We start from the raw sequence: 57671 nt of genomic DNA on the forward strand, positions 1-57671 counted from the left end.
CACGTGCGGCGCGCCTATCTCGGTCATTGATTCGCCGATCCGACGCATCGCATTCAGAAACCACGGAGAAAAACTCATGCAAACCGAAGTGAAGCCCGACGAACAGGTCATCGCCTACCAGTTGCAGCAAGTGCCGTACATGTCGAAGGATCTCGTGCACGGCGGCGTCATGACCGATTGGCTCGAAGACGACAAGCTGTGGGTCCCCGCGACCGAAACCGTGTCGTTCAAGCCGCTCATCCTCAACGCGAGCCAGGGCTATTACGTGAATCTGCTGCGCGTGCGCGGCAGCGGGGTCGTGTCGCGTCATCGTCATAGCGGCGCCGTTCATGCGATGGTGCTCAAGGGCCGCTGGTACTACCTCGAACACGACTGGGTCGCGGAACAAGGCGGCTATGCGTTCGAGCCCGCGGGCGAAACGCACACGCTCTTCGTGCCCGAGGACGTGCCCGAGATGATCACCTGGTTCCACGTGACCGGCGGCTACACATATGTCGATCCGCAAGGCGTCGCGCAAGGTTACGAGGACGTCTTCACGAAGATCGAAGCGGCGCGCAGGCACTACGCGTCGATCGGTCTGCCCGCCGATTACATCGAATCGATCATCCGTTGAACGTCATGACATCCACTCTTCCTGCATCGATGCAATATATCGATCACGGCACGGGCGGCGCGCCCGACTGCATGCGGCTCGTGCAAGGACCGCTGCCCTCGCCGGGCCCGAACGACGTGCTGATCGAAGTCGCCTACGCGGGCGTGAACCGCCCGGACGTACTGCAGCGCTCGGGCTCCTATCCGCCGCCGCCGGGCGCATCGCCGCATTTGGGGCTCGAGGTGTCGGGGCGCGTCGTCGCGACGGGCGCGGGCGTCACGCAATGGCGCGCGGGCGATGAAGTCTGTGCGCTCGTGCCAGGCGGCGGTTACGCGCAATACTGCATCACGGATGCATCGCATTGTCTGCGGGTGCCCAAAGGCCTCACGCTGCTTCAGGCCGCGGCCTTGCCCGAAACCTACTTCACCGTGTGGACCAACGTATTCGAACGCGGCCGCCTGCAGGCGGGAGAGACGTTTCTCGTGCACGGCGGATCGAGCGGCATCGGACTGACCGCGATCCAGCTCGCGCACGCGTTCGGCGCGCGCGTCATCACGACCGTCGGCAACACGGAAAAAGCGCGGGCGTGCCGCGAAGCGGGCGCGGATCACGCGATCAACTATCGCGATGAAGATTTCGTCGATGCCGTCGCGAAGCTCACCGATGGCGAGGGCGTGAACATCATCCTCGACATGGTCGGCGGCGACTACATCGCGCGCAACATCCGCGCGCTCGCGCTCGAAGGCCGGCTCGTGCAGATCGCCTTTCTCGAAGGCAGCCGCATCGAACTGGATGCCATGCCCATCATGCTGCGCCGCCTCACCTTCACGGGCTCCACCTTGCGCGCGCGCAGCATCGAACAGAAAGCGGCGATCGCGCAGGCGCTGCACGCCCACGTGTGGCCGCTGCTCGAAAGGGGCCGCGCGCTGCCGGTGATTCATCGCGTGCTGCCTTTTGCGGACGTGCAGGCCGCGCACGAGCTGATGGAATCGAGCAAGCATATCGGCAAGATCATGCTGAAAGTGGGAGACCAATGACATGCGGCACGACAAGCGCGTGGTTCTGATCACGGGCGGCAGCGGCGGTATCGGCGAGGCGCTCGTCGAGCGCTATGCGCGAGATGGCGCGGCGGTCGGCATCGTCGACGTCAATGAGGAAACGGGCGCGGCGCTCGCACAGCGTCTCACCGGTGCGGGCCTGCGCGTGCATTTCGCGCACGCCGACGTCGGCGATTTCGCCGCGTGCGAGGCCGCATGCCGCGCGATCGAAGCGGCGCTCGGTCCGGTCGATACACTCGTCAACAACGCGGGCATCTCGCCGAAGCACGCAGGCAAGCCGATGCCGATCTGGCAGATGGCGCCCGACGAATGGCGCCGCGTGATGGACGTGAACGTGAACAGCGTCTTCAACTTCTGCCGCATCCTTGCGCCGGGCATGGTGGAGCGGCGCTTCGGGCGCATCGTGTCGATGTCGTCGGTGGCGGGCAAGGCGTATCTCGACATCGTCGCCGCGCATTACAGCACGACGAAGGCCGCGCTGATCGGCATGACGCGGCATCTCGCGGGCGAGCTCGGACCGCACGGCATCACGGTGAACGCAATCGCGCCGGGGCGCATCGATACGCCGCTCGTGCGCGGCGTCGCGCGCGAAGCCAACGAAAAGGTCGCACAGGAAACGCCGTTGCGACGCCTCGGCGCGCCTGACGAAGTGGCATCGACGTGTCTCTTCCTCACGTCCGACGAAGCTGCGTTCGTCACCGGACAAGTGATCGATGTCGCCGGCGGATGGCTGATGACATGACGAATGCGCTCTGGCGGACCATCGGCTTTCCGGGGCGATATACACAGGGTCCGGGCGCGCTGGCCGCGCTCGGCTCGACGCTCGCGGAGCTCGGCGCGCGCCGCGCGTTCGTGCTCGTCGATGGCGCGGTAGCCGCCCGCGTGTCGGCTGACGTCACGCGATCGCTCGAAGAAGCGCGCGTCGCCCCGCACATCGCGGCGTTTCCGGGCGAATGCACGGCGGCGGTCATCGCGAAGCTGAGCGACGAAGCGCGCAAAGCACACGCCGATGCCGTCGTGGCAATCGGCGGCGGCAAGACCATCGACACCGCGAAGGGCGTTGCGCGGGCGCTGGACGTGCCGATCGTGGTCGCGCCGTCCGCCGCGTCGAGCGATGCGCCGACGAGCCGCCTCATCATCCTGTATGACGAGGCGCATCGTGTTGCCGGCATCGAGATGCTGCCGCGCAATCCCGATGCCGTGATCGTCGATACCGCGCTGATCGCCGCCGCGCCCGCGCGTCTGTTCGCGGCCGGCATCGGCGATGCGCTGAGCAAGAAGTACGAAGCCGCGCAATGTCAGCGCGCCGCCGGTCTGAATTCATACGGCACGCCGCCGCTGCCGGGCGCCTTGCTGCTCACGCGCGCGACGCTTGCCACCTTGCTCGACGACGGCGCGCGCGCCTACGCCGATGTCGGGCGCGGCGACCTCACCGATGCCGTCGAACGCGTGGTCGAAGCGACCGTGCTTTTGAGCGGCGTCGGCTTCGAAAGCGGGGGGCTGTCGCTCGCGCACGCGCTGATTCGCGGTCTCACGGCGATCCCCGCGATGGCCTCGATGATGCACGGCGAACTGGTCGCGTTCGGCACGCTTGTACAATTGTTCGTCGAGGATTCATCGCCCGAGGACATTGAACCGTTGGCCACGCTTATGACCGCAGTCGGATTGCCGCTCACGCTCGCGCAACTGGGGCAGCACGCCCCGCTCACATCCGTGGAGCTGTCGCTCATCGCCGAGGCGACGCTCGCCACGCGCTACAGCCGGCACATGATGCCGCCATTGACGGCGCAAAGGCTGATCGAAGGCATCGCTCGCGCCGATGCATACGGACGCACGCGCAGCGCGCCATGAAGCCGACCCGCGCCACGCTCGCCGATGTCGCGCGGCTCGCGGGCGTATCGCTCGGCAGCGCGTCGCGGGCCTTGTCCGTACCGGACCAGGTCAAGCCGCAGACGCTTGCGAACGTGCAGCGCGCCGTCGAACAACTCGGCTACGTGCGAAACGGCGCGGCGCAGGCGCTCGCCTCACGCAAGACGCGCACGGTCGCGGCCATCTATCCGACGCTCAATAACCCCATTTACGCCGATTCCATTCAGGCGCTTCAACAAACGCTGTGGGGCTATGGATATCAGCTGCTGATTGCGAGTCACGAATACAAGCCGGCGCGCGAACTCGAGGTGCTGCGCGCGATTCTCGAGCGCGGCGTGGACGGGCTCGTGCTCGTCGGCACCGATCATCCTCCCGAAGTCTTCGCGCTCACGCGTCAATACGACTTGCCCTATGTGCTTACCTGGTCGGTGGACGAAACGCAGTATCCGCACTGCGTCGGCTTCTCGAACTTCGAGGCCGCTTACCAGTTGGCACGGCGCATCGTCGGATTCGGGCATCGGCGCGTGGCCATGTGCGGCGGCTCCACGTTCGGAAATGAACGCGTGCGCGCGCGGCAGGCAGGCACGCGCGCCGCGCTCAGGGAAGCAGGCCTCGACCTGAGACCCGAATGGATCGTGGAAGCACCGTTCACGTTCGAAGGCGGACGGCAGGCGCTGCGCGAACTCTGGGGCGGCGAAGTGCACCCCAGCGTCGTGATATGCGGCACGGATCTGCAGGCCATCGGGCTGCTCGACGAATGCCGCGCGAAAGGCATTGGCGTACCCGAAGATCTTTCGGTGACCGGGTTCGACGACATCGAACAGGCACGGCTCACTCAGCCGCCGCTGACGACGGTGCGCGTGCCATCGCTGGAGATCGGCGCTCGCGCGGCACGGCATCTGATGGCCCTGATCGACGGCAAGGACGGTGACAATGAACTCGTGCTCGAAGCGCCCGTTGTGGAACGGGGCACGCTTTCGGAGCCCGCGCAAGGCGAGTCGGAAGTCTGATCGGACCGCTCAGCCCATGTTGTCGCATAGAATCGCCCAGCTCGCGCAGCCGTGGCGCGAGCGGCCGCACCATCCTTTCCCAGATGCGACTCACGCCCGAGGAATCGCGGCGTTGTCTCGTCGTTTCCGAACAGGACATGGAGGCGGTGACGAACGACATCGAACGAATTCGCGCCAGGGGATTCGGCACGCGCCATCACGAATTGATCGAGGGCACCGTAGTCGGCGCAGCGCCGTTCTTCAACAGCGCCAATCAGGTAGCGGGTTAGATCTGCATCTTTGGCCCCGGCGTCCGGGTCACGGAAGAGATCTTCGACCCTAGGCTGGCCGCCCTTCGCCTTCGGCATCCGCGCCGCCCCGCATGACGTGCGTCGCAATCAGGTCGACCAGCGAGGCGAGATCCGCGGGCTTGATCAGATGATGATCGATGCCGGCCGACTTCGACCTGAGACGGTCCTCGTCCTGACCATAACCGCTCAACGCAATCAGAAGACAATCGCCGAGGTCGGTGTCGGCACGAATGGCCTTTGCAACTTCGTACCCGTTCATGCCTGGAAGGCCGATGTCGAGCACGGCAACCTGAGGCGCGAATTTGCTGGCGAGCGCAAGCGCGGAGACACCATCGTGCGTGCATTGCACCTGATATCCATGCAGTTCGAGAAAGACCTTGAGGCTCTCCGTGGACGCGACGGAATCGTCCACGACGAGCACCCGTGCGCCACCTCTGCGACGCATCGGAAGAATATCGGCGACAGGAGCCGGTATGCCGGTTGCAATCGATGCCGGCAACTCGACCGTGAACCTGGCGCCCCGTCCGCGGCCGGCGCTCCAGCAGCGGATCGAACCGCCGTGCAGCTCCGTCAGATGGCGGGCAAGCGTAAGCCCGATTCCCAAGCCGCCCTGCGCGCGATCCAGCGCGCTGTCGCCTTGCGCAAAGAGCTCGAAGACGCGCGGGAGCAGCTTCGAATCGATGCCCTCGCCGTCGTCGGTGACGGTGATCACCGCGTTCCCCTTCGAAAAAGCCGTCGAAAGATTGATGTGCCCGCCGGGCGGGGTGAACTTCGAGGCGTTGTTCAACAGATTCGCAATGACCTGCGTGAGACGAACGACATCGCCTTCCACCATCAGATCCCTCGTGCAGGTCTCGCAGGAGAACGCCTGCGAGCGGGCGGCGAAGTGCGGCCGGCTGGTTTCGATTGCACGATCGACCACGACTCGCAGCGAAAGCGGCTTGCGCTGCAACGCCACCGCGCCGCGCGCGATCCGCGATACGTCGAGCAGATCGTCGACGATGCGTACCATGTGATCGAGCTGGGTACCTATGATTCCGGTCGCCCATGACATGACCTTTGCATCGCCCGGCTCCGTGTTCTTCATCACGCTCACCGCGTTGGAGATGGGTGCAAGCGGATTTCGGAGTTCATGGGCCAGCATGGCGAGAAATTCATTCTTGCGCCTGTCCTCGTCACGCAGGGCGGAGAACAAGAACGCGTTCTCGAGCGCGATGGACGCACGGCTCACGAACTCGGTGACGATGGGCGCCCGCTGATGATCTCCCTCGCAGTGCACAGTCCCGAATGCGATGGCTGCCTTTCGCTGCGCGCCGCTCAAGAGCGGGTGAAATCTGATTTCCTCGAACTTGGCCGGGTTCTTCCCTTGCGCCTTGTCGCTTTGAAACTCGAAGATACGGTCCGCCCCGGCCCGGCACACGAGACTCTCGCCCTTGTCAACGGTCTGTCTCGCGAGCTCGAAAAATTGCTCCGTCGCAGCCATGGTCTCGATCGCACGACCGCTAGCCGGGTCGATCAGCGCGCGGACAGCCGGCCCCCAGCGCAGCGACGTCCTCGGGAGCTGTTCGCCGTCCAGTTCGAGATAGACGCAGGCGACGTCAGCCAGTGCCGGCACCGATGTATCGAGGATGCGGGAGAGAGTCGTCTGCACATCCAGCGAGCGCGTGAATAGATGACTCACGTGCGCCAGGAAATCGGCGCGCTGGCGAGCCTGATCGGCGGACGCGCGTTGCGCCTCCGCCCGCGCGAGTTCCTCGCGCTGCGCGGCCCGGGCGCGCAGCTCGCGGTTCATCCTGTACATCTGCACGAACACGCGTACCTTCGCGCTGAGAATCTCCGGCACGACGGGCGACGAGATATAGTCCACCGCCCCCAGCGAATAGCCTCGAGCCATTTCTGCATCGTCCACATACGCTGTGACGAAGATGATCGGGGTCGATGCCGTCCGACGATATGAACGCAGCATGCTGGCCGTCTCGAAGCCATCCATGTCGGGCATGTTCACGTCGAGCAATATGACGGCGAAGTCCTGTTGCAGCACCGCCTTCAGCGCCTGCCGCCCGGACGACACCGTCACCACTTCCTGATCCGGTCCCTCGAGCACCGTGCGCAGAACGACGTGCTGGCTCGGCAGGTCATCCACTACGAGGATGCTCACCTTCTCCTCCGGAGATGATTCGAACATGGCCATGGCCGGCGCTCCTAACGATGCAGCCACGCGTGCAGCACGGCAAGCAGGTCATCGCGGTTGACCGGCTTCGAGAGGTAATCCCACGCGCCTGCCTCGATACACTTTTCGCGATCGCCCTTCATCGCTTTGGCCGTGACTGCGATGATCGGCAATGCCTTGCCTACCGGTCGCTTGCGGATTTCCCGCATCGTGGCGAGGCCGTCCATCTCGGGCATCATGATGTCCATCATGACGATCTGGATCTCGGGATCGGACTCCACCTGCCGTATCGCATCGCGCCCGTTGTCGGCCCAGACCTGACGCATGCCGAGATCCTCCATGATCGTCGCGAGCGCAAAGATGTTGCGCATGTCGTCATCGACGATCAGTGCCTTGACGCCCTTCAACGCGTTCTGTGACGCCCGCAACGCCTGCAGCATGGCGCAGTGCTCCTGGCTGAGGCGCTTTGCATCGATGTGCAGCGCGGCGACGCTCAGATCGAGCAATTGATCGGGGCTCGCCGCTTGCAGGGCGACGAACCCGTCCCTGACGCGCTGCCAGCGTGCAGGCGGGACCGGGCCCGCCGCGCTCACGATGACCGGCAATGGCGAAAGGGCTTCGCGCGAAGCAACTGCCGCTTCGATGTCTTCGGGTGAAATGCCCGCAATGTCGTCAGCGAGCACCAGCGCGTCAATGGCTGGAGACGAGAGTTGCTTTAGCAACTCCTCGCGAGAGCTTGCCGACACGACCGCGGCCGGCAAGGCCTGCAACGCACTGGAAAGCAACTCCCGCTCATTCGGCGACGAAAGCGCCACGAGAACGACGCGTCGCTCTGCTTCGATGTATCGGGCCAACGCAGCGAGCGCGTTATCCAGGATCGCCTGGGACTCGACCGGTTTGGACAGAAAGGCGAGAGCACCGGACCGTAGCGCGCGGTCACGCGATTCATCGGTCGAGATCACCCACACCGGAATGTGCCGGGTGGCCATGTCGTTCTTGAGCCGCGCGAGAACCTGCCATCCGTCCATATCGGGCAGAAACAGATCCAGCGTGATGAGGTCCGGTTTGAACTGGTCGGTCAGCGTCAAGGCGTAGGCGCCGAATGCAGTGGTGAGCGCCTTGAATCCGCGCTGCCGCGCCGCTTCGACCATCACGCCCGCGAATGCCGGATCGTTTTCGACAATCAGCGCAACCCGATCGCCCTGAACGATGTTGTCACGGTCGTCGATAAGGTGTGCGGCCGATACCTCGTGCGCAACCTCGATAGTCATCTCTGACTGCGCCGCCAGGTCCACGACCGCAAAGCTCGCGCGGGGCGAGCCACCCGGAACGGGCTCGCGTCCCTCTTCCCGCCGCATCAGCTTTCTTCGCCCGCTTCTGCCGAGATCGTTGGTGCGCGGCAAGAACAGCGTGAACGTGCTGCCCTCATTCGGCGTGCTGGTGAGGCGGATTTCGCCGCCCAGCAGCTTGGACAGTTCGCGGCTGATCGCGAGCCCCAGTCCCGTGCCGCCGTATTTTCGGCTGGTGCTGCCATCGGCCTGCTGGAAAGCCTCGAATACGATCTGCTGCTTGTCCGCCGAAATGCCGATGCCGGTGTCCTGAACTGAAAAAGCGATCACACTGCCTGCGCTGTTCAGCGCCTGATTGTCCTCGCTCCATCCGCCCCGCGCATGCTCGATCGTCAGTGATACGTGTCCGTGATGCGTGAACTTGAAGGCATTGGAGAGGAGATTCTTCAGAATCTGCTGCAGACGCTTGAGGTCCGTCACGATCGAGACGGGTACACCGTCGCCGAGATGAATGACGAATTCGACATGGCGCGCTTCAGCAACGTGCCGGAAGGTGCGCTCGACATATGTCGTCATGTCGGCGAGGCGGTGCTCCGCAACGTCCAGAACGACCGTGCCGGACTCGATCTTCGAAAGATCCAGAATGTCGTTGATGAGCATCAGCAGGTCGTTCCCCGAGGAATGAATGGTCCGCGAGTATTCGATCTGCCTGGTAGACAGGTTGCCGTCGGGATTCTTGCAGAGATGATCGGACAAAATGAGCAGGCTATTGAGCGGCGTGCGCAGTTCGTGCGACATGTTGGCGAGAAACTCCGACTTGTATTTCGACGTCAGGGCAAGCTGCTTCGCTTTGTCCTCGAGCGCCTGGCGTGCCTGCTCGACCTCCGAGTTCTTGCGCTCGACTTCCTGGTTCTGATGCGCGAGCAGCCGCGCTTTTTCCTGTAGTTCCTCGTTGGTCTGCTGAAGCTCTTCCTGCCGGCTCTGCAGCTCCTGTGCAAGCGATTGCGACTGCTTGAGCAAGTCCTCCGTACGCGTGTTCGCTTCGATCGTATTGATGACGATGCCGATACTTTCAGTCAGCTGATCGAGAAACGCCAGGTGAGTCGAATTGAAGCATTCGAGCGAGGCCAGTTCGATCACGCCTTTGACCTGGCCTTCGAAAACGATCGGCATCACAAGTACGTTTTGCGGCACGGCGCTCAGCAGACCCGATTCGATCCGGTAGTCGGTGGACGCCGACGGCGCGAGCAGAATCTTGCGCTTCTCGAACGCGCACTGACCGACGAGTCCCTCACCCAGCTGAACCTGCTTGCCGTGCGAGCGATGGCCTTCGGACGCGTAGCTCGCCACGAGCCTCAGCGAAGCGGCCTCATCGACCATGTCGAATACGAAGAATTCGGCTTGTTGCACGCCGACGACTGGCGCAAGCTCGGACAAAATGAGCTGGCCGACGGTGACCAGGTCCTTCTGCCCCTGCAGCATGCGGCTGAACTTCGCCAGATTCGTCTTGAGCCAGTCCTGCTCCGTGTTGAGCTCGGTCGTGTCCTTCAGGTTGCGAATCATCTCGTTGATGGTGTCCTTGAGCGCCGCGACTTCGCCAAGCGCCTCGACGGTGATCGAACGAGTCAGGTCGCCTTGCGTCACCGCCGTCGCCACCTCGGCGATTGCGCGAACCTGCGTCGTCAGATTCGCCGCAAGCTGATTCACGTTTTCCGTCAGCCCTTTCCACGTGCCCGCAGCGCCAGGCACCTTGGCCTGTCCGCCGAGCTTGCCTTCGACACCCACTTCGCGCGCGACGGTCGTCACCTGGTCGGCGAACGTGGCGAGCGTGTCCGTCATGCTGTTGATCGTGTCGGCGAGCGCCGCGATTTCGCCCTTTGCCTCCACCGTGAGCTTGCGGCCCAAATCGCCGTTCGCCACGGCGGTCACGACTCGCGCGATGCCGCGAACCTGGCTCGTCAGGTTGCCCGCCATGAAGTTGACGTTGTCGGTCAGGTCCTTCCACGTGCCCGCGACGCCCTGCACGTCCGCCTGACCGCCGAGCTTGCCCTCGGTGCCGACCTCGCGCGCCACACGCGTCACCTCGGACGCAAACGAACGCAGCTGATCGACCATCGTGTTGATGGTGTTCTTCAGTTCGAGGATCTCGCCCTTGACGTCCACGGTGATCTTCTTGGACAGATCGCCTGCCGCCACCGCTTTCGTCACGTCGGCGATGTTGCGGACCTGGCTCGTCAGATTGCCTGCCATGAAGTTGACGGAATCGGTCAAATCCTTCCATGTGCCGGCGACGCCCTGCACATCCGCCTGTCCGCCGAGCTTGCCCAACGTGCCGACTTCGCGCGCGACTCGCGTCACTTCGGATGCGAAGGAACTGAGCTGATCGACCATGGTGTTGATCGTGTTCTTCAGTTCGAGAATCTCGCCCTTGACGTCCACGGTGATCTTCTTCGACAGATCACCCGCGGCTACCGCCTTCGTCACGTCCGCGATGTTGCGAACCTGACTGGTCAGGTTGCCGGCCATGAAATTGACGTTATCGGTGAGATCTTTCCAGGTTCCGGCGACGCCCTGCACGTCGGCCTGTCCTCCCAGCTTGCCTTCAGTGCCGACCTCGCGAGCCACTCGCGTCACTTCCGAAGCAAACGAGCGCAACTGGTCGACCATGGTGTTGATCGTGTTCTTGAGCTCGAGGATTTCGCCCTTCACATCGACGGTGATCTTCTTGGAAAGGTCGCCCGCCGCCACTGCCGTCGTCACATCGGCGATGTTGCGCACCTGCGCGGTCAGATTGCTGCCCATCGAGTTGACCGAGTCGGTCAGATCCTTCCAGGTTCCCGCTACGCCTTGCACATCGGCCTGGCCGCCCAGCTTGCCTTCGGTGCCGACCTCGCGTGCAACGCGCGTGACCTCCGAGGCGAACGAACGCAACTGATCGACCATCGTGTTGATGGTGTTCTTCAGTTCGAGAATCTCGCCCTTGACGTCCACGGTGATTTTCTTCGAGAGATCGCCCGCGGCAACCGCCGTCGTCACCTCTGCGATGTTGCGCACCTGTGCCGTCAGGTTGCCGCCCATCGAATTCACCGAATCAGTCAGGTCCTTCCACGTTCCCGCGACGCCCTGCACGTCGGCCTGGCCGCCCAGCTTGCCTTCGGTCCCGACTTCGCGGGCCACGCGCGTCACTTCCGAGGCGAAGGAACTCAATTGATCGACCATGGTGTTGATCGTGTTCTTGAGCTCGAGGATTTCGCCCTTCACGTCGACGGTGATCTTCTTCGAAAGATCGCCGGCCGCGACTGCCGTTGTCACGTCCGCAATGTTGCGCACCTGCGCGGTCAGGTTGCTGCCCATCGAGTTCACCGAATCGGTGAGATCCTTCCACGTTCCGGCGACGCCTTTCACGTCGGCCTGACCGCCGAGCTTTCCTTCGGTGCCCACTTCGCGCGCCACGCGCGTCACTTCTGACGCGAACGAGCGCAACTGATCGACCATCGTGTTGATGGTGTTCTTCAGCTCGAGAATTTCGCCCTTGACGTCCACGGTGATCTTCTTCGACAGGTCGCCGGCCGCCACGGCCGTCGTGACTTCTGCAATATTGCGAACCTGGCTCGTCAGATTGCCCGCCATGAAGTTGACGTTGTCGGTCAGGTCTTTCCACGTGCCCGCGACGCCCTTGACGTCCGCCTGACCGCCGAGCTTCCCTTCGGTGCCGACCTCGCGCGCCACGCGCGTCACTTCGGAAGCGAAGGACCGCAACTGATCGACCATCGTGTTGATGGTGTTCTTCAGTTCGAGAATCTCGCCCTTGACGTCCACGGTGATCTTCTTCGACAAGTCGCCGGCGGCGACCGCCTTCGTGACTTCCGCGATGTTTCTGACCTGGCTCGTCAGATTGCCGGCCATGAAATTGACGGAATCGGTCAGGTCTTTCCATGTCCCGGCCACGTCCTGCACGTCTGCCTGACCGCCGAGCTTGCCTTCCGTGCCGACCTCTCGCGCCACACGCGTGACCTCTGCGGCAAAGGTGCCGAGCTGCTCCACCATCCGGTTGATGATCTTCGCCGTGCGCAGGAATTCGCCTTCGAGCGCACGTCCGTCGGCTTCGAGGGCCATGCTTTTGCTGAGATCGCCTTGCGCTACGGCGCCGATCACGCGCGCCACCTCGCTCGTGGGGTGAACGAGATCGACGATGAGGGAATTCACCGAGTCGATCGATCGGCGCCAGAAGCCCCGGGGATCGGGCAGTGTGGCGCGCTCGTAGATGCGGCCTTCCTTGCCGACTGCCTGGCTGAGTCGCGCGAGCTCATCCGACATGCGGATGTTCTGGTCGACGACGTCATTGAAGACATCCGCAAGCTTGCCGTGCAAGCCGGTCCAGTCGGCGGCGAGCGACGCCCCTTCTCCCTTTCTCAGCGCGATGAGCGCCGTGTGAATGTCCCGAGTACGTGCGTGCGCGGTATCGGTCGCCTCGAGCAGCGCGTTGGCTTCACGCGCCTGTTGCAGCCAGAAGCCGCTCAACCCTTCTTCATCAACGCGGCCCGCAGCACCCAGGCTTGCCGCGGTGTTGCCGGTTGCGCGTCCGAGCGCCAGCCCTTGACGCACACATTGGTCGGCCAGCATGTTCAGCTCGACGGCTAGCTGTCCTTTTGCACCGGTCCAATCGGCAGGCAACTTCTGAACGGGTTCGCCTTCCCGCAAGGCGGCGACCGTCCGCAGCATGAGTTGGACTTCGCGGTCCGTCAGCGTGTTTGCCTCTTCCGATATGGTGTTCATACGATTCCCTTGTAGGCTGGCTTGCTCTTGTAGCGCATCAGGCTGGAGTTGTAGGAAACCGAGTTTCGGCTTCAGCAGGTCGCCCGTTTGCGTTCGCGCGCGATGCTATATCAATACACATTAAGCGATGCTGAAAGCGACGGCGCATCCAATTACTGAGACGAAACGCGCTCAGTTCGATGGCGGAACGGTATTAGTTACCACGTCGCAAGAGAGTATGCATTTACTTGGGAGCCGGCGCCATCGATGATCTCGGCCACGACAAAAGTCACCTTGAACCGCTCACGCGCTTTCCCTTCGACCATAGGAAGATCGACCGGCGATTTTCCAATCACAGGTGCGCCGGGTCGGAGCCGGTTGGAGTACCGTTCGCGCAAGGATATCTGTATCGGCGGCCGTTGAAGGCACAACTACTCGCAGCGTCCTTAACGCATGCGAAGCGACGACCGACTGACTTGACAGCCGTTTGGACAGAGGATGTAAAAGCGGTCGAATATTTCTGTCGTGGGCTTTAACGTTTCTAAAGCTGCACGTTGGCAAACTCGTCGGCGGCCGGTTGTCCGGGCCCGGATATGGGCGACGTGCCGAACAGGTCGGAGCGGATCAAAAAGATATCCGCAAAAGGCGTTCGCGACGCCCTTTGACGAATATAGGCCGTCCTCAGCCCCGCTCAGAAGAATCAGCGTCGTGTGCGACGCGTCGCCATCGTGCCATCGATACTTTGATCGAGACGGCATGCGCGCTCGGGCTCAATGGAAGCCGCCCTGGTGTAACTGCTTGATGATCAACGTCGCGAGATAGCGCGGTTCATCGAACATCGTGGCGAGTTCGAAAAAGAACAGAAAGGCAAGCATGTAACCCGCGGCCGGCCGATATTCCATGAATCGCACGAAGAACGGCGCAAAGCGGGTGCGTATCGGCGCGCGCGAGAGGAGCCATGCGCAGACGGCGCCGATGGCCGCCCCTCCGATGACGTCAGTCGGATAATGCAACCCCAGATAAACGCGAGGCAGACACACGAAGACCACGCAATGCACAATCGCGAGCACACCGATCCATCGCCAGACCAGGAAAATGCCGACGGCTATCGCCATCCAGAGCGAGGCATGGTCGCTGGGAAACGAACTCCACAGGCGCATGCCTTCACCGGTCTTGTCGGCCAACGGAAACGACAAATGAATGGAGGGGTCGTAAAGCGGACGGAGTCGAAACGGCAGCGTCAGCGCGAACAAGCGGCCGAGCAAGAATGCCAAGAGCCCGGCGCATAGGATCGCGACGACAGTCTCACGGCGCCATTGCTGTGCTTCTCCCGGCTGGAACCACATGGCACACAGAATGGCTAGCGGGACCACGCCTTTAGTAAAGTTGAAATCAGCGATCGCGTGAACCGTGTGAGTGAACACGAAGGACGATGCCGCGATATGGACAACCCAGGTTTGAACTGCCGTATCAAAAGCGGTCATGCCTCGCGTCTCCGTCAGAAATATGTCGTTAGTATTAAAGCGTACGTTTGCGGCGGTGCAATCGTACGTTGAATACCGCGCATAAATCAGAGGATTGTGCTGGCGATGCGTTCAAGCGAGCGTCCGAGCGCTTCTAATGGCGCGCCAGGCAACGGCGCCTTTCGTTGGGATTACACCGGGTCGGTGTCTCGCCTTACTGGACCCATTCGATGGCTCAAACGGGCGATAACCGCCCTTGCTCATCGGATAGGTCGGCAAGCCGGTTGTCCCAGAGCCGGCGTTTCTCATCCCGGCGCATCAGGGTTGGCGTTTGCTGCGGCCGCCAGCGGGCTTGCCGGCCGGCGTAGTTGAACCCGCCACTGGCTTGCTGGCAGGTTTGCTGCGTCGCTTTTGTGCGCTGAATGGATTAGCGCCGGACAGGCTTGTGCCTGTTCCGCCGGCCACAGCGCGCTGCGCGGCAGGCTTGCGTTTGTCCTCGCCGCTTTGCGGGCGCGTTTTTTTGGTGAGCTTTTGCATGGCGCCCGGCGCAGCTTGCGGCACTTTGGGCTTCTTGGGTTTTTTGGGTTTCTTGATGATCTGGCCCGTCGCGCTGGTTTGCGGCACGCGATGTTCGGCTTCAAAGCCCGGCTCTTCTTCGCGCGGCAGTGTTTGCCGAATCAACGCTTCAATCGCAGCCAGTTGCGGCGCTTCATCGGCACACACGAGGGACACCGCCACGCCGCTTGCGCCCGCACGGCCGGTACGCCCAATACGATGCACATAGTCTTGGGCCACGATCGGCAGATCGACGTTGATCACCAGCGGCAGGTCGTCGATATCCAGCCCGCGCGCGGCCACGTCGGTGGCGACCAGCATATTCACTTCGCCCGTCTTGAAGCGCTCCAGGGCACGCAGGCGCGCGGGTTGCGGTTTGTCGCCGTGAATGGTGTCGACCGCATAGCCCGCTTCATCCAGCATGGCCGCCAGGTAATCCACGCCATTGCGTGTTTTGACGAACACCAGCGCGTGCTCCCACTTGTTCTCAGCCACAAGGTGCATGAAGAGTTCAGGTTTGTTCCGCTTATCGACCGGCACCACCCATTGCTCGATGTTGCCGGCCGCGGCATTGGGCGGGCTGACGCTGATATTGACGGGGCTGCGCAGAATGCTCGCCGCGATGGCGCGAACATCATCGGAAAACGTGGCGGAGAACAGCAGGGTCTGTCGCCGAGCGGGCAAGGCAGCAAAGACGGCGTCGAGTTCGCGCGCAAAGCCCAAATCCAGCATGCGGTCGGCTTCATCCAGCACCAGCGTTTGTACTTCATCAAACTGCACGGCGTTCTGGCGATTGAGATCCAGCAAACGGCCCGGCGTGGCAACGAGCACATCCACGCCTTTGCGCAACTTCATCATCTGCGGGTTGATACTCACACCGCCGTAGGCGGACAGAAATCGTAAGTCGAGGTCTTTGCCGTACTCGATAAAGCTTTGCAGCACTTGTTCGGCCAGTTCACGCGTGGGCACCAGAACCAGAACGCGCGCGCGATTGCTGGACACCGCCGGGCCATGTTGCATCAGCCGTTGCAAAAGCGGCAACGCGAAACCCGCCGTCTTGCCAGTGCCGGTCTGTGCCGCCGCCATGACGTCCTTGCCACTGAGCACAACAGGAATCGCCTTGACCTGCACCGGCGTAGGTGTCTGGTAATTGAGGCGCTGCAAATTACGCAGCAACGGATCGATCAGGCCAAGCGAGGCAAAAGACATGCACGTATTCCGGGGTAAAACCGCAATTTTAGCGGTTACCGCGTTGATCGCGCCGCGCAGGCCGATCGACGCCAGGGACGCCTCAGGTGCTTGGTCAGACTCTGTCTCGAACTGAACTTGAACCTCGTCATCGACGGAAGGAAGCCATTCTCCAGGCCCGAAACACGCGCGGTGAAACGATCCTTCCGTCAGGGCAATCTATACCAGCGCTAATGAAATTCCGGCACGCATCAGTAGTCCCACTGCACCGGTATGAAACGAAAGCCGTCACCGTTCTTTGCGACGTGACCGATGGACGGGAACGCGATATGTGCAGCGGCCAGCAGAGCGCCCGTTTCAGCGGCTTCGTCCAGCAGCGCCACCCGTACGTCCGCGGCCACTTCGGGATCGTGCTCGAAGCCATTCTGCCAATCGGGATGGTCGAAACCGACTTCGAAGATCGCGTCGCCTACGAAAGTCAGCCTTTCTCCGCCTGATGCGACGTCCACGACGCAGTGTCCCGGTGTGTGCCCACCCGTCACGCGCGCCTTCACGCCCGCCGCGACCTCGACGGTCTGATTGAACTGCACGATGTTTTCGCTGTATCGCTCCATGAACTTCGCGGCAGCCTTGCGAAGCGCGGGGGGCACCGTTTCCGGCATCACTGTCCTGGTGAAGTCCGGATTCTTCCAGAATTCCACTTCCGCAGCCGACACGTGGATGCGCACGTCGGGGTTCAGCCTGGCCTTGACTCCGTCGACGTTCAGCCCACCGACGTGATCCATGTGCATATGCGTAATCACGATATCGGTGATCGCTGCCAGGTCGATGCCGGCCGATTCCAGGCGCATGACCGATCGACCGGCACGCGTGAAGTATTCGAAACCGTCACCCACGCCTGAGTCGATCAGGATTACGCGTTCTCCGCTGCGCACGAGCGCAATATTCAACGCCCAGTCGAACGTGTCACGTTGCAGGAAACGACCGTCGAACCAATCATTGCGGTCAGCTTCGCTCGCGTTAGTGGACATGGTGGAGGTGGGCAGCGGCAGAATGCCGTCGCTGATCATGACGACGTCGACGTCGCCCACGCGCACGGCGTAGCGCGACGGCACGAGTTCGCCAGAACCTTCTTTGCCAAAGCTGGCGGTAACCGGCCGGACGTTGCGGGTTGTTTCTCTCATTTCAGTACTCCTTTTCCTTCGGTGGGTAAGCCGCACTGGGTAGCCGGTTCACAAGCACCGTCACGTATTTGACGCTTCGCTTTGCCCGTGATTCGACCGACCGCGTGACAGATGCTACTCATGAGAGAAGATCGCCAGTAGCATCGCGATTGCGTACAGGATGTTGTCCCACCGGCAACAATCAACGAGGACCGGTACGACGGCGCCGGCCTCGGCTTTGTCGACGGCCTCACGCGGTCATGAGTCTCGCCTCCTCACCAACGAGCGTCCGGTGCGGGCCATCGTCGTGCAGCGCCCGCGCGATCGGCATGGTTCGCTCTATTCAAGAAAGCGTGCCGATCGCTTCGCTACTCGCCGCGCGCAAGGCTCGCCGCGACCGCCTCATCCGCGCATTGCAACAAGCCCTGAATCAGGCGCGCTCGCGGCGATGCCCTTTGCCACACCATGCCGAAGCGGCGCGGTTCCGTCCGAACCGGCAACGCGAGCCGCGCGACGGAAAGCGCCGACGTCATCGGCGAGACGATGTCCGGCACCAGCGACACGCCGAGGCCGCGATCGACCATCATCGCAATCGCCATCAGCGCGTTCAGCTCGAAAAGCTCGTGCGGCACGATGCGTGCGGCCTGCAAGTACCGATCCGCCTGCTTGCCGCCGCCGAGCGTGCGGTCATAGCGGATGAACGGCTCGCGCCGCAGCAGTTCGTGCGGGTCTTCGTGCGCAAGCCGCGCCGGCGCGAGCACGACGAGCGGCTCCTCGCGCAGCAGATGCCAGTCGTATGCCTTGGGCAGCGCGAACGCGGGATGCAGGCAGATGGCGACATCGAGATCGCCGCGTTGCAGCGTGTCGTAAAGCTCCATCGAGGTGCCCGCGCGAATCAGCAACTTCGCGCGCGGGAATTCGCGCGCGAAATTGGCCAGCACATCGGGCAGCAGGCTCAGAAGCGCCGTCGTGATCGTGCCGATGCGCAGTTCACCCGTCGCCTCGCCTTCGAGCGCATGCGCCTTCAGATCCGCGAAATCCGCGACGAGACCCCGCGCCCGCTCGATCACGCGATGCCCCGCCTCGGTCGGCATCACGGTGCGGCCGGAGCGCACGAAGAGCGCGATGCCCAGTTCGCGCTCGAGCGCCGACATCTGCTGCGCGATCGCCGCCGGCGTAACGCCGACGCGGCGCGCGGCCTCCGCCATCGATCCCGTATCGACGACGAGCAGCAGATTGGAGAGAAATGCCGTGTCCATCGGATAGATTTACTTTTCTTTAAAGATAGCTGTGGATAGTTTATCTAAAACGTGAGCATCCGTAGACTGGGCGGCATATCGAAATGAAGGGAGACACATGAGAAGCAAGCTCTTCGTGCCGGCCTCGCGCCCGGAACTCTTCGCCAAGGCGCTCGCGAGCGCCGCCGACGCCCTCTCGTTCGATCTGGAAGACGCTGTTTCGCCTGAGCGCAAACCGCAGGCGCGCGCCGATTTGCGCGCGCTGCTCGCCACCGACGACGCCCTCGCGAGCGACAAGACGCTCATCGTGCGCGTCAATGCGCTATCGACGCCGCACTTCGCCGCCGATATCGACGCCGTCGCGCGCAACGGCGTGTCCCTGATCAATCTGCCGAAGCCCGAGCATCCCGACGACGTGCTGGCGGCCGCCGCGGCCCTCGAAGCCGCCGAGCGCGCGAACGGCGTCACCACGCCGATCGGCCTGCTGCTCAACGTCGAGTCGCCGCGCGCATTGCACATTGCCGCGGAACTGGCGCTCGCGCATCCGCGCGTCGCGGGCTTGCAACTCGGCCTGGGCGACCTGTTCGAGCCGCTTTCGATCGCGCGTCGCGAAACGGCCGCGATCCAGCAGGCGATGTTCGCGCTGCGCATCGCGGCAGGCGAAGCCGACGTCTTCGCCTACGACACCGCGTTCGCCGACATCAAGGACAGCGACGGCTTTCGCGCCGAGGCGCGGATGGCGCGCGCATTCGGTTTCATCGGCAAGAGCTGTATTCATCCGAGCCAGATCGCGATGGCGAACGACGTGTTCCGTCCATCCGATGACGACATCGCGCATGCGGTGCGCGTGGTCGAAGCCGCGCGCGAGGCGGATGCGAAAGGCATCGGCGCGTATCTCGTCGACGGAAAGATGATCGACCCGCCCTTTGTCGAGCGGGCACGCGTGCTCGTCGCGGATGCCGTGCGGCTGGGTCTGCTCTCTGAAGCTCAGCGCGCCTCGGCAAGAATCTGAAAGGAGAAGGTTTCATGGAACAGAACGTCGAACGCGGCGGGCCGCTGGCGGGCGTGCGCGTGCTGGATCTGAGCGCCTATATCGCCGGTCCTTACGGCTGCACGCTGCTCGCGGATCAGGGCGCGGAAGTCATCAAGATCGAACCGCCCGCGGGGGATAACCTGCGCAAGTATCCCTCGACGCTCGAAGGCGAAAGCCGCGCGTTTCTCGGCGTGAATCGCAGCAAGCGCGGGCTCGTGCTCGACCTCAAGCAGGCGGACGCGCTCGACGTGCTGATCGCACTCGTGAAAGAGGCCGACGTGCTCGTCCACAACTTTCGACCGAGCGTGCCCGCGCGGCTCGGCATCGCGTACGAGCAGCTGCGCGCGATCAATCCGCGCCTCGTCTATTGCGCGGTGACGGGCTATGGCGAAACCGGTCCGAACAAGGACAAGGCGGGCTACGACCAGGTGCTGCAAACGATGACCGGCATGTGCACGCTGCAAGGTGCGGCCGGCGGTCCTCCCGAAGTGCTTTACGGCTCGGTCGTCGATTACTACGCGGCGGCGCTCGTCGCATCGGGGGTGTCGTCGGCGCTGTTCGCGCGCGAAAAGACGGGCGAAGGGCAATACGTCGGCGTGTCGCTGCTGCGCAGCGCGCTCACGATGCAATCGGCGCGCATGATCTGGGCGGACGGCGAGCCGAAGGACGTCGGCCGCGACATGCGCTCGGGCGGCATCACCGGCATTCATCCGACGCGCGAAGGGTATCTCTATCTCTCCGCGAACACGCCGCATTTCTGGAAGTCGCTGTGCGCGCTGACCGGTCTCGATGCGCTCGCGGCCGACGAACGTTACGACACGGTGCGCAAGCGCGCGGTGCACCGCGATGAGATCGTGCCGAAGCTGCACGCCGCGCTCGCGCAACGCACGGCGCTCGAATGGGAAGCGCTTTTCGGCGATGCCGTTCCGTGCGCGGCCGCGCGCAGCGTCGAAGACATGTTCGACGATCCGCAAGTGCTCGCCGAGGACATGGTCGCGCGCTTCGACTATCCGGGCGTGGGCGCGTATCGCGGATTCAAGCATCCGGTGCGCTTCACTTCGACGCCCCTGCCCGAGCCGTTCGCCGCGCCCGCTTTCGGCCAGCACAGCGATGCGCTGCTGCGCGAAGCCGGCTTGAGCGATGCAGCAATCGAAGCGCTGCGTACGAAGCGCGCAGTGCTTTGAGCGGAGACTCTTCGTAATGAAATGCGATTCCCACATTCATATCTATGACCGCGCGTTCCTGAAGCCGGGCGATGCCCAGGTCTTCGTCGAGCATGCCGATGTCGCCGCGTACCGCCAGGTGCAGTCGAAGCTCGGCACGCAGCGCGTCGTGATCGTCACGCCGCGTGTGTACGGCACGGACAATGCCGTCACCGTCGACGCGATCCGTCAGCTCGGCATCGACAATGCGCGCGGCGTCGCGGTGCTCGATCCCGACGTCACCGACGACGAACTGGATGCGCTGAACAAGGGCGGCATTCGCGGCATCCGCTTCACGCTCTATACGGCGCAGAACGCGGCAGTCGGCTTCGACATGGTCGAGCCGCTCGCACGGCGCGTCGCGGAACTCGGCTGGCATGTGCAGCTGCACTGGACCGCGGAGCAGATCGTCGAGCACGAAGCGCTGCTGCATCGCCTGCCCGCGAAGATGGTCTTCGATCATCGCGCGCGCCTGCCGTCGAAAGACGGCGTGCGGCACGCGGCATTCGGCATCGTGCGCCGTCTCGCCGATGCGGGCCGCGCCTGGATCAAGCTCTCCGGTCCTTATCTCGACTCGGCGGCAGGCCTCGGCAACCGCTACGACGACATTACGCCGATGGCCCGCGCATGGGTGCAAGCCGTGCCCGAGCGCCTCGTGTGGGGAAGCGACTGGCCGCACGTGACGGAGACCCACAAGCCCGACGACGCGTTCCTGCTCGACCTGCTCGCCGAATGGGCCGAAGACGATGCGGCACGCGAACGCATCCTCGTCACGAATCCCGCCGTGCTCTACGGCTTCGCAATCTAAAAGAACAAAGACTTCAGGAGACACCGCATGAAATCCGCCGCCGCACCGACGCCCGTGCGCAAGACACGCTTCACCGAAGCGACCATCCGGCTCTTCGAGCGCGTCATCCCCGATCCTTTCGTGCTCGCGATACTGATCACCGCGATCGTCGCGGTGCTGTCGCTGATCTTCGCGCCACATGCTTCCGTGCCCAAAATGATCGGCGGCTGGTACAAGGGCTTCTTCGACATTTTCACGTTCGCGTTCCAGATCACGCTCGTGCTCGTCACGGGCCATGCGTTCGCGCACGCGCCGCCCGTGCAGCGCGTGTTCAAGGCGCTCGTGTCGATCGCGCGCACGCCCGCGCAGGCGGGCGCGCTTACCTTCGTGCTCGTCGCGGTGACATCGTTCTTCAACTGGGGCATGGGCCTCGTCGTCGCCGCCTTGCTGGCGCGCGAAGTGGCCAAGCGCATGCGCGTCGACTTCGCGTGGATCGTCGCGGCGGGCTTCTCCGGCTGGGTCGTGTGGGCGAGCGGCATTTCAAGTTCCATCGCGCTCGCGCAATCGACGCCGGGCAGTTCGATGAATGTCGTGCAAAAGCTGACGGGCGCCGTGCTGCCCTTCGGCGAGACGGTGTTCACGCGCTTCAATCTCGTGCCGACGCTCGTGATGCTCTTCGCCATGCCTTTCGTGCTCGCCTGGCTCAAGCCGCGCGATGAAGACGCCGTCGTGCTCGACACCGCCCGGCATCCCGACGAGCCGATCCGCAAGCGTCCCGACGGCAAGCTGAGCTTCGCGCGCTGGATCGAGCATTCGTGGATCGGCAGCGCGTTCATCGGCGCTGCGGGCATTGCGTTGATCGTCCTCACGCAGTTCCAGCACATCGCGTTTTCCGGCGTGAATGCAGTGATCTTCGTGATGTTCATCGCCGGTGTGATCCTTCACGGCTATCCGCTCGCCTATGCGGACGCGATCAGGAACGCGGCGAAGCAGACCGGCTCGATGATGCTTCAGTACCCGCTCTACGGCGGCATCATGGGCATGATGGATGCGACCGGCCTGCCCGACGTGATCTCGCACTTCTTCATCGCCATTTCCAACGCGCACACGCTGCCGTTCTGGAGCTACGTGTGCTCGCTCATCGTCACTTTCTTCATTCCGAGCGGCGGCGGACACTGGGCCGTGCAAGGTCCGTTCGTCGTGCCTGCCGCGGTCGCGCTGCACGCCTCGGTGCCCGCGACGACGATGGCCGTCGCGATGGGCGAGCAGGTCTCGAACATGATGCAGCCGTTCTGGGCCGCGCCCGTCGTCGCGATGGCGGGCGTCGGCGTGCAGCGTGTACTCGGCTTCACGGTGATGACGTTCGCCGTCGGCCTGATCGTCTACGGCGCGGCCTTGCTGATCTTCGTCTGAAGCGCGATGAACGGTGCGCATCGGCGGCGCGTGGCTGCCCTGACTCGCGCTGACGCCGGCGCAACGCTTCGACTACGCGTAGCGCCGCGCTTCGTCCATCAGTTCCGGCGTGCCGATGATCGCGTTGATCTCGTCGAAGTCGGCCATGCGCTCTTTCCACGGCGCACTCGTGCGATGCTCGCGCAGGCTGCCGTAGAAGCCTTGCAGCGCATGCGCGACCGCGCGCGCCGCGCCGCCCGGAAAGATCACGATGCGAAAGCCGCGTGCCGCCAGCGCATCGGCGCTCTGCACCGGCGTCTTGCCCCCTTCGACCATATTGGCGAGCAGCGGCACGCGTGAGGCGAAGCGCGCACAAGCCGCATCCATCTGCTCGGCCGAGCGCAGCGCTTCGATGAATAGCGCATCGACGCCCGTTTCCAGATAACGTTCGGCGCGTTCGAGCGCGGCATCGAGACCCTCCACCGCGAGCGCGTCCGTGCGAGCCAGAATGAGCGTGTCGCTGCGTTCACGCGCATCGAGCGCGGCGCGCAGTTTGCCGCACATTTGCGCGACGGGAATCACGCTCTTGCCGTCCAGATGACCGCAGCGCTTCGGGAAGGTCTGATCTTCAAGCTGAATCATCGCGGCGCCCGCGCGTTCGAAGCCACGAACCGTGCGCTTGACGTTCAGCGCATTCCCAAAGCCCGTGTCGGCATCCACGATGACCGGCAGCGACACCCGCTCGGTGATGCGCGCGAGCGTATCCGCGACTTCGGTGAAGGTCGTAAGACCCACGTCGGAGCGTCCCAGCTTCGTATAGGCGATCGACGCGCCCGACAGATACAGCGCATCGAAACCGGCCTGCTCGGCGATCAGCGCGGAAAGCGCGTCGTAGACGCCGGGCGCGAGGACGGTTCCGTGCGCGAGTTGTTCAGCGAGAGTCATGCGTTACCGCTCCTTGACGCTGTAGCGCTGCTTCAGCAAATTGAAAAGCCCGCCTGCCTCGGCCATGTCGAGCAGGAACGAAGGCAAAGGCTCGCAGACGAGCGTTGCGCCGCCGGCGCGCGTAATGCGCCCGTGCAGCGGATCGATGGCTATGCGCTCACCCTCTTCCATCGCTTCAGCCTCTGCGCACGTGAGCAGCACGAGTCCCACGTTGAACGCGTTGCGAAAGAACAAGCCGCTGAACGCGGGCGCGATCACCGCGCGCACGCCGAGCCGCACGAGCGCGGCCGGCGCCTGCTCGCGCGACGAACCGATGCCGAAGTTCGGCCCCGCCACGATGACGTCGCCGGGTCGCACGTTCGCCGCGAACTCCGGGCGCTGCCGTTGCAGGCAATGCCGCGCGATCTCGTCGATGCCGAATTTCATGTACGCGCCGGGCGCGAGCGCATCGGTATCGATGTCCGCGCCGACGCGCCAAACGCGATGCGTCTCGATGCCTTCGCTCATGCCATCACCTCGCGCGGGTCCGTGATGCGCCCGCGCAATGCGGACGCCGCGACCGTGAAGGGCGAGCCGAGATAGACCTGCGCCGTTTCAGCGCCCATGCGGCCTTTGAAGTTGCGCGCGGTGCTGGAAATCACGGTGCTGCCTTCGGGAATCTGTCCGCCGTAGCCGGAACATGCGCCGCACGATGTGCCGAGCACCTGCGCGCCGGCGTCTTCGAGAATCGACATCACGCCTTCGCGGCGCGCGGCTTCGCGATCGTGCACGCTCGCGGGCGCGACCATTAGTTGCACGCCTCGCGCGACGCGCCGATGTTCGAGCACGCTGGCCGCCGCGCGCAGATCGTCGAGCTTCGCGCCCGTGCATGCGCCGATGTAGGCAACCTGCACGGCTACGTCGCCGAAAGCGTCAACGTCACGCGTATTCGCGGGACTGTGCGGCGCGGCCACGTGCGGCGCGAGCGCGCCGGCATCGAAGTCGTGAGTTTCGGCTTTTGCATCGGGATCGCTTTGCCAGTGCGCGATGTCCGTCTCGTCGGTCACGCCCGCTGCGCGCAGATAGTCGAGCGTCACCGCATCCGGCGCGATCAGGCCCGTCTGCGCGCCCATCTCCGCGCTCATGTTCGAGAGCGTCATGCGCTCCTGCATCGACAATGCGGTAACGGCTGCGCCGCAGAACTCGACCGCCTGATAGCGCCCGCCGTTCATGCCGAAGCGGCCGATCATGTGCAGCATCATGTCCTTCGCCGTGACGCCGCGCGCGAGCCTTCCGCGCCAGTGCATGCGCAGCGTCTCGGGCACGCTCGCCCAGATCTGCCCCGATACCGCGACGCCCAGCATCTCCGTGCTGCCGATGCCGAACATGTATGCGCCGAACGCGCCGCCCGTCGGCGAGTGCGAATCGCCGCCGACGCAGAACATGCCAGGTCGCACGTGCCCATGCTCCGGCAGCACGACATGACAGATGCCGACGCTGTCGTACACGTTGGGCAGGCGCTGCTCCGTGGCCCACTCGCGCGCGATGCGCACGATGCGGCGCGATTCGTCGTCTGCTTCGGGCACGTAGTGATCGATCACGAGCACGATCTTCGACGTGTCCCAGAGCGGCGCGCCAAGCGCCTCGAGCATCGGCTTCAGACGGCGCGGACCGCTCGAATCGTGGAACATCGCAAGATCGACATCGCAGGTGACGATCTCGCCCACCGCGACTTCGGCGCGCCCGCACGCCTTCGCGATGAGCTTTTGCGCGAGCGTCTGAGGCGCGGCCATGGTCGCGCTCAATCGACCATCTGCGCGACCTGCCCTGCTTCGAGCAGCAGGCGATCGTGCGTGGAAGGCAGCTCCGCGAACGGGCGGCGATATTGCGCCCACATGCGCAGGTCCTCGGGCTTGTGGAACACTTGAGCGTCGGGCATCGCGGGCCACTCGGACACCGTGAGCCACAGGCGCAGCAGATGACGCCGCTCGTGGAGCGCCTGTGCATCGACATAATCGGTGCGGCCGTGCACGAGCACGCGATTGTTCAGGAACTGGATGTCGCCGTCGCGAAAGCCCATGTCGAGATAGAACTCCGGCGACGCCGCGATCTTGCGCACCATGTAGAGCGCCTCGGACTCCACCTCGCTGAACGGAACCTGGCCGCTCTTCTCCGCCAGACGCGCATAGCCGGTCGGCAGATAACAGATCACCTCGCCTGCACTGTCCGTGAAGAACGGCACCTTGTGCTCGCTGAACGTGCGGGTCGCGCGGCGGCCGTCTTCATCGGTGCGCTTGCACCACAGACCTTCGCGCAGCGCTTCGAGCAGATCCGGGCGCGTGCGCAAGAGTTCGTTGTGCACGGCGAGCGCGCTGGAGATGCGGCTTTCGCCGCCGGAGATCGCCGTGCGCAGACACATGAGCCCGATGATGTCGCACGAATCCGTGTGCATGAGCTGCCCTCCGCCCTTGCGATAGCCGCGCGATTTCGGCTCGTAGTCGCTCACGTTCACCACGTGGCCGAGCACGTCGCCGAGATACGACTGGGTCACAGGCTTACTGACGTACGAACCGAGGCCGAAGTAGATCCGCGTCATGTCGTCGTCGGAGTAACGCTCGCGCGGCAGGCCGCGCAGCATCATGAAACCCCGCCCGTTGCGCAGGAAACCGGGCAGCTCGCGCATGAAGCGGCCCATCGTGTCGAGCGGGAAGGTCTCCGGGCTGATGTCGGGAAAGTCGATGTCGCCGAGCGAATGCAGATGCGCGAGCGCGGCGTCGATTTCAGCGATCTCCGCATCCGTGAGGACGTGCAGGCCTTCGCGCGTCCAGTCGAGTTCGGGGCCTTTCCAGACAGCGGGGGAATCGATCTGTTGTCCTACTCGGTTCATCTCATGCTCCTCGATGGAAATGGTTCAGGCGCGCACGGCGTCGTGACATGCGTCGATTACGGCGCCGCATCCGATGAGTTCGTCGAACGCGCACTCGCCGATAAGCGGCGCGAGAATCTCGCGCGAATGCTCGCCCTTTTTCGGCGCGGGACGCGTGAAGCCGCCCGGCGTCGCCGAAAGACGCGCGACCACGTTATGCACGGCGACGTGACCGAGCTCGTCGTCTTCGATCTCGACCAGCGCTTCGCGTCCGGTGACATAGGCATCGGATGCAAGATCGCTCGCGTCGAGCACGGGACCGGCCGTGACTTCCGCGCGCGCGAAGAACGCGAGGTTGTCCGCGAGCGTGCGCGCCCGGATGAAGGAACCGACCACCTGGTCGACTTCATCCACATGCTGGAGGCGCGCGCTGTTGGTCGCGTAGCGCGAATCGGTGTTCATGTCCTCACGGCCGATCGCGGCGAACAGGCGCTGCGCCATGCTCTGCGTCGACGTCGAAATGCAGAGCCACTTGTGGTCCGCGGTTGCGTAGGTATTGCGCGGACAGGTGGTGCTCGAGCGGCTGCCGGTACGCGCCTTCACCTCTCCGGTGAGCCGATAGTTCGCGACCTGCGGACCGAGAATCGAAAGCATCGGATCGAACAGCGACAGGTCGATCACCTGCCCGTTGCCGCCGTTCACGCGCGCTTCCCACAGCGCGACCATCGCGGCGTGCGCGCCGTAGAGGCCCGCGGTCATGTCGCCGAGAAACATCGGCGGCAGGACGGGCTCGCGATCGCCGAAGCCGTTCATCGCGGCGAAGCCCGAATAGCCCTCGACCAGCGTGCCGAAGCCCGGGCGCTCGCGGTACGGTCCCGTCTGCCCCCAGCCCGACACTCGCACGATGACGAGCTTCGGATTGGCCGCGTGCAGCGACTGCGGCGAAAGATCCATCTTTTCCAGCGTGCCGGGCCTGAAACTTTCGACCAGCACATCGGCATCCCGCGCGAGGCTAGCGATCAGCTTCGCCCCGGCCTCGTGATGGAAGTCGATGCACACGCTGCGCTTGTTGCGCGCATACGCCTTCCAGAACACCTCCGCGCCCTGAGTGCGGAAGGCGCGCAGCGTGTCGCCCTTCAAGGGCTCGACCTTGATGACATCCGCGCCGAAATCCGCGAGCTGCAATGTCAGCATGTTGCCCGCGACGAGACGCGACAGGTCCACCACCTTGACACCGCGTAGCGGCCCGATGTGCGATGCGTCGAAGGCTTTGCGCTGCATGGTTCGGATCTCCGGATTACGCTCGTGGCGCGCCGAAAATCCCGGCGCGATGTCATTATCTTCGAAAACAGACATCATGTCTATTTTCGCTTTCCGACTTGCGGCGATGAGTTTCGCCGCGAAGCCGGCATCCATCGCCCTTGCGGGCCACATGCCTTACACGGCAAGATACGCGGCAACACACAGACAACGGCGCAACCGACCGGAACACAGCAATGGCAACCGAAGAACCCGGCGTCGCGGCGGTCAACCGCGCGCTCTCGATCCTCAAGGCCTTCGAAGACAGCATCGACGGCATGACGCTCACCGATCTCACCAACGCGACAGGCCTCTACCACAGCACCATCTTGCGTCTGTGCGAATCGCTCGAGCACTTCGGCTATCTGAAGCGTCTGGAAGACGGCCGCTACATGCTCGGGCCAATGCTGTTCCATCTCGGCATGATTTATCAGAGCTCGTTCCGTCTGCGCGATTACGCGTTACCGGTGCTGCGCACGCTCGTCAAGGAAACCGGTGAAACCGCCGCGGTCTACGTACGAGAGGGCGACGAGCGTCTGTGTCTCTATCGCGTGGAATGGCAGCGCTCGGTGCGCATGCATGTGCGCGAAGGCGAACGTCTCACGCTCGAGGCCGGCGCGGCGGGTCACGTTCTGCGCGCGTTTTCCGAGGGCACGGTGAAGGGCAATCTGAAGAAGGTGCGCGACCACGGCTATTGCGTGTCCCTCGGCGAGCGCGAGCCGGAAAGCGCCGCGATCGCCGTGCCGGTGTTCCGCACGGGGCAGGAGCTCGTCTGCGCGATTTCTCTCGGCGTGCCGCGCTACCGCTTCGATCGCAAATCCTTCGACGCTTACCTGCCGAAGGTGATGGAAGCGGGCGCGGCGCTCACGAAGGCGCTGGGCGGCGATGTGTCGATGTTCCAGCCGCCCTACGCGCATTTCAGCGGGGTATGAGCGCGTGTTTCTGAGCGCGCGTCAGATGTTCTGCTGAATCGCGGGGCTCGTGCCGTCGGCTTCCGGCTCGCGGCCGTTTATGCGCGATTGCAGCGCCGCGAAGCAGCCCGCGCCGATGACGAGCGCCGAGATCATGAACAGGAAGCCATTGTTGTACGAGCCGCTCGCCTTGACGAGATAACCCACGCCGAGCGGCGCGAGCAGCCCGCCTATCTGCCCGCCCGTATTGATGACGCCTGCGAACACGCCGCGCGCGCCTTGCGGCGCCAGTTGCGCGACCAGGCCCGCATACGGCGAGAGGCAGCCGTACAGCAGAAACGCCGCTGCCGAAAGGCCGATCACGCATGCGACGATATCATCCGCGCTGTACGCGAGATACAGTGCGAGCCCCGTGCAGACATAGCCTACGGCCACGAGCGTCGGCCGCCTGCGATGCAGCAGTCCGCTGCCGAGCCAGCCGAATACCACGATGCCGAGGAAGCCGAAAAGATAAGGCACCGACGCCGCGACGCCCAGCGATTTCAAATCGATATGCCGCTGGTTGGCGAGATACGAAGGGATCCAGCCGAGAAAGCCCCAGTAGCCGACGCTGAAGGTCATATAGCCGAAGAACAGCAGCCAGGTGCTCTTGCGCCCGGCGAACAGACGCCATTGCTCGGCGCGGTTCGCCTTGTCGTGCGTCGTGCGTTCCTTCGCTTCGATTGCCTTACCCGGAATGATGAAGAGGATCAGCAGCGCGACGATCACGCCCGGAACCGCGAACACGTAGAACACGTTGCGCCAGTCGCCGTTCATCAGCAGGCTTGTGACGACGGGCGCGACGACCGCCGGTCCGATCGCGAGCGCCGAGAGCCAGACGGCGTGCGCCTTGGCCGCGTCCTTGTGACTGAAGTTGTCCGCGACGGCCTTATAGACGGCCGCGTTGCACGATCCTTCGGCCAGGCCGAAACAGAAGCGCGCCGCGATCAGCACGGCCATCGACGTCGCGAGTCCCGTCATGCCGGTGAAAATCGAGAACAGGACCGGCGCCACGACCAAGAGCGCCTTGGTGCCGAACCGGTCCGCGAGGAAGCCGCCGGGCAACTGCATCAGCGCGTAGCCGAGCGCGAAAGCGGCGAGCAGGACGCCGAACTGCGCGGCATCGAGACGCAACGCTTTCATCATCGTCGGGCCGGCGACGGAAATGCTCACCCGATCCAGATAGTTCACGAACTGCAGCAGCCAGGTCAGCGCCAGCAACCGGTATCTCAGACTCATCCTTGTCTCCTCGCTTCGTGCGAATGTCCCTGCAGCCGAAAAATAGAAATCATGTCTATTTTCGCAACGGTAACGGACCGGCAGGGACTACACAAGAAAAGGAAGGTCGGGGATTTCCCCTAGCGCGCCAAAACGCGGCGCGAAAATCGGCGTACGCCGATCCCACGCCGTCACCGCAGCGGAAGGTTTTGAAGGCACAGCGGCCGGAGTTCCGTTAGACGGCACCGGTGCAAAGCTAGACCGCGTCGAGCAATGCGCGCTTGAATCGTGATAAGAACGTCATGCAGGACTATTGGCGCTACGACCACACTTCGGGTGAACCAGGCGCAATCGGAGACATCACGCATCTACCACGCAATGCGCAACCAGAAAAATGAACGAGACAATGAAACTATTCAGCCTGCATGGCAGGCGGGCCCTGATCACCGGCTCCGGGCGCGGCATTGGCCTGGCGCTCGCACGGGGACTCGCGGGCGCCGGTGCTTCGATCGTGATAAACGATCGCAATGAGCAAAAAGCCGCCGATCTCGCCGCAGACCTGCGAGGCGAAGGCTTCGACGCCGGTTTCGCCGTGTTCGATGTGACCGACCGCGAGCAGGTCGTCGCGGCGATCGAACGTGTCGAGAAGACCATCGGCGCGATCGACATTCTGATCAACAATGCGGGCATCCAGCGCCGCGCGCCGCTCGAAAACTTCGACGAAGGCGACTGGAACGACCTGCTGCGCGTGAATCTCGACGGCGTATTCCAGGTCTCGCAGGCCGTCGCGCGGCACATGCTGGCGCGCGGGCGCGGCAAGATCATCAACATCGGGTCGGTGCAAAGCGAGCTGGCGCGACCGGGCATCGCGCCCTATGCAGCCACCAAAGGCGCCATTCGCATGCTGACCAAAGGCATGTGCGCGGAATGGGCGCGGCACGGCATTCAGGCCAATGCGATCGCGCCCGGCTATTTCGAGACCGATCTCAACCGCGCGCTCGTCGACGATCCGGCTTTCTCGGAGTGGCTCTGCAAGCGCACGCCCGCGGGCCGCTGGGGCCGCGTCGAGGAACTGTGCGGTGCGGCGGTGTTCCTCGCGTCGGCGGCGTCGGACTTCGTGAATGGGCAGACGCTTTTCGTCGATGGCGGATTGACCAGCGTGGTCTGAGCCCGGTCGAGCCATGACCGTGTCCGACGACGTAGGAAATCGCGATGCTCTCGATAGTCCCGAAGATATCGGCGATGTGTTCCAAGCTTGCGTTGATGCCGCTCGATCGGCCCCGGTTGACTTGCCACGGACTCCGTGACTATTCTCGTTTCACATGAAAGCGTCGCGGCAAGAAGACCGCGCTCAGGAGACTCAGTTGCGTTTCGACCTACAATCGCTGAAGCTGTTCATCGCCGTCTGTGAGCACGGCAGCATCGCGCGGGCAGCAGAATTCGAGAATATCGCCCCTTCGGCGCTCAGCAAGCGCATGTCCCAGCTTGAGGACATACTCAAGACCGCTCTGTTCGTGCGCAGCAACAAGGGCCTGGAACTGACAGTCGCGGCGGCAGCACTGCTGCAACACGCCCGGACGCTTCTGCGCGACATTCAACAGATGGAAAGCGAGCTGCTTGACCACGCCGAAGGCGTGCGTGGTCAGATCCGGCTGCACGCGAGCCTCTCGACCATCGTGCAGTACATTGCCAAAGATATCCGCGTTTTTCTGGACCTGCATCCAGGTCTGCGGATCGACCTACAGGAAAGCCTGAGCCCTGCAGTGGTGCGCGCCGTGGCCGAAAACACTGCCGATATCGGCGTGTTCGGCGGCACCACCGTGACCGCTGGACTGCAGGTCTTTCCCTACCGCAGCGACCGGCTGGTCGTCATCATGCCGCCCGATCATCCACTCAGCCGTGCGGGCCGAGTGAGCTTCCGCGAGGTGGCCGAATACCCGCTCGTAGGACCTCAGGAAGGAAGCTATCTTAATTCGCTGGTGTTGCGCGCAGCGGCAGACCTTGACCACCCGCTTAAGCTCTCTATCCGGGTGAATGGCTTCGAGCCGGTGCGCAGCATGGTCGAGGCGCGGCTTGGCGTCGGGCTTGTACCCGAGCATCATGCTGAACGCTACGTCAGCTCGGCGCCCTTGGTCGCCGTGCTGTTGGACGAACCTTGGGCTGAGCGGCATTGGAAAATCTGTGTGCGCGAGGCAGAGTCGCTCCCCGCGCCCGTCCAGCTCTTTCTCAAGCATCTGCTAGCAAGTGCGCAGCAGCAAGCCGGAAATCACGAATAGGCGAGCTTCAACCCCGCTTGCGGCCACGACAACGCACCCAGACGTCCGGTGCCGGACATCGTGACATATGCTGTCTTCATGTCGGCGCCACCGAAGCATATGTTCGTCACCATGCCGTCCGGCACCGTGACTTGCCGCATCACCTCGCCAGACGGCGCGACCACGGTGATACAGCCGGTGACCAACGTGGCCACGCAGATATTCCCTTCCACATCCACTGCCAAACTATCGAATCGCTGGTAGCCGGCAAGCCCGCACACGAGACGCCCGCCGTGCGGGGATGGATACGGATGCTTGCGTGCCCTGCCCGGTGCCTCCAGGTCAAAAGCCCATAAGCGCGCCGTCTCGGTTTCCGCCACATAGACGGTACGGTCGTCCGGCGACAAGCCGACGCCGTTCGCCGTGGTAAGCGGATAAGCGACTTCGACAATCATCGACCCATCGGCTCGCCCGTAATACAGGCCGGCGTGATCGCGATCACGCAGCCGGTTCTTGCCAAAATCGGTGAAATAAAAACCGCCTTCGTGGTCGAACACGATGTCGTTGGGGCCGCACAGCGGATGATCGCCGCAGCGGTCGTAGAGCGTCGTGAGCGCACCCGTACGCGGGTCGAACCGTTCGATTCGACCGCTCGTATAGCCTGGATGGATACCCGGCCGAGTGCGATTGAGCCCGGCAACGGTACGGAAAAGGAACCCCCCGTTATTGCAGATGTAGAAAGCACCATCCGGACCCAAGGCCAAACCGTTCGGCCCTCCGCCGATTTTCGCAAGGACGCTCACCGTACCGTCAACAGCTACGCGACTGATGGTCTCACGCTCGATTTCGACCAGCACGACCGAGCCATCAGACATCGCCACGGGTCCCTCGGGAAACATCAAGCCTTCCGCGAGGATGCGGACGTCGCTCTCCATGTTCATTCTCCTCAGTTCAGCGCTTGCCCGCATTCTCGACGAAATGGTTGTCGTACGTAGCCTTCAGGTCGATCGAGGCTTTGCCGATGTCGGGATCGAATGCAGTCAACACATCATGTACGGTATGCGCGGCAGCGTCGGTCATCAGGCCGTCGCGCGAAATGCAGCTTTGCATGTTGGCGTAGGCACGAGCGAAGACATCCTTCTCGGCGAGAGCATATTGTGGCGGTACGGCGGCGGCGACCTGCTCAGGCGTTGCATGCACCATCCAGCGCTCAGCCTCGAGGATGGCATTCGTTACCGCTTGCACGGTGTTCGGATATTTGACGAGGAAGTCTTTGGTCGTGTAGATGGCAGCTTCCGGATAGTCGCCGCCCAGTGTCGCGCGCGTTCCGGCCGGGTCTCGCATCACAGCCAACGGAAACAGATCGCCGCTGCCCTGCAGAACGGTAGCGACCGGGTCGTTGCTCATCAGTGCGTCGATCTGACCACTGCGCGCTGCAGCGATCGCCCCGGCAGAGGAGCCGACGCCAATGATCGATACGTCGCCGGGCTTTACGCCGGACTTGCTCAGCAGATAGTTCACGCCCATGTGAAAGCTCGATCCGGGCGAGCTCACGCCAATGCGCATGCCCTTCAGATCCGCATAAGTCTTGATCCTGGCGTGGCTTGCGCGAGTCGCACCGAATACCCATCCGGGGCACGAGGCCAAGGTCACGAACGAGACCAGCTTCTGCCCTTTGGCGGCCATCGTTATCGTATTGGAGTAGGCCCCAGCCACTATGTCGGCACTACCGCCCATCATTGCCTGCAGCGCCTTGGCGCCTCCACTGAACACGCCGATTTCAACGTCTAACCCGGCCTGTTTGAAGTATCCCCGACTGTCCGCGATGACGAACGGCAGGTAAGGAAAACCGACACCCGCCGCCGCCAGGTGGAGCTTGGGCTTTTCCGGCACAGGCGCGCCGCTGGCGGCCGACGCATTCGAGACGGCGGCGAAGGTTGCCAATGCGATAGAAACTCGACGCCAAAGCGCTGTCACGATGATATGTCTCCGTTGGAAATGTGTCTTGCGCGGCCGTGTCGTGAAGCGTTCAGCCTTGCACGACGTTCTGGCGCTGCTGCCCGAGGCCCTCGATGCCCAGCGTCACAACATCGCCCGGTTTCAGATAGACCGGAGGTTTTTGCCCCAGGCCGACTCCGGGAGGTGTGCCCGTGGAGATAATGTCGCCCGGCTGCAATGACATGAACTGCGACAGGTACGACACCAGGTAGCGCACGCCATACACCATGGTGACCGTACTGCCGTTCTGATAGCGATGTCCGTTGACTTCCAGCCACATCGGCAGCGTCTGCGGGTCGCGCACCTCGTCCGCGGTTACGAGCCAGGGCCCGGTCGGACCGAACGTATCGGCCGACTTGCCCTTGGTCCATTGGCCCTGACGCTCCGCCTGAAACGCGCGCTCGGACACATCGTTGATGACGCAATAGCCCGCGACATGGTTCATGGCATCGGCTTCGCTGACGTACTTGGCTGTCTTCCCGATGACCACGCCCAATTCCACTTCCCAGTCGGTCTTGATCGAGTCGCGCGGAATCTCGATCGTGTCGTTCGGACCAACGATCGCGCTCGTAGCCTTCATGAAAATGATAGGCTCCGGCGGGACCGTGGCACCGGTTTCTGCCGCGTGGTCAGAGTAGTTCAAGCCGATGCAGATAAACTTGCCCGTGCCACCCACGCAGGGCCCGAGGCGCGGACTGCCTTCTACGCGCGGTAACGACGCGGCATCGAGCGCCTTCAGGCGTGCAAGGCTATCGGGTAGCAGAGCTTCGCCGGCAATATCGGCAACATGGTTCGACAAGTCCCGAATATTTCCCTCGGCATCGAGAAGACCCGGCTTCTCCTGGCCCGGTGAACCGTAGCGCAACAGCTTCATATGTGTATGCTCGCTTCAATAGGTGGCGCGTCCGCCAGACAGATCAAAAACCGCGCCAGTGGTAAAGGAGTTCTCTTCGCTCGCGAGCCAGGCGATCATGGCGGCGGCCTCATTGAGTTCGAGGAAACGGCCGCGCGGGATCTTGCCCAACATGTACTCGATATGCTCGGGCGCCTGCTCCATCGCGCCAGGTGTGCGCGCAACGGCAGGAGTGACGCAATTGACTGCTATGTCGTGACGCGCCAGCTCCTTTCCCAGCGACTTGGTCATTGCGATGACCGCGGCCTTGGCCGAGCTGTAGGCCGACGCATTCGGGTTACCTTCCTTGCCGGCGACCGAGGCGAGATTGACGATGCGGCCATAGTTCTGGCGGACCATCTCCGGGACCACCGCACGGCAGCAGTGAAAGGTACCGTTGACGTCGATCTCCATCACCTGCTTCCAGATATCGATCGGATACTCGATCAGAGGCGCATTCGGGCCAACAATCGCCGCGTTGTTGATCAGGATATCGATACGTCCCGCGGATTTCATCGTTCCCGCGACAGCCGCTTGCACGCTCGCGAAGTCGGCAATGTCGACGCACTCAAAGTGAACGTCGTGCTGGCTCAGCTGGGTACGGGCCTGCTCGATGCCGGCAGGATTGACGTCCCAGATCACGAGCCGGGCACCCGATTCGAGCAGCCGGCGGCCGACTTCCAGACCGATGCCTTGCGCGCCGCCGGTCACGACGGCGACGCGGCCCGTCAGATTGATTTTGTTGGTCTGCAATTTAGTTCCTCAAGGTTGAATCACGCATCCCATGCACTCGCGCTCAGGCGCTAGCGGCCACCGTCTGCCCGGCCACGGGGCGCCAGCGCAGCAGATAGTCTTCGATCATCGATACCGCTGTATCGAGCACGAGAGCGAACACGGTGAGCACGAGGATCCCCGCGATGACCGAGTTGATATCGAACACGCCTTCGGCCAGCAGAATCAGGTAGCCAACGCCTTTCTCCGAGCCCAGATACTCGCCCACCACGCTGCCGACGAAGGCGATGCCGATCGCGTTATGCAGGCTCGAAAACACCCAGCTCGTCGCCGATGGCAAATACACGTGCCTCATCAGTTGACGCGAGTTGGCGCCTAGCATCCGGGTGTTCGACAACACTGTCGGGCTCACCTCGCGGACACCCTGAAACACGTTGAAGAAGACCACGAAGAAGACAAGCGTTACGCCCAACGCTACTTTCGACCAGATGCCCAGTCCGAACCAAAGCGCGAAAATGGGCGCAAAGATCAATCGCGGCATCGAGTTCATTGCTTTGATGAACGGATCGAACACGACGGCCAGAAACGGGCTAAGGGCAAGCCAAAGGCCGCATCCCAATCCCAGGACCGTGCCGATTGCAAACGCAAGCATGGTCTCGAGCAGGGTCGTGTACAAATGGCGGAAGACCGAGCCCGTCACGAACCACTCGACGATGCGACGAGCCACACCTACAGGGTCTCCGAAGAAGAACGGGGACAGCCACTTCTGATAGGTGCCAAGCCACCAGAGGAACAGGACACCGATCAAAATTGCCAGCCGCGTCACCAGAACGGTGAAACGATTGTTTGGACTAAACTCGATTGCGCGCATAGCTTTTCAGAACCTCGCCTCGAAGCACGTCCCAGATCTGGGTATGCAGTTGAAGGAAACGCTGCGTCATCCGGATCTCCGACATTTCGCGCGGCCGCTCCAGATCGATCTCGAACTCGGCGATGGGTCGTGTACCGGGTCCCGCCGACAGCACGATGACCCGGTCGGAAAGCGAGATAGCCTCTTCCAAATCGTGAGTCACGAACATCACGGACTTGCGATCGCGTGACCACAGTTGCAACAGCTCGTTTTCCATCAGGTGGCGGGTCTGGATATCGAGCGCGCTGAATGGTTCGTCCATCAGAATGATGCGCGGATTGAGCGCCAGGGCTTGCGCCAAACCGGCCCGCTTGCGCATGCCGCCGGACAGCTGATGGGGGTATTTCTTCCCATGACCTTGCAGCCCCACTCGCTCGAGCCAGCCACGGGCGACACCCAGGGCTTCTTCGCGCGGCATTCCGCGAAAGACCAAGCCGATCGCAATGTTCTCTTCGGCCGTCTTCCACGGCATGAGCGCATCCACCTGAAACAGGTAGGCCGCCTGTGTATTGAGACCCTGGGTCAGCTTCTTGCCGAACACGCTCAGACTGCCGGACGAAGGCCGGGTGAGCCCGGCCGCCACGTTCAGCAGTGTCGACTTGCCGCAACCCGTGGGGCCGACAATCGAGACGAACTCTCCGTCCCTTATCGTCAAACTGCCGCCAGAAACTGCGGTGTAGGTCTGGGCATGCTTGCCATTGCCGGCAAAGGTGCAGGTCACGTTGTCGAAGCGTAACGCTTCACGCACTTCTGCCTGTCCGCTGTCGAGCGGGATGCTACATGCTGCGGTGCTCATGGCTGGACCTCCGCCGCCTTTCTGACGAACCGATTGTCATAGGTCGTGGCGAGGTCGATTTTGGCCGACGCTACCGCAGGGTCGAAGGCTGCAAGCACCTCATGCACCGTCTGCGCGCCTTTGGGGGTGATCTCCCCGTTCTGCGCGATGCAGCGGCGGCTATTCGTGAAGGCCTCGGCATAGAGCGCCTTGTTCTCGCCCAAAAACTGCGGCGGCACGTTGTCTGCGACTTGTTGCGGCGTGGCCTTGGCTATCCACTTTTCCGCGCGCACGATTGCATTGGCGACTGCCTGGACCGTCTTGGGATTCTTGTCGATGAAGTCCTGCGTCGCGAATACGCTCGACTCGGGATAGTCGGAGCCGAACACCTTCACGTTGCCGTCCGCCGTGCGCATGTTCTCGAGCGGTCTCAGGCTGCCATCCTTCGTCAGAATCGTGGCACTCGGATCATTGACGATGAGCGCATCGATCTGACCCGCACGCACCGCTGCAACGGCACCGGCCGCCTGCCCCACGCCGATGATCGACACGTCCGAAGGCTGCAGCCCCGCCTTGTGCAAGATGTAGTTGACCGCCATGTGCGTGCTGGAGCCTGGCGCGCTCACGCCGATTCGCATGCCCTTCAAATCCTTGGGCGACTTGACGTCTGTCTCGTGTTTCTGAGACACGCCAAAGATCCAGCCCGGGCAAATCACTTGTGCGGCCACCACGACGAGGTGCTGACCCTTCGTCGCCATGGTGATCGTGTTCGAATAGGCGCCCGCCACCATATCGGAGCTGCCGCCCAACAAGGCCTCCAGCGTCTTTGAACCTCCGGAAAATGCCGCGATGGTTACGTCGAGCCCTTCGTCCTTGAAGTAGCCGCGCTGCTTGGCAACGAGCATGGGCAGGTATGTGATGCCAGTCGACGCCGCTGCAATGTGCAACTCGGGCTTCTCCGGCGTGTCCTTCGCCACTGCCGTGGCTGATGCGCAAGCGAGTTCCACGGCTGCGCACAATGCAACAGCGAATTTCAGCTTCATGGTTGTCTCCTCCCTTTCTAGGGATGTTGGTGCGAACAACTGCCCTGGACGGACTGGCACTTCGTGACCGTGACGCCGAGATGGCAGCCAGCCCAAGGCGCGATCCGCCCTAAACGACTTCTTTTCGCAAGGCTTCGACCACTGCGTCACCCATGTCACGGGTGCCGACGCTTCGGGTGCCCTCCTGGTAGATGTCGGCGGTGCGGTAGCCGGCGGACAGCACTGTTCGCACGGCCTGCTCGACGCGGCCCGCAGCATCCTCCATCTCGAAGCTCTCGCGCAGCATCATCGCAAGCGACAAGATGGCGGCAAGCGGATTAGCGATGTCCTTGCCGGCAATATCCGGCGCCGAGCCGTGCACCGGCTCGTACAGCCCTTTGCGGTCGTACCCTAGCGAAGCCGAGGGCAGCATGCCGATCGATCCGGTCAACATGGCCGCAGCGTCCGACAGAATGTCGCCGAACAGATTGCCCGTAACGATCACATCGAACTGCTTGGGCCGGCGCATCAGCATCATGGCAGCGGCGTCCACGAAGAGATGGCTCAGTTCGACGTCCGGGTAGTCTCGCCCGACGCGCGTGACAGTTTCGCGCCACAACTGACTCGCCTCCAGCACGTTGGCCTTGTCCACCGAGCACAGCTTGTGGTGACGGCGACACGCGGCTCGAAAAGCCGCGTGCGCGACGCGCTCAACCTCCGACTCGGAATAACGCATCGTGTTGAAACCCACGCGCTCGCCTGCTTCGTTGGTTTCGAAGCCGCGCGGCTGACCGAAATAAGCGTCGCCATTCAGCTCACGAACGATCACGATGTCCAGTCCATCGACGACTTCCGGCCGCAGAGTGGAAGCGCCAATCAGTTCCGGGAACATATAGGCCGGACGGAAGTTCGCGTACAGTGTGAGCGCTTCGCGCAGTTGCAACAGACCGGTTCCGGGACGACGCTCGCGAGGAATGTCCGCCTCATCGGCTACGCCCACCGCACCGAAAAGGATGGCGTCAGCCTTGCGCGCCACGTCGAGCGTGGGCTCCGGAAGCGGCACGCCGTGCGCCTGGATTCCGGCCTCGCCGATGTGCGCCTCTTGAGTCTCGGCATGAGGTGCCACGACTTGCAGCACCTTGAGAGCCTGCGCCACTACTTCGGGACCGATACCATCACCGGGCATGACTGCAATCTTCATCTGAACTCCTCCAGGGTCGTTTTAGAAAGCGCGCGCCTCAATATGCGTCGGCGCGATTGCGCTCGAATGCATCAATGCGATCTCGATGCGAAAGCGTGTAATCGATCTCGTCCATGCCACGCAGCAGGCATTGCTTGGCGAAGGGCTCCATCTCGAAAGCATGCGAGGCGCCGTCGGGTAACGTCACACTCTGTGCGGGCACGTCAATGGAGATTCGGCTACCCGCCTTCGTGGTCAGGTATTCCAGAAGCGGAAGAACCACGGTCTCCGGCAGCACGATGGGAAGCAGCCCGTTCTTCAGGCAGTTGATGAAGAAGATATCGCCGAAGCTCGGGGCAATCACCGCCCGGATGCCGTAGTCGTACAGCGCCCAGACAGCGTGCTCACGCGAAGATCCGCAACCGAAGTTGTGGTTCGCCACCACGATGCGCGACTCGCGAAACGACGCCTGGTTGAGCACGAACTCAGGCTTTTCGGTGCCGTCCGGGCCAAAGCGCAGCGCACGAAAGAGAAACTGGCCGAAATCGTCGGAGCGAGGTTTTTGCAGGAAGCGCGCCGGCAGAATCTGGTCCGTATCGCAATTGATGACGACGATCGGGGCTGCGACTGCGTCGAGGTGAGTCAGGCTTTCCATCTCATGCTCCCAAGAGGCGGCGCACATCAGTCAGACGTCCCGTTACGGCAGCGGCAGCCGCCATAGCTGGACTCATCAGATGCGTGCGCACGCCCGGCCCTTGACGGCCCACGAAATTGCGATTCGAAGTGGAGGCGCAACGCTGCCCAGGCGCGGCAATATCGCCGTTGGTTGCAAGGCACATCGAACAGCCCGGGAAACGCCACTGGAAGCCGGCTTCCTTGAACACGCGGTCCAGTCCTTCCGCCTCGGCTTGCGCTCGTACCTCATGCGAGCCCGGCACCACCCATGCCTCGACGCCAGATGCGACATGGCGGCCCCGCGCGACCTCGGCCGCGCTGCGCATATCCTCGATGCGCCCGTTCGTGCACGAACCGATGAAGACCCGGTCGATCGCAACGCCTTCCAGCGCCTCGTTCGGGGCTAATCCCATGTAGTCGAGCGCCGTCGACATGGCAGCGCGCAGATCGGGGTCCGCCTGCAGCGCGGGATCGGGAACACGCCGGTCGATGGCGCAGGCATATTCGGGTGTTGTGCCCCAGGTCACCATCGGGGCGATCCCGGCGACGTCGATATGCACCTCCCGGTCGAACGTTGCATCGGGGTCGGTGAACAAGGTGCGCCAGTGCGCCATCGCGCGGTCCCACTCTTCGCCCTTCGGCGCGAAGGGACGACCGGCCAGATACGCGAAGGTGGTGTCGTCTGGCGCGATCATGCCGGCGCGACCGCCGGCCTCGATGCTCATGTTGCAGAGCGTCAGCCGAGCTTCCACCGAGAGACCGGCGATCGCGGAGCCCCTGTACTCGATGACATGCCCCACGGCGCCAGCCACGCCGATGCGCGCGATGACGGCGAGGATCAGGTCCTTGGCGGTGACACCCGGGCCCGGCGTGCCGTCGAAGGTGACGCGCATGTTGCTCGACTTGCGTTGCCACAGGCATTGCGTGGCGAGCACATGAGCCACCTCGGTTGCGCCGATACCGAACGCGAGCGCGCCCATCGCCCCGTGTGTCGACGTGTGACTGTCGGCGCAGACGACGGTCATGCCAGGCAAACTCAACCCCTGCTCGGGCCCGACCACGTGAACGATGCCGCGACGCGAATCGTCCATGTCGAACAAGGTGATGTTCGACGCGGCTGCGTCACGCTGCAGGGCCACGATCATGGCGCGCCGCTCGGGGTCGGTCACCGCCGACATGTCGTTTGCCGCGCTGGAAACGTAGTGGTCCGCCGTACCGAAGATTCGCTCAGGCGACCGTGGCTTGAGCCCGCGCTCGCGCAACAGATCGAATGATTGCGCGGTGACGTCATGAATAAAATGCCGATCGATGAACAGCAGGTCCTGCCCGTCGTCGCGCGACATCACCCGGTGACTATTCCAGATCTTGTCGTAAAGAGTCTGTGGACCGCCCACCCCTTGTTCGAGTTGCATCGCTTCGTCTCACTCCGTCAATGCGCCGATCGCGAAGGCACGCCTTCGTTCGGCGAGTCAATGTTGTGAGAGCATGATGCGCCTGACAAGCCGCTTTGTACGTGCTTTTTGGGAAAGGCACCATCGTCAAACGCGATGACGAAGCGGCGTCGCCGTCGACCGGAAAGCGGATTCGAGAAACCCGCTCTGCGACTTCGCGCGGAATCAGACCGTGAAGCGCCGCGCAAAGGGACGTGGAAACTGTTTTATCGATATGCGCTGAGCCTTTCGGTGTCTTCACCGAAGCGCATCTTCCACCAGCTCGATCCAGTGCCGCACGCCGGTACGCCCCGCGCCCGCGAGATGCGTCTGGCACCCGATATTCGCCGTGACGATCATTTCAGGCGCTTCGCTTTCGAGCGCGTCCATCTTGCGCTCGCGCAGTTGCGTCGATAGCGCCGGCTGCGTGATCGAATACGTTCCGGCCGAGCCGCAGCACAGATGCGCATCGGGCACGGCGGTCAGGTCGTAGCCGAGGCGTGTCAGGATCGACTCCACTGCGCCGCCGAGTTTCTGCGCGTGCTGGAGCGTGCAAGGACAATGAAACGCGATGCGCTTACGGTCGGTGGATCTGAGCGCGTCGAGCGGTTCTTTGCGCATCACTTCGACGAGATCGAGCGCGAGTTCACTGACGCGCGCGGCTTTCGCCGCATACGTCGGATCGCCCCGCAACAAATGGCCGTATTCCTTCACGAACGCCCCGCAACCGCTCGCGGTCTGCACGATCGCTTCCGCACCCGCTTCGATGGCGGGCCACCATGCGTCGATGTTGCGCCGCGCGCGCATCAGACCTGCCTCCTGTGCGTTCAGGTGATAGTCGGTCGCGCCACAGCAGCCGGCCTGCGGCGCACCGATCACGCTGATCCCGAGCCGATCCAGCACGCGCGCGGCCGCTGCGTTCGTATTCGGCGACAGCGACGGCTGCACGCATCCCTCCAGCATGAGCACACGACGCGCATGCCGCGCGCCCGGCCGCACCTTGGCCGCGGTCGCGCGTGCAGGAATCTTTTGTCGCAAAGCGCTCGGCAGAACGGGACGCGCGAGACGGCCAGCCTTCAGCAAGGTATCGAACACGGCAGGACGCGTAATCGCGTGACGCAATCCGTTGCGCAGCAAGCGTTCGCCGGCGGGCCGCTGAACGCGACGCTCCAGTTCCCCGCGGCCGATGTCGAGCAGCGCGTGATAGGTGACGCCCGAAGGACACGTCGTTTCGCAATTTCGGCACGTCAGGCAGCGGTCGAGATGCAGCTGCGTCTTCTGCGTGACCGGCTCGCCTTCCAGCATCTGCTTGATGAGATAGATGCGCCCGCGCGGACCATCGAGTTCATTACCCAACAACTGATAGGTCGGGCAGGTGGCATTGCAGAACCCGCAATGGACGCACGAACGCAGAATGTCTTCCGCTTCCTTCGCGCGCGCGAGCGTCTTCGCTTCGTCGCTGAGATTCGTTTGCATGGCTTGTGCGTGTCGATGGCGTCAGTAGTCGGCGTACATCCGGCCCGGATTGAACACACGGTGCGGATCGAGGCGTTGCTTCAGTTGCGTGTGAAAGCGCATCAGCGCTGCGGGGATCGGCTGGAACGGCTCGGGCGTCACGCCCGGAACGAAACACGTCGCATGGCCGGCCGCCGCACTCGCAATACCTCGAATGACGTCCGCGCTCGCTTCGCTCTTGAGCCAGCGTTGCGCGCCCCCCCAGTCGATGATGGCGTCGCCGGGCAGCGCGGCGAGCGGCGTTGCATTCGGCAAGGACAGGCGCCAGAGCGGACGATCATCCTCGAAGAAGGCGAGACGATGTTCGCGAAGGGATGTCCAGAAATCGTCATCCAGATGCTCTCCACCGATGCGATCCGCCGCGGCGCGCACCGAACCCGCGCCGCCTTCGAGGCGAACGTGCAGCCGGCCATCGACATGACAGGCGCCGCTCACGGGCAATGCCGCCTTTCGCCAGGAAGAAAGCTCACGCATTGCTTCGGAGGCTTCCAGTGCGAGCGAGAGACAGCGCGTTTCACGCGGCTTGGGCAGAACCTTCATCGATACTTCGGTGATCAGCCCGAGACAGCCGAAGCTGCCGCTCATCAAACGCGACACGTCGTAACCCGCGACGTTCTTCATCACCTGCCCGCCGAAGCGCAGATGCCTGCCTTCGCCGGTAACGATGCGGCATCCCAGAACGAAATCGCGCACCGAACCCGCCCACGGACGGCGCGGACCCGACAGACCCGCTGCGACCACGCCGCCTATCGTCGCCGCTTCGCCGAATGTCGGCGGCTCGCACGGAAGCATCTGGCCGGCTTCGTCGAGGATCGCGTTCATTTCGGCGAGCGGTGTGCCTGCGCGCGCGGTGATCACGAGTTCGCTCGGGTCGTAGCTGACGATGCCGCGATGCGAGCGCGTGTCGATCTCTTCGCCTCGCACCTGCCTGCCGAGGAATGCCTTGCTGTCGCCGCCGCGAATGCGCAACGGCTGGCGGCGTGCGATCGCGCACTGCACCTGATCGACGAGACGCGCGCTGTCGTCGATGGAAATGAGGTCGCGTCGCATCAGAAGCGCTCCAGTTCGGGATGCGGCAATGCGCCGTGATGCACGTGCATCGAGCCGAACTCGGCGCAGCGATGCAGCGTCGGCACGTTCTTGCCCGGGTTCAAAAGCCCCGATGGATCGAATGCGGCTTTGACGGCATGGAAGAACGTCAGTTCGTCGCTGTTGAACTGCGCGCACATCTGGTTGATCTTCTCGCGTCCGACACCGTGTTCGCCCGTGATGCTGCCGCCTGCTTCGACGCACAGTTCGAGAATGCGTGCCCCGATCGCTTCTGCGCGGTCCATCTCGCCCGCAGCGTTGGCATCGAAGAGAATGAGCGGATGCATGTTGCCATCGCCGGCGTGGAATACGTTCGCGACGCGCAGCCCGTATTGCGCCGAGAGGTCCGCGATCCCGCGCAGCACGCGCGACAGTTCACGGCGCGGAATCGTGCCGTCCATGCAGTAGTAATCGGGCGAGATGCGGCCGACTGCGGGAAACGCGTTCTTGCGGCCCGCCCAGAAGCGTTGCCGCTCGGCTTCGTTGGCGGCGAGGCGGATGTCGGTCGCGCCCGCAGTGCGCAGCAGGGCTTCGACGCGTGCGCAGTCTTCCTCGACGTCGGACTCTGCGCCATCGACTTCGCAGAGCAGCAGCGCTTCGGCATCGACGGGATAGCCCGCGTGAATGAAATCTTCGGCCGCGCGGATCGCAAGGTTGTCCATCATTTCCAGGCCGCCGGGAATCACGCCCGCGGCGATGATCTTCGCGACGGCGTTGCCCGCCTTCTCGATATCGTCGAAGCTGGCGAGCAGGACTTTCGCGCTCTGCGGCTTCGTCAGGAGCTTGACCGTGACCTCGACCACAACGCCCAGCATGCCTTCCGAACCGGTGATGAGCGCGAGCAGATCGAAGCCGGGCGCGTCGAGCGCTTCGGAGCCGAGTGTGAGGCGCTCGCCGTCGATCGTTACGATCTCCACGCGCAGGATGTTGTGCACCGTGAGTCCGTACTTGAGGCAATGCACGCCGCCCGCGTTTTCCGCGACATTGCCGCCGATCGAGCACGCGATCTGCGACGAAGGATCGGGCGCGTAGTAGAGCCCGTGCGGCGCGGCGGCCTGCGAAATGGCGAGATTGCGCACGCCCGGCTGCACGCGGGCGATGCCCGCTTCGGCATCGACTTCGAGAATGCGGCTGAAGCGCGCCATCACCAGCAGGATGCCTTTCTCAAGCGGCAGCGCCCCGCCGGACAGTCCGGTGCCTGCGCCGCGCGCGACAACGGGAATGTCGTGCGCGTTCGCGTACTTCAACAAGGCCTGGACTTCGTCGATGGTATCGGGCAGCGCAACCAGCATCGGCGTGATGCGGTACGCGGAAAGGCCATCGCACTCGAAAGGCCGCAGATCTTCTTGCGCGTGCAGGAGTTGCAGATCGGGAAGCAGTGCCCGCAGATCGCGCACGATCCGGGCCTTGTCGTGGTCGCGCAGCGGGCCGTCGAGCTTCTCGTCGTAAGCGTAGGACATGCGGTGTCTCCGGTGGGGCGAGGGCTCGTTCCAATGTGTGTTTTTTCTGCGATTTTTCCGGTTCGAGCCAGTCATGTCGATGGTTTTTGCACTGGTAATACCAGTTTATAAAGCGACTTGACCGGTCCGAAAAGTTCCAGATGCAATTCCGAAGCGCTCCACGGTTCCGTCCAATGCTTGAGGGCGTGCTACGATCGAAAGCTGGTAATACCAGTGATCGAGCCATGAAAGACACGGAACCGAGCAAAAGGAAATTGGCGGATGTCGTCGTCGAGCGCATCGAGGCACTGATCGTCGATGGCGTGCTGAAGGTCGGGCAGGCGCTGCCTTCCGAGCGCCGCTTGACGGAAAAGCTCGGCGTGTCGCGAACCGCGCTGCGCGAAGGGCTGAAGGTTTTGCGCGCCAGGGGACTGATCGAAACCGCGCAAGGCAAGGGATCGGTCGTCGCAAGGTTGACGGCGGAGCCTGCGCAGACGCCGATGATGCATCTGCTCGGATCGCAACCGCGCACGCTTTACGACCTGCTGGAAGTGCGCGAGATGCTCGAAGCGGAGGCTGCGCGCCTCGCGGCGCTGCGCGCAACGGCCGCCGATCTCATCATGATCCGCCGGCGCTATGAAGAACTGGTGGCCGCCGATCCGCGCGACACCGATGCATCGACGCACGCACGGCTGGATCATGCCTTTCACCTTGCGATTTGCGAAGCGTCGCACAACCCCGTGCTCGTGCATACGCTCGGTATGCTGAACGATCTGATGCTGAGTTCGGTGTTCGCGTCGGTGAACAATCTCTATCACCGTGAGCCGCAGAAGCGCGTGATCGACAGGCAGCACGCCCGGCTATACAACGCGGTCACGGGCAAGCTGCCGGAGCAGGCGCGCAGGGCGGCAAGCTCGCATATCAAGAGCGTGCGCGAGAGTCTCGCGGAGATCGAGCAGGAGGAGGAGCGGCTCGTGCGGTCTACGCTGCGCCTGGAAGGCTGGGCCTGAGCCAAGCGGGCGCTCATGGCGTTATTCACCCGCGCCTCGCTCGTCAATGCGACCGGCGAAGGGAGCGCGATAGCATGCAATTGGCCGACAGCGAATCCGACCCACGCGCGGTGTTGACAGTATCCGGCCGGCTCGGCGGGTCAGGGTAGCAGCCTCGGCGGTCCGCACGTGTCTTTCGGAACCGGACCACCGTCGGCGAGCGCCACGCCCGCCTTACGTGTCGCGCTCCAAACGACATTGCGCCGCAACTTGTCGGGCGTGAGCCACCATCTAGCGTCCTGTATCCCTCCCCCGCCAAAACTCCGCACATCGGCTCGCGCCCTGCTGACCGACCTCTCCCTGTTTTGCTTCCCGTACACGCAGCGATTGGCGCGCAATGTGCAGTGCTTTCGGCAACGCCCGGCAGCCGGCATATGGAGCAGTCGGGGCAAGCCTTAAGCGAGTCGGCAGGTTCCGTACTCGCCCGAATCGTGGGGATCGTATGGCCGGGCGATTGCATCATCGATTATTGTGCAGCCTCGTTGCTTTCGCGGCGATCGTCAGCGTTTGTGCTTCGCGCAGCGAGCCGCCTTTGCCGACGATCCAGAGCGGCGCGATCGTTCGACCCGTCGTAGCAGTCGTCGATTCCTTGCCTCCCGTGGAAGCGGTTCTCCCGGCTGTCGCGCCACCCGAACCCGGCCGCGAGAATGGTTCCGAAGCGGCGCAAGAGGCATTCGATCTCGGCATCGAACGGCTGCGCAGCGCGACGTGGTGGGAAGCGAACCGCAAGCTGCGGCCTCAGCTTGCGCAGGTCGGCGACCTGATGTTCATCGCAAAGTTGCCCGAAGGCGAAATGGGACAGTCCGCCGAAGGCGCATCGCGCGTGCAGCGTCTGCGCCACGCGATGCGCGCGCATCAACAACGCAAGCCCGCAGGCTGGAACCGGCTGGTGACGCAGGTGCGCGACGCGCGCGCGAACGCGGGTGACTACCCTGCGCTGATGTTAGCCAACGCCTTGATCAATGAAATCCGCTATCGCGACGGCACCGACGGCAGCTACTACCCGCCCGCGCGCTTCTTCGCCGAGAGCGGCGTCTGCAAGGACTTTGCGGTCGCCAAGTACCTGCTGCTGCGTGAAGCGGGCTTCGACGCGTCGCAGTTGCGCCTCGTCTCTCTGGCGCCGCGCTACAACAATACGCCCGACGACTGGCACGTGATGCTCGTCGTACAGGCCGATGGCATGGCTGCACCGGTCGCACTGGACTCGCCGGCGCCTTTCGTGCGCAAGGGCAACGGCGATCCGTCCGACGCAGCGCCCGCCGATACGGTCGCCGCCGCTGAAAACGCCAGCAAGTCTGATCCGCAGGCCGGCCCGTCTGCGCGGTTAGCGGCGATCCTCGCCGGCCGCAAGACCGCCGACGCAGTGCTGCGCGCGCCCGTGGGGCCCGTGGTGGCGACACTCGACGCGTCCGGGCAGGCGGAGCGCCCGCTTGCCGTCGTCTTCAACGAACGAGGGAGCCTGTCATTCGAGCGCGAAGCGCCTGTGCGCATGCACCGGTCGACCGCCTCCAGGCGGCGCGGCGCCCGGTCGATCGTCGCGGACGATGCAGGCCGATCGTGGAGCGTAGATTCTTCGGGCGTATTTCCGAAGTGGCAATTGACGCATGCGGCCGGCGCTGCGCCTTTGGCGGACGCGCTTGAACCGGATCTGGGCCGGATCGACGTGCGCATCAGCACGGCCGGTTAGCAAGCTCACATCATTCCGGTTACACGTCTACCCCGCGCGGTGATGAGCGCTTCACGCGCGCCCGCTCCTGGCGAGTAGCGAGGCCTTCGATCCGACAGAAAACGGCAGACTGACGACTGCGTGAAAAGTATCATTACGCAGCGCAGGGACGCTTTTCGCCAACACTGCCGAGGAGATCGCATGACAATTCATCACTTCTCCGAGTTCTCATGGGACGAGCAGGAAGACGTCAAAGCCGTGCTTGCCAGCAAAGGCCTCGACCCGCGCGATTTCGAGATCACGGACAACGACGACGTTTCTGCGGGCGCCCGGAACGGAATGACCCGGCAAGTCTCAGTAGTGCGGCTCACTAACGGCAAGCGGGCGATCTACGACACGGATCACTTCGCCACCTGGCTCACCGATTTCGCCGAGGCTCTGGAGGCGGGCGAGTTCGACGACTGAGCGGCCCTTGCACGGCGCGGTCTCCCGCTACCGTTGCGAAGTAGCCGTGCATATCGCATCGTCGATGGTCCGCGGCATCCGCCAGTCGAGGCTCGAGTTGCCCGGCCACAGCGACGAGCCCTGATGCTGGTCGCGACCGCGCCGCCTCAGTGTGCGTGACTCTCGACAGCACAACCCCGAAGTCGAGTGGACGCTGCATGATCTGCGCGTGGCGTCGTGAATCTTCCGGCTAACGCGTCGGCGAAAAAACATTCGCTGCGCATTGCGGCCGTTCCCGATCAAGTGTGGAGCGGGAACGCTACGAAATCGAAACATACCGTGGCGGGCTGCATGTCGAAATCGACGAACCCGACTGCGCTTCTCATTGCAACGCTGTAGGCGGCAACGGCCTGCGCTCAAATCCACCAACCGACCTGAACGCGGGTATACGCCCATATGATCCCGCCACTCCACCATTTACTGTATCGATACACTAAATCGATACAGTCGCGCACTCCCGTCGTGTCGCGCTGAACATTTCGCCCGCGCCCAAAGCGGCACCCAGGAGACAACACCATGCAATCCGATTCCCGCATTTCCCGGCGACGTTTCCTCCAGACGGCGTCCGCGACGACGCTCGCGGCAGCAAGCGTGGGCTTTCCCGCGATCGTGCGCGCCCAGCCCGCCGCCACGCTGCGGTTGTCGTCCTCGATGCCGCCGAACGAAAACGCCGCGCACTACGTCTGGTATCAGAACCTCGCGGCGAACCTGAAGGCGAGTGTCGGCGATCAGATTCGCATCGACTATTTCCCGAACAATCAGCTCGGCAAGGAAAGCGACGTCGTCCAGCAGGTGAAGGTCGGCGCGGTCGACATGATGGTTACCGGCTCCTCGATCTGGGCGACCGTGCTGCCGGAACTCGGCATGCTCGATCTCGGCTACGTGTTCGATAACTTCGATCACGTCGGCCGCGCAATGGACGGCACCGTCGGCAAGTCGTTCGACACGCTGCTGCAACAGCGCGCGGGCTGCTCGGTCGTGACGTGGGGCTATTCCTTCGGCGCGCGCAACGTGTTCACCAAGAAGCCCATGCAATCGCTCGTCGATATCAAGGGCGTCAAGCTGCGCGTGCTGCCCACGCCCGCCTTCATGGAAACCTTCAAGCTGATGGGCGCGGTGCCGACGCCGATTCCCATCGGCGAGCTGTATATGGCGGCGCAGACGGGCGTTGTCGATGGTTTCGAACACGATTGCGCGACCGTGCTCGCGAGCAAGTACGACGAAGTCGTCAAGTCGTGCTGGCAGACGCAGCACGTTTTCAGCCCGCTCGTCGTCGTGATGGGCCGCCGCGCGCTCGCCAAGATTCCCGAGAATCTGCGGCCCGCCTTCCAGAAAGCGGCGCAGGACGCGACCGCGAAGCAGCGCGTCGCCGCCATTCAGACCGCCGCCAGCGCCGAGCAGGAACTGAAAAAGAAGGGCATGACCTTCTATCCCATGTCGAAGGCCGATCGCGATACCACACGCGCCGAGATGCAGTCGCACTTGTACGCGAGCTTCTCGAAGCAATACCCGGCGACCGCGCCGCTTTTCACCGCCATCGCCGCCGCGCGCGGTTGATCGAGCCAACGACGCTGACGAGGCCGACACCATGACCACTTTCTCCGCGACGCCCGGACCGGAGGCGCAACTCGCCGCGCCCGGTTTCGGCCATGAGACCGTGCTCGCGCGCGGCCTCGTGCGCCTCATGCACTGGATCGAATACTTCTGCGCAGCCGTGCTCGCGGCGGATGTGATCGTGGTGTTCCTCTCCGTGATCTATCGCTACTTTCTGCACGATCCGTTCGACTGGGCGGAGGAAGTCGCCGGCGCGCTGATGATCGTGCTGGTGTTCTTCGGCGCGGCCACCGTGCTCGGACGCAGCCAGCATGTCGGCGTCGATCTGTTTCGCGGCATGTTGCCCCGGCGCTGGCAAAGCGCGCTCGTGCATGTCGGGCATTGGGTGATCGCGGGTGTCGCGGGCAATCTGTGCATGTCGTCCTGCCTGCTGCTGGTCGATTCTTACGGCCAGATGACGCCGAGCGGCCTGCCCGCCTGGATCAACGTGTATCCACTCGTGATCGGCAGCGTGTTCATGACGGTGTTCGCGCTCGCCAACGCGCTGAACGGCGCGCGCAAGACCGTGCTCGGCACGCTGCTCGGCTGCATGCTGGTCGCGGCCGCCGTGTTCGCGTGGAACGCCTTCGTGCCGGGTCACGCGCTCAAGCCGGGCTTTCTGCTGATGGCCGGTTTCATCGGCGGACTCGTGCTCGGCGTGCCGATCGGCTTCGTGCTCGCGTTCTCCGCGCTCCTGTACTTCCTCGCCGAACCGTCCCTGCCGATGCTCGTCTACTCGCAGCAAGTGATGGCCGGCACCGACCACTTCGTGCTGCTCGCCATTCCCTTCTTCGTGCTGGCCGGCTTGCTGATGGAAACCAACGGCATGTCGTCGCGCCTGATCGAGCTCTTGCTGCGCATGTTCGGGCGCGTGCGCGGCGGACTCGGCCTCATCACGATCATGGCGACTGCATTCTTCTCCGGCGTGTCGGGCTCGAAGCTCGCGGATATCGCGGCGGTCGGCGGCGTCGTGATGCCCGCCGTGCGTCAGAGCAAGGAAGATCCGAACGAAGCGGCGGCCCTGCTCGCCTGCAGCGCCGTGATGGCGGAAACCATTCCGCCATGCGTGAACATGATCATCATGGGCTTCGTCGCGAATATTTCGATCGCGGGGCTGTTTCTCGCGGGCGTCGTGCCTGCGGCGGTGCTGGCGGTGGCGCTCGCTATCGTCGCGGTGATCTTCGGGCGCCGCATCAATCTCGCCGATGCGCTCACCAACCCGCGCGCATGGCTGCCGCTTGCCGGCGGCGCGCTCGTCGCGCTCGTGATGATCACGATGATCGGCAAGGGCGTGACCTCGGGTATCGCGACTTCGACGGAAGTGTCCGCGTTCGCCGTGGTGTATGCACTCATCGTCGGCTGGCTGGCGTTTCGCGAGCTCACGCCGAAGTCGGTCGCACGCGTGTTCGTGCGCTCGGCGTCGATGGCGAGCAGCATTCTGTTCATCGTGGCGGCGGCGTCGAGCGTGTCGTTCGCGCTGACCGTCGAGCAGATTCCCGCGCTCGTATCCGATTCGATGATCGCGTTCGCGCATCAATACGGCCCGACCACGTTCCTGCTGCTGTCCGTGCTGATCATGATCGTGTTCGGCGCGGTGCTGGAAGGCGCGCCCGCGCTCATCATCTTCGGGCCGCTGCTCACACCGATCGCGACGCAGCTCGGCATCAACCCGCTGCATTTCGGCACGGTGATCGTCGTCGCGATGGGCCTCGGTCTCTTCGCGCCGCCGGTCGGGCTCGGGCTCTTCGCGACCTGCGCCATCACCGGCACGGAAATGAAAGCCGTGGCGCGTCCTATGCTCAAATACCTGCTGGTGCTTTTCGTCGCACTGGTGGTGCTGATTCTGGTGCCGTCGTTCTCGTTGTGGTTGCCGACCCGGCTCGGCCTGTAGCCGGCAGATGTAAAAGCTTATGAGCACCATTCAGGATGTCGCCCGCGAGGCCCGCGTTTCCGTGAGCACGGTATCGAACGTGCTGAACGGCCGCACCGACCAGATGCGCCAGGAAACGCTCGCACGCGTGCAGGCCGCGATGAACGCGCTGCAATATCGTCCGAGCACGCTCGCGCGGCAGCTCAAGACGGGGCAGACGCCGCTGATCGGATTGCTGGTGCCGTCGATCGCCAATCCCATGTACGGCTATATCGCGCGCGAGGTCGAAACCTACGCACAGGAGCGATACGGCTATCGGGTGATGATCGGCAATACGTATCGCGATCCGGCGAAGGAAGCATCGTTCTTCGAGGATCTGCTCTCGCAGGGCGTGCGGCGCGTGATCGTGATTTCGTCGCTGGCGAACGAGCGGCATCTGGAAACCGCCGTCGAGCGCGGCATGGTCGTCGTGAGCTACGACCGTCGCGCGACCGAAGGCGAGACGACGCGCGTCGAGCACGTCACGCCGGACAACTTCGAAGCCGCGCGAATCGCGACGCGGCATCTGATCGCGCACGGCCACACGCGGCTCGCCTTCGCCACGCTGACCGGCGTGACGATGAGCCGCCGTGACAAGATCGACGGCTTTTTATCGGCGGCGACCGATGCGGGTCTCGCGAAGACGGCGCATGTCCTCGACAGCGGCCCGGTGAACGAATACGGCGATTCGATGATCGCCGAAAACGGCCGCGCGCTCGCGCGTCTGCTCGCGCAGGACGGCGCGCGTCCGACCGGCATCGTCGCCGTCAACGATCTGATGGCGCTCGGTCTCATGGCGGGCTTGCGCGAATGCGGTCTGCGCGTGCCGGAAGACGTGTCGATTGTCGGCATGGACGGACATTTTCTCGCGGCGATTTCCAACCCCGCGCTCACGACCGTGCAGCTTCCGGTGCCGGCGATGGCCGCCGCGATGGTCGAGCGCGCGATGCGTCCGCACGACGAACCCATGCCCGCATCGGAGCAGGCGCTTTTCACGGACATTACGCTCGTGGAGCGCGAATCCGTCGCCCGGCCCGCGAAATAAATCAGGACGTAGACATGAACAAGGTATTCGTGAGTCATCCCCGGCACATGCTGGAACATTACTTCGGCGCGCGCGCATCGGCTGCGCTCGCGACCTTCGCCGACGTTGCGTATAACGAGGAAGACCGCGAACTGACGACAGCCGAACTCGCGGCTGCCGCGCGCGATGCCGATGTCATCATCGCGTACCGCCAGACGCCCGCGCCGCGCGCATTGTTCGAGGCACTGCCGAAGCTCGCCGCCTTCGTGCGCTGCGCGGTGGATATCCGCACGGTGGATGTCGATGCCGCGAGCGAACTCGGCGTGCTCGTCACGCAGGCAAGCGCGGGCTTCGTGCCCTCGGTATCGGAATGGGTGATCGGCGCGATGCTCGATCTCGCGCGCGGCACGACCGCGTATGCGCAGGCCTATCACCGCCATGAAGCGCCCGCGCCGAAGATGGGCCGCGAGCTTCGCGGCAGCACCGTCGGGGTGATCGGCTACGGACAGATTTCGCGCTATCTCTGCGACCTCGCGCTGGCGTTCGGCATGCGCGTCATCGTGTCCGATCCTTACGCCACGATCGACGATGCGCGCCTCCATCAAGTCGGCTTCGATGAATTGCTCGCGCAGTCGGACTTCGTCGTGTGTCTCGCGCCCGCCAATGCGCAGACCGCGAACCTCATGAACGCGCAAGCCTTCGCCGCGATGAAGCGCGGCGCGTACTTCATCAACGCCGCGCGCGGCGAACTCGTCGACGATGCCGCGTTGCTCGCCGCGCTGGCGTGCGATCACCTCGCCGGATGCGCGCTCGATGTCGGCCGCGCTGCGGACCAGATGCCCGCGGCGGCGCTCGCGGCGCATCCGCGTGTGATCGCGGCGCCGCATGTCGGCGGGCTGACGCCGGGCGCCATCGAGCATCAGTCGATGGAAACGGTCGCGCAGACGCAGGCGCTGTTCGAGGGCCGCATGCCCGTGGGCGCGGTGAATGCGGCGCATGCGTTCCGCCTCGCAGGCTTCGACATGCAGGCGGTCGCGCGATGAACATCGAAGGCGCTTGCGACTGCCACATTCACGTCTACGAGGAAGGTTATCCGCTCGCCGCGAGCGCGACGTTCACGCCGCCGCCCGCGCCCGCGTCGGCGTATCGCGACGTGCAGCGCGGGCTGGGCTTTTCGCGCGCGATCGTCGTGCAGCCGACGGGCTATGGCTTCGACAACCGCTGCACGCTCGCGGCCATCGGGCAGCTCGGTGCCGGCGCGCGCGGCATCGCGGTCGTCGCACCCGATATCGGCGATGACGAACTGCAGCGCCTGCACGATGCGGGCATTCGCGGCGTGCGGTTCATGATGCTGCCCGGCGGCGTGCTGCCATGGGACGCGCTTGCGGACATGTCGGCGCGTATCGAACCGCTTGGATGGAACATCGATCTTCAACTCGACGGGCACGCCCTGCCGCAACACGAAGCGATGCTGGCGCGCCTGCCCTCGAAGCTCGTCATCGATCATCTCGGCAAGTTTCTCGCGCCGGTGACGCCGCAAAGCGAAGGGTTCGCGTCGCTGTGCCGTCTGCTCGACGGCCCGCGATGCTGGATCAAACTGTCCGCGCCGTATGAGAGTTCGCGCACCGGCGCGCCTGGCTTCGATGACGTTTCGTGGCTCGTGCGCACGCTGTCGGCGCGTTTTCCCGAGCGCGGCGTGTGGGCGTCGAACTGGCCGCATCCCAATGTGAAGCCCCTGCCAAACGACGCGCGCATGCTCGACTGGACGATGCGGCTCGTGCAAAGCGACGAGATTCGCCGCAAGATACTGGTCGATAATCCGGCCGAGTTGTACGGGTTCCAGGCAGGCTTATTCTGATGCGTGTCCCGCAAACAGCAGGTCGCTCACAGATACTCCACGTTCCCGTCGACGCTGATCGCCTGTCCAGTGATGTTGCGTGCAGCGGGCGAAGCAAGAAAAAGAGCCGTCGCGGATATGTCCTGCATCGTTACCATGCGACGTAACGAGATCTTCCTCAGGTAGTCATCCCGCATCGCGTCGACCGTTACGCCCAGTGACTCCGCCCGCGCAGCGATCACGCGATCCATCCGTTCTCCCTGCACAACGCCAGGCAGAATGGCGTTGACTCGAATGTTCGCAGGCCCCAATTCGATAGCCAGCGATTTGGTGAGTCCGACGAGCGCCCACTTCGTCGCCGCATAGGGCGTGCGAAACGCGTAGCCGAGCCGCCCCGCGACAGACGACATCGTGATGATGCTCGCACTCCGCGAGGTGTCCTTCATGAGCGGCACCGCCTTGCGCAGGAAGTTGAACTGTCCGTTCAAATTGGTCGTGACGGTCCGCTCCCACTGCTCTTCGTCGATATCTTCTATAGCCCCTGTCGGACCGGCAATCCCGGCGTTGTTGATCAGCAGATCGAGTCCGCCCAGGGCGCGCCCGGTTTCTGCGACGACCTGATCGACCTGGTCCGAGTCGCTGACGTCCGCCACGCAGCCACGTAACGACGAATTCGTTGCCGCAAATGCATCGACGGCCACAGCATCGACATCGCAGATGACGACCTTCGCGCCGGCCTCGACAAACGCCTGAGCCATTGCAGCACCGATGCCAGAGGCCGCGCCGGTGATCAAGACCCGCAAACCAGGCTGGGGCTTCAACAATTCGAAAGTATTCATGTCAACAAGATTCGATTTCGATACCACGGCGGTCAAAGCGTCATGCCGCCAGACACTTCGATCACTGCGCCATTGATATAGCTCGCCTCGTCGCTCGCCAGAAACGCGTAGACGTTCGCGACCTCCTCTGGCGCACCTAGGCGGCCCAGCGGCACCTGTTCACGCATCTTGTGCAGAACGTCTTCGGGGATCGTCGAAAGAATCGACGTATCGATGAATCCGGGGGCCACGGCGTTGACGCGAATGCCCTTCGGGCCGAGCTCCCGGCTCCATGTCTTCGTGAAGCCGATCACACCGAATTTGGACGCGGCGTAGTTGGTTTGCCCAAAGTTGCCATAGATGCCAACGACCGAACTCGCATTCAGAATGACACCCGAGCCTCGCGCGATCATCTCCTCTGCGACGGCCTGGCTTGCATGAAAGACGGCCCGCAGATTTACGTCGATCACCGCATCGAACTGATCGAGGGTCATCTTCTGCAGACGAGCGTCGCGCGTAATGCCTGCATTATTCACAAGCACGTCGATTCGACCGAAGCGCCTGATCACGCTCGCGACCACCTCGTCGACGGCGAGCCGATCCGTCATGTCGATGCAGTATTCCGCCGTCTCCGCACCCGCTTTCCGGCAAGCCTGCGTCACTTGCCTGAGCGCTGACTCATTGACATCGCACACGACAACCGCCGCACCTTCCTGCGCGAACTTGCGAGCGGTCGCTGCGCCGATTCCCTGCCCCGCGCCCGTAATGAGCGCGACTTTCCCTTGTAGTCTCATTTTTTTCCTTGCGGGTCGATCGTTCAAGAATGCATTTCGGCAGCACTGCCCTTTCCAAGCGGGTGCGACGTTTCGGTCTCGCGGCGAATCGCCTTTGCGAACACCGGCACGAGCAGCAGACCGAGCAACGACGCCACGAGAATGATGTAGAAGCCGGAATCGCTACGTCCCGTCACGGTTTCAGCCAATCCGAACAGGTAGGGTCCAACGAACCCGCCGATAAGCCCGATCGTGTTGATGAACGCAAGCCCTGC

At 63.5% G+C, this 57671-nt stretch carries 51 protein-coding genes (2 of these 51 cut by a window edge); 22 read left to right on the top strand and 29 right to left on the bottom strand.

All coding sequences use genetic code 11. The features are described from left to right. The 7 genes from NCR38_RS27710 to NCR38_RS27740 all read left to right on the top strand — a co-directional run. Window positions 1-30, top strand: the end of a protein-coding gene (locus NCR38_RS27710) for an ABC transporter ATP-binding protein (protein WP_061118617.1). Its footprint begins 675 nt before the window's first position; only the last 30 of its 705 coding nucleotides appear in the window; its start codon lies off the left edge, out of view; its stop codon occupies window positions 28-30. Window positions 31-76: 46 nt separating this feature from the next. Beyond that, window positions 77-613, top strand: coding sequence for a 2,4'-dihydroxyacetophenone dioxygenase family protein (locus NCR38_RS27715; protein ID WP_250477919.1), 537 nt, complete (start codon window positions 77-79; stop codon window positions 611-613). A gap of 5 nt (window positions 614-618) precedes the next feature. Then, the gene (locus NCR38_RS27720; protein ID WP_250477920.1) at window positions 619-1629 is read left to right on the top strand and encodes an NAD(P)H-quinone oxidoreductase; all 1011 of its coding nucleotides are present in this window, start codon (window positions 619-621) and stop codon (window positions 1627-1629) included. Between the two features lies 1 nt (window position 1630). After that, window positions 1631-2392: an SDR family NAD(P)-dependent oxidoreductase gene (locus tag NCR38_RS27725; RefSeq protein ID WP_250477921.1), complete on the top strand. Its 762-nt coding sequence runs from the start codon at window positions 1631-1633 to the stop codon at window positions 2390-2392. After that, window positions 2389-3501 carry a glycerol dehydrogenase gene (locus tag NCR38_RS27730; protein WP_250477922.1) on the top strand — a complete coding sequence of 371 codons (1113 nt, stop codon included), beginning with the start codon at window positions 2389-2391 and terminating at the stop codon, window positions 3499-3501. The genes NCR38_RS27725 and NCR38_RS27730 overlap by 4 nt, the downstream gene beginning before the upstream one ends. Beyond that, a complete protein-coding gene (locus NCR38_RS27735) occupies window positions 3498-4529 on the top strand; it encodes a LacI family DNA-binding transcriptional regulator (protein ID WP_250477923.1) in 1032 nt (343 codons plus the stop codon). The genes NCR38_RS27730 and NCR38_RS27735 overlap by 4 nt, the downstream gene beginning before the upstream one ends. A gap of 83 nt (window positions 4530-4612) precedes the next feature. Continuing rightward, entirely contained in the window at window positions 4613-4798 is a 186-nt protein-coding gene (locus tag NCR38_RS27740) for a hypothetical protein (RefSeq protein ID WP_250477924.1), read from the top strand. Between the two features lie 49 nt (window positions 4799-4847). On the opposite strand, the gene NCR38_RS27745 is transcribed toward NCR38_RS27740, so the two are convergent. From NCR38_RS27745 to NCR38_RS27770, 6 genes are all read right to left on the bottom strand, one after another. Continuing rightward, window positions 4848-7010, bottom strand: coding sequence for a response regulator (locus tag NCR38_RS27745; protein ID WP_250477925.1), 2163 nt, complete (start codon window positions 7008-7010; stop codon window positions 4848-4850). Window positions 7011-7021: 11 nt separating this feature from the next. Continuing rightward, a complete protein-coding gene (locus tag NCR38_RS27750) occupies window positions 7022-13054 on the bottom strand; it encodes a HAMP domain-containing protein (protein WP_250477926.1) in 6033 nt (2010 codons plus the stop codon). A gap of 749 nt (window positions 13055-13803) precedes the next feature. Then, complete coding sequence (locus tag NCR38_RS27755; protein WP_250477927.1) at window positions 13804-14517, bottom strand: phosphatase PAP2 family protein; 714 nt, start codon at window positions 14515-14517, stop codon at window positions 13804-13806. Window positions 14518-14814: 297 nt separating this feature from the next. Beyond that, window positions 14815-16260, bottom strand: coding sequence for a DEAD/DEAH box helicase (locus tag NCR38_RS27760; protein ID WP_250477928.1), 1446 nt, complete (start codon window positions 16258-16260; stop codon window positions 14815-14817). Between the two features lie 230 nt (window positions 16261-16490). After that, complete coding sequence (locus tag NCR38_RS27765; protein ID WP_250477929.1) at window positions 16491-17423, bottom strand: MBL fold metallo-hydrolase; 933 nt, start codon at window positions 17421-17423, stop codon at window positions 16491-16493. A 347-nt stretch (window positions 17424-17770) separates the two neighbouring features. Beyond that, on the bottom strand, window positions 17771-18661 hold the full coding sequence (locus NCR38_RS27770) for a LysR substrate-binding domain-containing protein (protein ID WP_061118627.1): 891 nt from the start codon (window positions 18659-18661) through the stop codon (window positions 17771-17773). Window positions 18662-18758: 97 nt separating this feature from the next. Between NCR38_RS27770 and NCR38_RS27775 the strand changes: the two genes are divergently transcribed. From NCR38_RS27775 to NCR38_RS27790, 4 genes are read left to right on the top strand one after another with little or no spacing between them, the layout of a single operon-like run. Continuing rightward, window positions 18759-19652: a CoA ester lyase gene (locus NCR38_RS27775; RefSeq protein ID WP_250477930.1), complete on the top strand. Its 894-nt coding sequence runs from the start codon at window positions 18759-18761 to the stop codon at window positions 19650-19652. A gap of 14 nt (window positions 19653-19666) precedes the next feature. Next, entirely contained in the window at window positions 19667-20857 is a 1191-nt protein-coding gene (locus tag NCR38_RS27780; RefSeq protein WP_213233919.1) for a CaiB/BaiF CoA-transferase family protein, read from the top strand. A gap of 16 nt (window positions 20858-20873) precedes the next feature. Beyond that, window positions 20874-21683, top strand: a complete 810-nt coding sequence (locus NCR38_RS27785; protein ID WP_250477931.1) for an amidohydrolase — start codon at window positions 20874-20876, stop codon at window positions 21681-21683. A gap of 27 nt (window positions 21684-21710) precedes the next feature. Next, window positions 21711-23075, top strand: coding sequence for a short-chain fatty acid transporter (locus NCR38_RS27790; protein WP_061118631.1), 1365 nt, complete (start codon window positions 21711-21713; stop codon window positions 23073-23075). 72 nt (window positions 23076-23147) lie between these two features. Here NCR38_RS27790 and NCR38_RS27795 read toward each other — a convergent pair whose 3' ends face one another. From NCR38_RS27795 to NCR38_RS27815, 5 genes are read right to left on the bottom strand one after another with little or no spacing between them, the layout of a single operon-like run. After that, window positions 23148-23999 (bottom strand): oxaloacetate decarboxylase, encoded by an 852-nt coding sequence (locus NCR38_RS27795; protein WP_250477932.1) that lies wholly within the window; start codon window positions 23997-23999, stop codon window positions 23148-23150. Window positions 24000-24002: 3 nt separating this feature from the next. After that, window positions 24003-24506, bottom strand: a complete 504-nt coding sequence (locus NCR38_RS27800) for a 3-isopropylmalate dehydratase (RefSeq protein ID WP_250477933.1) — start codon at window positions 24504-24506, stop codon at window positions 24003-24005. Next, window positions 24503-25771: a 3-isopropylmalate dehydratase large subunit gene (locus NCR38_RS27805; RefSeq protein ID WP_250477934.1), complete on the bottom strand. Its 1269-nt coding sequence runs from the start codon at window positions 25769-25771 to the stop codon at window positions 24503-24505. Before NCR38_RS27805 ends, NCR38_RS27800 begins: the two co-directional genes overlap by 4 nt. Before the next feature lie 8 nt (window positions 25772-25779). Further along, a complete protein-coding gene (locus NCR38_RS27810; protein WP_250477935.1) occupies window positions 25780-26865 on the bottom strand; it encodes a TauD/TfdA family dioxygenase in 1086 nt (361 codons plus the stop codon). A gap of 24 nt (window positions 26866-26889) precedes the next feature. Beyond that, on the bottom strand, window positions 26890-28125 hold the full coding sequence (locus NCR38_RS27815) for a CaiB/BaiF CoA-transferase family protein (protein ID WP_250477936.1): 1236 nt from the start codon (window positions 28123-28125) through the stop codon (window positions 26890-26892). 215 nt (window positions 28126-28340) lie between these two features. Here NCR38_RS27815 and NCR38_RS27820 point away from each other — a divergent pair, with 215 nt between their 5' ends. Next, complete coding sequence (locus tag NCR38_RS27820; RefSeq protein WP_061118636.1) at window positions 28341-29075, top strand: IclR family transcriptional regulator; 735 nt, start codon at window positions 28341-28343, stop codon at window positions 29073-29075. Between the two features lie 21 nt (window positions 29076-29096). Here NCR38_RS27820 and NCR38_RS27825 read toward each other — a convergent pair whose 3' ends face one another. Beyond that, entirely contained in the window at window positions 29097-30332 is a 1236-nt protein-coding gene (locus tag NCR38_RS27825; protein ID WP_061118637.1) for an MFS transporter, read from the bottom strand. Between the two features lie 385 nt (window positions 30333-30717). Here NCR38_RS27825 and NCR38_RS27830 point away from each other — a divergent pair, with 385 nt between their 5' ends. Together NCR38_RS27830 and NCR38_RS27835 are read left to right on the top strand one after the other, a co-directional pair. Then, window positions 30718-31479, top strand: coding sequence for an SDR family oxidoreductase (locus NCR38_RS27830; protein ID WP_409219321.1), 762 nt, complete (start codon window positions 30718-30720; stop codon window positions 31477-31479). Between the two features lie 196 nt (window positions 31480-31675). Then, on the top strand, window positions 31676-32587 hold the full coding sequence (locus NCR38_RS27835; protein WP_250477937.1) for a LysR substrate-binding domain-containing protein: 912 nt from the start codon (window positions 31676-31678) through the stop codon (window positions 32585-32587). Here NCR38_RS27835 and NCR38_RS27840 read toward each other — a convergent pair. The 13 genes from NCR38_RS27840 to glcD all read right to left on the bottom strand — a co-directional run bounded on the left by NCR38_RS27840 (window position 32578) and on the right by glcD (window position 46244). Beyond that, window positions 32578-33501: an SMP-30/gluconolactonase/LRE family protein gene (locus NCR38_RS27840; protein WP_061118740.1), complete on the bottom strand. Its 924-nt coding sequence runs from the start codon at window positions 33499-33501 to the stop codon at window positions 32578-32580. The two genes, NCR38_RS27835 and NCR38_RS27840, sit on opposite strands and share 10 nt — an antisense overlap. A 16-nt stretch (window positions 33502-33517) precedes the next feature. Beyond that, the gene (locus NCR38_RS27845; RefSeq protein ID WP_250477938.1) at window positions 33518-34543 is read right to left on the bottom strand and encodes an ABC transporter substrate-binding protein; all 1026 of its coding nucleotides are present in this window, start codon (window positions 34541-34543) and stop codon (window positions 33518-33520) included. Between the two features lie 52 nt (window positions 34544-34595). After that, window positions 34596-35438: a fumarylacetoacetate hydrolase family protein gene (locus NCR38_RS27850; RefSeq protein ID WP_061118640.1), complete on the bottom strand. Its 843-nt coding sequence runs from the start codon at window positions 35436-35438 to the stop codon at window positions 34596-34598. A gap of 15 nt (window positions 35439-35453) precedes the next feature. Beyond that, window positions 35454-36209, bottom strand: a complete 756-nt coding sequence (locus NCR38_RS27855) for an SDR family NAD(P)-dependent oxidoreductase (RefSeq protein WP_061118641.1) — start codon at window positions 36207-36209, stop codon at window positions 35454-35456. Window positions 36210-36252: 43 nt separating this feature from the next. Then, window positions 36253-37059, bottom strand: a complete 807-nt coding sequence (locus tag NCR38_RS27860; protein WP_061118642.1) for an ABC transporter permease — start codon at window positions 37057-37059, stop codon at window positions 36253-36255. Then, a complete protein-coding gene (locus NCR38_RS27865; RefSeq protein WP_250477939.1) occupies window positions 37040-37894 on the bottom strand; it encodes an ABC transporter ATP-binding protein in 855 nt (284 codons plus the stop codon). Before NCR38_RS27865 ends, NCR38_RS27860 begins: the two co-directional genes overlap by 20 nt. Next, a complete protein-coding gene (locus NCR38_RS27870; protein ID WP_061118644.1) occupies window positions 37891-38916 on the bottom strand; it encodes an ABC transporter substrate-binding protein in 1026 nt (341 codons plus the stop codon). The genes NCR38_RS27865 and NCR38_RS27870 overlap by 4 nt, the downstream gene beginning before the upstream one ends. Window positions 38917-39025: 109 nt before the next feature. Then, window positions 39026-40096: a 3-isopropylmalate dehydrogenase gene (gene leuB, locus NCR38_RS27875; RefSeq protein WP_250477940.1), complete on the bottom strand. Its 1071-nt coding sequence runs from the start codon at window positions 40094-40096 to the stop codon at window positions 39026-39028. Window positions 40097-40133: 37 nt separating this feature from the next. Further along, window positions 40134-40730, bottom strand: a complete 597-nt coding sequence (gene leuD / locus NCR38_RS27880; RefSeq protein WP_061118646.1) for a 3-isopropylmalate dehydratase small subunit — start codon at window positions 40728-40730, stop codon at window positions 40134-40136. Window position 40731: 1 nt separating this feature from the next. Continuing rightward, on the bottom strand, window positions 40732-42162 hold the full coding sequence (gene leuC, locus NCR38_RS27885; RefSeq protein ID WP_061118647.1) for a 3-isopropylmalate dehydratase large subunit: 1431 nt from the start codon (window positions 42160-42162) through the stop codon (window positions 40732-40734). Window positions 42163-42438: 276 nt separating this feature from the next. Then, window positions 42439-43656: a glycolate oxidase subunit GlcF gene (gene glcF, locus NCR38_RS27890; protein WP_250477941.1), complete on the bottom strand. Its 1218-nt coding sequence runs from the start codon at window positions 43654-43656 to the stop codon at window positions 42439-42441. Window positions 43657-43677: 21 nt separating this feature from the next. Then, complete coding sequence (glcE, locus tag NCR38_RS27895; protein WP_250477942.1) at window positions 43678-44745, bottom strand: glycolate oxidase subunit GlcE; 1068 nt, start codon at window positions 44743-44745, stop codon at window positions 43678-43680. Continuing rightward, on the bottom strand, window positions 44745-46244 hold the full coding sequence (glcD, locus tag NCR38_RS27900; protein WP_250477943.1) for a glycolate oxidase subunit GlcD: 1500 nt from the start codon (window positions 46242-46244) through the stop codon (window positions 44745-44747). The genes glcE and glcD overlap by 1 nt, the downstream gene beginning before the upstream one ends. A gap of 224 nt (window positions 46245-46468) precedes the next feature. Between glcD and glcC the strand changes: the two genes are divergently transcribed. Then, complete coding sequence (gene glcC, locus NCR38_RS27905; RefSeq protein WP_061118651.1) at window positions 46469-47233, top strand: transcriptional regulator GlcC; 765 nt, start codon at window positions 46469-46471, stop codon at window positions 47231-47233. A 505-nt stretch (window positions 47234-47738) separates the two neighbouring features. Here glcC and NCR38_RS27910 read toward each other — a convergent pair. Next, window positions 47739-48113: a hypothetical protein gene (locus NCR38_RS27910; RefSeq protein WP_250477944.1), complete on the bottom strand. Its 375-nt coding sequence runs from the start codon at window positions 48111-48113 to the stop codon at window positions 47739-47741. Here NCR38_RS27910 and NCR38_RS27915 point away from each other — a divergent pair. The 7 genes from NCR38_RS27915 (at window position 48096) to NCR38_RS27945 (ending at window position 55826) form a co-directional block, all read left to right on the top strand. Then, window positions 48096-48959: a transglutaminase-like domain-containing protein gene (locus NCR38_RS27915; protein WP_250477945.1), complete on the top strand. Its 864-nt coding sequence runs from the start codon at window positions 48096-48098 to the stop codon at window positions 48957-48959. The two genes, NCR38_RS27910 and NCR38_RS27915, sit on opposite strands and share 18 nt — an antisense overlap. A 180-nt stretch (window positions 48960-49139) precedes the next feature. Beyond that, window positions 49140-49403 (top strand): hypothetical protein, encoded by a 264-nt coding sequence (locus NCR38_RS27920; RefSeq protein WP_061118653.1) that lies wholly within the window; start codon window positions 49140-49142, stop codon window positions 49401-49403. 555 nt (window positions 49404-49958) lie between these two features. Continuing rightward, window positions 49959-50999, top strand: coding sequence for a TRAP transporter substrate-binding protein (locus NCR38_RS27925; protein WP_250477946.1), 1041 nt, complete (start codon window positions 49959-49961; stop codon window positions 50997-50999). A 31-nt stretch (window positions 51000-51030) separates the two neighbouring features. Further along, window positions 51031-52926, top strand: coding sequence for a TRAP transporter large permease subunit (locus tag NCR38_RS27930; RefSeq protein ID WP_250477947.1), 1896 nt, complete (start codon window positions 51031-51033; stop codon window positions 52924-52926). Window positions 52927-52945: 19 nt separating this feature from the next. Continuing rightward, window positions 52946-53989, top strand: a complete 1044-nt coding sequence (locus NCR38_RS27935) for a LacI family DNA-binding transcriptional regulator (RefSeq protein ID WP_061118656.1) — start codon at window positions 52946-52948, stop codon at window positions 53987-53989. A gap of 14 nt (window positions 53990-54003) precedes the next feature. Beyond that, on the top strand, window positions 54004-55011 hold the full coding sequence (locus NCR38_RS27940; RefSeq protein WP_061118657.1) for an NAD(P)-dependent oxidoreductase: 1008 nt from the start codon (window positions 54004-54006) through the stop codon (window positions 55009-55011). Continuing rightward, complete coding sequence (locus tag NCR38_RS27945; protein WP_061118658.1) at window positions 55008-55826, top strand: amidohydrolase; 819 nt, start codon at window positions 55008-55010, stop codon at window positions 55824-55826. Before NCR38_RS27940 ends, NCR38_RS27945 begins: the two co-directional genes overlap by 4 nt. 26 nt (window positions 55827-55852) lie before the next feature. Here the strand turns inward: NCR38_RS27945 and NCR38_RS27950 are convergent, their stop codons facing one another. The 3 genes in view from NCR38_RS27950 to NCR38_RS27960 are tightly spaced (at most 32 nt apart) and all read right to left on the bottom strand, a layout consistent with a single transcriptional unit that may run on beyond the window. Further along, on the bottom strand, window positions 55853-56644 hold the full coding sequence (locus NCR38_RS27950; RefSeq protein ID WP_061118659.1) for an SDR family oxidoreductase: 792 nt from the start codon (window positions 56642-56644) through the stop codon (window positions 55853-55855). 32 nt (window positions 56645-56676) lie between these two features. Further along, window positions 56677-57417 carry a 3-oxoacyl-ACP reductase FabG gene (gene fabG, locus NCR38_RS27955; protein WP_250477948.1) on the bottom strand — a complete coding sequence of 247 codons (741 nt, stop codon included), beginning with the start codon at window positions 57415-57417 and terminating at the stop codon, window positions 56677-56679. A gap of 23 nt (window positions 57418-57440) precedes the next feature. Continuing rightward, window positions 57441-57671, bottom strand: the end of a protein-coding gene (locus NCR38_RS27960; protein WP_250477949.1) for an MFS transporter. The gene runs 1113 nt beyond the window's last position; only the last 231 of its 1344 coding nucleotides appear in the window; the start codon falls outside the window, past its right edge; the stop codon is at window positions 57441-57443.

This window comes from Caballeronia sp. INML1, assembly GCF_023631085.1.
GTDB lineage: Bacteria > Pseudomonadota > Gammaproteobacteria > Burkholderiales > Burkholderiaceae > Caballeronia > Caballeronia turbans.

Excerpts from the sequence above, each read along its gene's own strand:
- NCR38_RS27715 (WP_250477919.1), top strand. The coding sequence starts at position 77 with ATGCAAACCGAAGTGAAGCCCGACGAACAGGTCATCGCCTACCAGTTG.
- NCR38_RS27720 (WP_250477920.1), top strand. The coding sequence starts at position 619 with ATGACATCCACTCTTCCTGCATCGATGCAATATATCGATCACGGCACG.
- NCR38_RS27725 (WP_250477921.1), top strand. The coding sequence starts at position 1,631 with ATGCGGCACGACAAGCGCGTGGTTCTGATCACGGGCGGCAGCGGCGGT.
- NCR38_RS27730 (WP_250477922.1), top strand. The coding sequence starts at position 2,389 with ATGACGAATGCGCTCTGGCGGACCATCGGCTTTCCGGGGCGATATACA.
- NCR38_RS27735 (WP_250477923.1), top strand. The coding sequence starts at position 3,498 with ATGAAGCCGACCCGCGCCACGCTCGCCGATGTCGCGCGGCTCGCGGGC.
- NCR38_RS27740 (WP_250477924.1), top strand. The coding sequence starts at position 4,613 with ATGCGACTCACGCCCGAGGAATCGCGGCGTTGTCTCGTCGTTTCCGAA.
- NCR38_RS27745 (WP_250477925.1), bottom strand. The coding sequence starts at position 7,010 with ATGGCCATGTTCGAATCATCTCCGGAGGAGAAGGTGAGCATCCTCGTA.
- NCR38_RS27750 (WP_250477926.1), bottom strand. The coding sequence starts at position 13,054 with ATGAACACCATATCGGAAGAGGCAAACACGCTGACGGACCGCGAAGTC.
- NCR38_RS27755 (WP_250477927.1), bottom strand. The coding sequence starts at position 14,517 with ATGACCGCTTTTGATACGGCAGTTCAAACCTGGGTTGTCCATATCGCG.
- NCR38_RS27760 (WP_250477928.1), bottom strand. The coding sequence starts at position 16,260 with ATGTCTTTTGCCTCGCTTGGCCTGATCGATCCGTTGCTGCGTAATTTG.
- NCR38_RS27765 (WP_250477929.1), bottom strand. The coding sequence starts at position 17,423 with ATGAGAGAAACAACCCGCAACGTCCGGCCGGTTACCGCCAGCTTTGGC.
- NCR38_RS27770 (WP_061118627.1), bottom strand. The coding sequence starts at position 18,661 with ATGGACACGGCATTTCTCTCCAATCTGCTGCTCGTCGTCGATACGGGA.
- NCR38_RS27775 (WP_250477930.1), top strand. The coding sequence starts at position 18,759 with ATGAGAAGCAAGCTCTTCGTGCCGGCCTCGCGCCCGGAACTCTTCGCC.
- NCR38_RS27780 (WP_213233919.1), top strand. The coding sequence starts at position 19,667 with ATGGAACAGAACGTCGAACGCGGCGGGCCGCTGGCGGGCGTGCGCGTG.
- NCR38_RS27785 (WP_250477931.1), top strand. The coding sequence starts at position 20,874 with ATGAAATGCGATTCCCACATTCATATCTATGACCGCGCGTTCCTGAAG.
- NCR38_RS27790 (WP_061118631.1), top strand. The coding sequence starts at position 21,711 with ATGAAATCCGCCGCCGCACCGACGCCCGTGCGCAAGACACGCTTCACC.
- NCR38_RS27795 (WP_250477932.1), bottom strand. The coding sequence starts at position 23,999 with ATGACTCTCGCTGAACAACTCGCGCACGGAACCGTCCTCGCGCCCGGC.
- NCR38_RS27800 (WP_250477933.1), bottom strand. The coding sequence starts at position 24,506 with ATGAGCGAAGGCATCGAGACGCATCGCGTTTGGCGCGTCGGCGCGGAC.
- NCR38_RS27805 (WP_250477934.1), bottom strand. The coding sequence starts at position 25,771 with ATGGCCGCGCCTCAGACGCTCGCGCAAAAGCTCATCGCGAAGGCGTGC.
- NCR38_RS27810 (WP_250477935.1), bottom strand. The coding sequence starts at position 26,865 with ATGAACCGAGTAGGACAACAGATCGATTCCCCCGCTGTCTGGAAAGGC.
- NCR38_RS27815 (WP_250477936.1), bottom strand. The coding sequence starts at position 28,125 with ATGCAGCGCAAAGCCTTCGACGCATCGCACATCGGGCCGCTACGCGGT.
- NCR38_RS27820 (WP_061118636.1), top strand. The coding sequence starts at position 28,341 with ATGGCAACCGAAGAACCCGGCGTCGCGGCGGTCAACCGCGCGCTCTCG.
- NCR38_RS27825 (WP_061118637.1), bottom strand. The coding sequence starts at position 30,332 with ATGAGTCTGAGATACCGGTTGCTGGCGCTGACCTGGCTGCTGCAGTTC.
- NCR38_RS27830 (WP_409219321.1), top strand. The coding sequence starts at position 30,718 with ATGAAACTATTCAGCCTGCATGGCAGGCGGGCCCTGATCACCGGCTCC.
- NCR38_RS27840 (WP_061118740.1), bottom strand. The coding sequence starts at position 33,501 with ATGGAGAGCGACGTCCGCATCCTCGCGGAAGGCTTGATGTTTCCCGAG.
- NCR38_RS27850 (WP_061118640.1), bottom strand. The coding sequence starts at position 35,438 with ATGAAGCTGTTGCGCTACGGTTCACCGGGCCAGGAGAAGCCGGGTCTT.
- NCR38_RS27860 (WP_061118642.1), bottom strand. The coding sequence starts at position 37,059 with ATGCGCGCAATCGAGTTTAGTCCAAACAATCGTTTCACCGTTCTGGTG.
- NCR38_RS27865 (WP_250477939.1), bottom strand. The coding sequence starts at position 37,894 with ATGAGCACCGCAGCATGTAGCATCCCGCTCGACAGCGGACAGGCAGAA.
- NCR38_RS27870 (WP_061118644.1), bottom strand. The coding sequence starts at position 38,916 with ATGAAGCTGAAATTCGCTGTTGCATTGTGCGCAGCCGTGGAACTCGCT.
- leuB (WP_250477940.1), bottom strand. The coding sequence starts at position 40,096 with ATGAAGATTGCAGTCATGCCCGGTGATGGTATCGGTCCCGAAGTAGTG.
- leuD (WP_061118646.1), bottom strand. The coding sequence starts at position 40,730 with ATGGAAAGCCTGACTCACCTCGACGCAGTCGCAGCCCCGATCGTCGTC.
- leuC (WP_061118647.1), bottom strand. The coding sequence starts at position 42,162 with ATGCAACTCGAACAAGGGGTGGGCGGTCCACAGACTCTTTACGACAAG.
- glcF (WP_250477941.1), bottom strand. The coding sequence starts at position 43,656 with ATGCAAACGAATCTCAGCGACGAAGCGAAGACGCTCGCGCGCGCGAAG.
- glcE (WP_250477942.1), bottom strand. The coding sequence starts at position 44,745 with ATGCGACGCGACCTCATTTCCATCGACGACAGCGCGCGTCTCGTCGAT.
- glcD (WP_250477943.1), bottom strand. The coding sequence starts at position 46,244 with ATGTCCTACGCTTACGACGAGAAGCTCGACGGCCCGCTGCGCGACCAC.
- glcC (WP_061118651.1), top strand. The coding sequence starts at position 46,469 with ATGAAAGACACGGAACCGAGCAAAAGGAAATTGGCGGATGTCGTCGTC.
- NCR38_RS27920 (WP_061118653.1), top strand. The coding sequence starts at position 49,140 with ATGACAATTCATCACTTCTCCGAGTTCTCATGGGACGAGCAGGAAGAC.
- NCR38_RS27925 (WP_250477946.1), top strand. The coding sequence starts at position 49,959 with ATGCAATCCGATTCCCGCATTTCCCGGCGACGTTTCCTCCAGACGGCG.
- NCR38_RS27930 (WP_250477947.1), top strand. The coding sequence starts at position 51,031 with ATGACCACTTTCTCCGCGACGCCCGGACCGGAGGCGCAACTCGCCGCG.
- NCR38_RS27935 (WP_061118656.1), top strand. The coding sequence starts at position 52,946 with ATGAGCACCATTCAGGATGTCGCCCGCGAGGCCCGCGTTTCCGTGAGC.
- NCR38_RS27940 (WP_061118657.1), top strand. The coding sequence starts at position 54,004 with ATGAACAAGGTATTCGTGAGTCATCCCCGGCACATGCTGGAACATTAC.
- NCR38_RS27945 (WP_061118658.1), top strand. The coding sequence starts at position 55,008 with ATGAACATCGAAGGCGCTTGCGACTGCCACATTCACGTCTACGAGGAA.
- NCR38_RS27950 (WP_061118659.1), bottom strand. The coding sequence starts at position 56,644 with ATGAATACTTTCGAATTGTTGAAGCCCCAGCCTGGTTTGCGGGTCTTG.
- fabG (WP_250477948.1), bottom strand. The coding sequence starts at position 57,417 with ATGAGACTACAAGGGAAAGTCGCGCTCATTACGGGCGCGGGGCAGGGA.